Genomic DNA, 40,375 nt, shown 5'->3' with positions numbered 1-40,375 from the left:
TCGTGTGAAAAATGCGGAGGAGAAATGTATCCCGAGTATTACAAAGGAGTACACGGTATAGAGTATAAAATTTCGGATATTCGCTAGACAAAAAGGGACCGGGCGGTTTTTGCCCGGTTTTTCTTATTGCGAGGAGAGATGATTCGAGCCAATTCTTATCTCCCGTTACAAAAGAAAGGGAAGTAAAAAATAATGATACTCCAGACCATCCTTCGATGAGTCCAATTGGGATCGAATCAGGATCGTTTGGACTGATGGCTACATCTTGAGCCAAAAGAGTTTTTAATCTTTCACCGATTGCGATAGCTTTCTCTAAAAGATAATCAAATTCAGGTATCGTCGAGGCTGATAATAAAGCTAAGCCAGTGCCTGCAAGGCCTGATTTAAGTGAAATATCTTCTGTATCTAATGAAGGAAGTAAGGAATCATAAATCTTTTTAGCCTCTGCTCTCCTACCAATCTCATAGAGAACACCAGCAATTCCAGCCTTTCCAGTAAATAGCCCATCATTTAAATGACAAATGTACTCGTCTTTCCCGAATTTGCCCGCCCACTCACTCGCTTTAGTGGGTAAAGTTCCGGTGCGAGCAAGAGCTAATACTACGCCAAAGCCTCCTGTTAATACATTGAGGAAGCCATTGGGTTCAAATTGGCGAATATCCCCTGGTAATAGCCTTTGGTCATCTCTTAATTCAGCAATGATTCCGCCTCTAATTTTTTCAATGATGTCCGGTAAGTCATCAACGTGGAAAAATTTCTCTGGGGCAGATAAAAGGCTGTCAGCAGGGATTGCCTTTCGTTTCGTACATTCAACTTCGATTTCTTCGATGATGTGTAAAGCTTCAGCACCAAAATGCTGATAGATCCATTGATCATGTTTTTTAAGGATGTCTTCAGCTAGGTCCTGCACCGGTCCAATAGGGGCGAATGCATGTCTTGCGATTCTTAGAAGAGCAAACCAGTCAGCTTGTTCTCTTGTTGCTTCATAGGAACTTGTAAAGCCTGGAGTCATAAGACCAGGATGTCTAGAATCAGTTAGTTCACTAGCAGATTCAAAGTCTATCAGTTTAACTTCAAGATGATCTGTGATCATAATATTTGCCGGTTGCAAATCGCCCATGCCAATATGACAGGAGTGAATTTCTTTAAGGGCATCCTTTATTTTTTCTAAAATAGGGATGATTTTGTTCACGTAAGCTTTAGGATCTTGATCATTTGAAAATGGATAGTACGCGGCTAACCAAGTATTTAAAGGTACACCTTCGATGTATTCTTCAACGAGAAATGTGTGCTCCCATTCTTCAAAGACCTCTATCAAATTTACAACTGAGTCCACTTTCTTTAGTCGTTTAAGAATTTCAGCTTCATGATTTAAACGGGTGACGGCATCCCTGTTCTGTCCGTCTAATCCTGCTCCAGGCCTGCCTTCCTTTAAAATGACTTCTAAACCGGTTTGATGGCAATCAGCTAAGTAGACACCTCCTCCATTACTGAAATGAAGGGCAGATTTAATATTGTACTCATTGAGTTTTGAGTGTTCGGATACGATTTGTTCCTGAGCTTTATCCATTTCCTGTATAATTTCAGGCTCTTCGATAAAATCAGGAACAAGGTATGCAACCCCACGAATATCCGGTACGAGTTTTCCTGAGGGATCTAAAATCGCGGGAATTTTTCTGGCTCCCTCGGTTAGATACATTTCAACAAAAGCACCATATCGGAAATAGATATTTCCATCTAACCATCTTTTATCACTTAGAATATAGGGTCCTTTCGGAAAGTCTTTTAATAGCTGATGAAGCTCCTTTAATAGGAAAGTAAACTGCTGCTCATTTAGTGGATAAATAGTTATAAACTTGCCTGAACTACCTCTATCACCATATTTAGAATTTTTGAGAACTAACTCTAATTTGTTCGTGACATATTTAAAAATGATATTGTTCTTAATAAGGAAAGGGGCTACTTTGTCTAAAGTAGCTTGTGCACTGTCAGACGTAGAGCTGATATGTATCTTCCAGCCCTGTTGAGGAAGACTAACATTATTGTGTAAGCAATAACTCCAATGCTCGTCGTGTTGGATGACCCAATTTTCGGGTAGACGGGGTTCGTGAAACTTTGATTCATCAGCTTTTTCTTTAGGAAGCTCATAATATTTTTCATTTGGAACGACATATTTCAGATACCGCATGTCCATTTTTGCTTCCTCCTTCTCCTAAGTTTAAGGATCAGATTCTGGGGAAGGGCTTCCCCAGAACCCTCTAGCTAACAAGCAAAAAGGCTATAAGTGCTTGCAATCGTATTGCCTAGACATCCAAACATACTAGTAGTGGAAAACAGTCCATGTTGAGTTGCGTTTCTATACGGTTGCATTGACTGAAGTTCTAATACAATGCCTTTTTGTTGATTATAGGTCAATTTAAACCCTCCTCTCTTACTTAGTGGAAACATGGAACTTAGGTGGAATTAACTTTGCTCTGGGGGTAGGACACAAACAAACAAGCTCAATGTACTATGTTTTTTACAGGTGATGCTGATGTTTGAGTTAGACTGTAATGATGTTGAGGGATCCATTTTTTGTAGTTGAAGGACAGTAGACATTTTGCTCTGGTATGACATAGATATCTCCTTTCTTGGCACAAATGATTGTGCTTTAAAATTTTATTAGCATACATAGGAATCTGAGGATTCTTATGTAGACTATAAGGCTTAAATAAACATCAGTGAAACCTAATAGTTATGAATTAACAATCGTGGGTCATGCTCAAGCTCTCCCGCAGCTACTCTGTATGCCGCTTCAATTAATTCTCCCCAGTATGGTGCCCAGAGAGTATTTTTAGCAGATTTCATGCTAAGGCTAGTAAGAGAGTTTTGAACATATCTTCCCTCGTGTATTGTGAACCAAGGTCCTCCTGACATGCCACTTTTACCTTTGCTTTTTATCCCTTGTAAACTGGAATTTTTATAAATGTCTTTTTGTGCGGATCCTTTACTAATAAAAGGCTTTTTTGATGGGAAGAAAATATTTTGAAAACCTAAGGTGATATAATCCATATTTCTAGGTAGGTTAAAGGCTATGGGAATAGCATGGCGTTGATAATCAATAGTAGAAGAGAACATAGAAGAAAATACTAGAAATCCAGTATCATAATCTACAATACCGTTTGTCCAATCTTTTGGTATTACAGCTAATTTAGGAGTATAAGAAACTTTAAAATTCTCTAGGTAGGGTAAAAAAGATATTCGTTCAAAAAAACTTTGAGATTCCCAATCATAAATGCAATGAGCAGCTGTTGCCACAATGGGAAAGTGAGGAGATTGAATGATGCTGCCACTACCAAGAGATCTATCTTTTTTATTAAACCAAAATTCGACTTTTCCTAAGGAAGACAACAATGGTTTTTCACTATCAGATAGTTCATTTTTATAAGTAGTAAACAATTACATAATCCTCCATATAATCCATTAATTTGGAATTAAAACTATATTTTTCCAAGTAGATGATTTATACTAACAATAGTATCTCACAAGTCCATTGTCAATAATTTACTGCACATTATTTCCAATATTTATAAAAATAGTAAAAAAACACTAATTAAAAAAGAGGGAGTTAGTGGTATGGATGTAAATGGTAATAGGAAAATGGGTGCTAAGAGATTTGTCAAAATGATAAACGAATTTATGCCATCAAAGTGGATACAGATGCTTGCGATTGGACTTGTCATAATTGAAACGGCCTTGTCGTTAGTTGTTCCTTTATTAACAAAGGATATTGTAGACCATATGAATATTGCACAGCTTGATAAAAAGGCAATTTTTTTATTAGGCGTTGTTTTTATCTCTCAATTATTTATGTCAACTTTCGCTTTATATGCAATGAATTATATTGGACAAAAAGTGGTCTTGAAATTGAGGGAAAAGGTTTGGAATAAAGTATTAGAGCTGCCTATCACATTTTTTGATCGACATTCATCTGGAGAGACAATGAGTAGGATAACCAATGATACATTAATAGTGAAAGATTTTGTAACGGGACAATTGATTCCATTTGTTTCAGGAGTCATATCAATCATAGGGGCTGTTGTTTTACTCCTATTAATTGATTGGCAAATGACGGTTCTGATGTTCTTAGGTGTCCCACTAGCTATTCTTATTCTTGCTCCATTAAGTAAAAGCATTTACAAAGTATCCCGATCGTTACAAGATGAAACAGCTATGTTCCAAGGTGATTTGGGACGCGTTCTAACGGACATTCGGCTTGTTAAATCTTCTTTAGCAGAAAAACAGGAGAAACAAATGGGGCTTAATAGAATGAAGAAGCTTTTCCAATTTGGGATAAAAGAGGCAAAGATACTGTCCATCATTCAACCCCTCACAATGAGTGTTACGCTCATGCTTCTTGTCGCTATTTTTGGGTACGGTAGTATACGAGTTGCTGCCGGAACTCTTTCAGCAGGTTCACTAATAGCGATTATTTTTTATTTATTTCAAATCACCGTTCCTTTTTCCCAATTAACGAGCTTTTTCTCTTATTTTCAGAAAGCGCTTGGAGCAAGTGAGCGCTTAGACTATATTTTGTCTACTAAATCGGAACCGAATGTGGTCGAGGCGACGGATGTTGCAAGTAATCCGAATTCACTTTCATTCCATCAAGTTTCTTTTTCTTATTTAGAAGACAAACCCATCTTATTCTCCGTAAACTTCGAGGCGGAAATTGGGAAAATGACAGCGTTTGTAGGCCCAAGTGGTTCAGGGAAAACAACACTTTTTTCATTATTAGAGAGATTCTATCTACCCAATAGCGGGTCTATTACTTATAAAGGGAAATCCATTCATCATATCCCCTTAGAGGAATGGAGGGGGAAGATTGCCTATGTATCTCAAGAATCACCCATGATGTCCGGCACGATACGTTCAAATTTGACCTATGGACTAAGCGATATATCAGAAGAGCAAATGAATGAGGCAGTGGCCAATGCAAATTTAAAAGATTTTATTGCATCCTTGCCACAGGGGTACGAGACGGAAGTTGGTGAACGGGGAATAAGTCTGTCAGGGGGGCAAAGGCAAAGATTAGCAATCGCAAGAGCAATGATACGAAATCCCCAAATCCTCCTTCTTGATGAAGCTACTGCTCATTTAGACAGTAAATCTGAAAAGCTAGTTCAGGATGCATTAGAGAAGTTAATGAAGGGACGTACCACGTTGGTGATCGCTCATCGATTGTCCACTGTAAAGCATGCTGACCAGCTCATTATTTTAGAAAATGGAAATATTACTGGAGTCGGCACTCATCATGAACTTTATCATAAGCATCCATTATATAAAGAATTTGTTGAGCAGCAACTTGAAGTAGTCTCAGAAAATGAATTTGTGAATGCTGGTGCTAATTAACGTAGCGCTTATTCATCCATTCGTTATTTAAAAATTACATAGGTTCTCATAGCTACTTAATTGAGTAATTTTATTGTCGGAATTTTCGATATAATGGCGAAAAATGCGGCGATCGCGTGACCTCTTATTGGGAAATTGTACCGTGTAATGTAAATCGGCTTTCTGTTAAACTTGCCAGTAAGAGGAGGAAAGTGGATGAAAAAAATATACATAACAGCACTGTTTTTACTTGGTTTTCTTGTAGTTCCTCTTGACTCGGGTGCATCTGCGCCTGTATTTAAGGATGTTGGATCAACCCATTGGGCATATAAAGAAATTAGCTTTTTATCCAGTAAAGGAATTGTTCAAGGGTATACGAATGGCAGGTTTGGAGTGAACGATTCGATTACGGTTACCCAAGGGATGCTCATGGTTGAAAGGGTAGTAAAGAAAAAAGTCCCTTCACCGGTGAAGGGAGGAGATGGAAAGAAGCCGCTAACGAGAGGAGAAGTTGCTATTCTCTTAGACGGAGCCTTCGATTTTAACACGGGCGCAGTTTTTCCATTTTATGATTTGGAGCAAACGAGTCCATATTTGAAGGCAATCCATAATCTCACTTCGAATCATATTGCTTTTGGCTATCCGGATGGTTCTTATCGGCCAGAAGAGCCGGTGACTCGGGCTCAATTTTCAGCATTACTTGCGAGAGTGCTAGATACGCAGTTTCGAAAGGTGGATGTAATGGTGCCTACCGTAAAGCAAAGAATTTTAGTGAAAAGTACTTCTTTAAACAAAGCGCAAGTACAGCTTCAGGAGCTGGACGGTGCGAATTGGAAGAATGTCCAAACGTATGAAGCGGTGATTGGAAAAAATGGTACGGGCAAGACAAAAGAAGGCGATGGCAAAACACCAATTGGAGCTTATTCGCTCGGAACAGCATTTGGCTGGGGTGAAGCTCTGCCTAATTTGCAATATCCATTCAAAAGGGTGACGAGCAACGATTATTGGATCGATGATGTGAAGTCTAAGGACTACAATAAGTGGGTTACGTACAGTGGCAATCCGAGTCAAAGATGGAACTCATTTGAACGAATGAACCATCCGCTTTATAAATATGGCGTAGTCATTCGCTATAATGAGGACCCAATTATTGCAGGCAAGGGAAGTGCTATTTTCCTGCATATGAAAAATAGCACAACGAAATATACTCTTGGCTGTATCGCCTTAAATGAGCAGGATCTCATTACGTTAATAAAGTGGTTAAATAAGGATAAAAACCCGAAAATGATCATTTCCTAAATTCCTATTTAAATCAGGAGATGCTTCTCACTTGACCTATGATAAAATGGAAATATAAGGTGGTGATGTGATTTCATGGTTATTATTTTTATCCTTGTTATTTCCATCTTAGCACTCTGAATAGAATACAAACTAAACAAAAAAGGTCCGGGCGGTTTTCTTATGTTTCCGGAATTGTAGGGTGAAATTCCGGAATTAATGCAATTTTTCCGGAAATATATCTGCTTTTTCCGGAATTAAGCAGAAAAATTCCGGAATTAATCACGATTTTTCCGGAATGCACCTTCGTTTAAGTAGTACAGACGATTTTTTGTTTGTTCTGTGCTAAATAGGCGTTGAGATAGGGACTATTGGCTGGAATAAATGGCGAATTTTAACAAAAGTGTTCGATAAATGACCAATGTAATCAAATCGTAAAGTAAGGATCTGCTATTCTTTGATAAAATATTTTTAGTAAATACATAGTTCGCTATGATTAGACAAAGAAATCATGAAATGACGGGGTGACAAATGAAACAAATGGCAAAAAAATTACTAACGTTGAGTTTGATTTTCATCCTGCTTCCATTTTCTTCAGTGGAGGCTGCCTCGAAGCCGGAGGATGTAGTGAAGATTGCCAAGAATTATATTGGCGTTCCGTATCTTGATGCTGGTGCTACCCCAAGCGGATTTGACTGTTCAGGATTTACCTATTTCGTCTATAATTTAGTAGGAGTTACCATTCCCCGCATCGCTGCTTCTCAGTATACGATTGGGAAGAGTGTCGACAAGGCGAATCTACAGCTAGGAGATTTAGTTTTCTTTGAAAAAACAATGAACAAGCCGGGGATCACGCATGTAGGTATTTATGTTGGCAATAATGAGTTTATTAGTGCCACATCAAGCCAAGGAATCAAGATTGATTCTTTAAGCAATACGTATTGGGGACCGAAATATGTTGGAGCAAAGCGCATTTTGGAGGACGGTGGATTTACGGACCTTGCCAATGGGCATCCAGCGTATAACGCAATTATGATGCTTAACCAACAAGGGGTTATTTACGGTTTTGAAGATAACACATTTAGACCAGAAAGTCCTGTTACACGTGGACAAGCTGCAGCCATCATCAATCGGGTTTTGAAAAAAGAACCGAAGAATTTAAATGCTTTTGTTGATGTTCCGACAACGTCAAGATTTGCCAAGGAAATTGCCGCAATTAAAGAAGCGGGAATCATTAATGGTTTTAAAGATGGCACTTTTAGACCGGATGCTTATATGACAAAGGCAGAAATGGCCCTTATTGTACACGGGGCATTTGAGTTAAGCAAACAAAACTTAACAATTGGTAGCCATTCCTATATCGATGTAAAACCGGACTATTGGGCATATGAGGCAATTGAAACATTAAGGTCTATTGACTCGACAACTCTATTTGCTGGAAATCGATATAATACGGGGGAATTTGCAAGTAGAGCGATATTTTCTGTCTCTATTTACAATTCTATGAATACAGTAGGAAAATAAGCGAAACCCAGGACATTGTCCTGGGTTTTTTGCTATTTACTACCAAAAATTGAATATTTTCAGCAATAAACTACAAATCTACTATTAAAAATCGATGCGTTCTCTGTTAGAATGAGAAAAGGTAACAAGTGTAAAAAAACGAGTGCAATAGAGAGGAGAAAGATCATTGAGAAATAAAGCAGTAAAAGTAATACTTTCGTTCCTACTACTATTAGCTGTATTTCCAGCGGTAACGACATATGCGGATGATATAACGGGAATTAGTTTAGAAAAAGAATTGAGAGAAGCGATTAATAAGGAAATTCTTTATGGCTATGGTGACGGTGTGTACAAGCCAGGCAACAGAGTTACTCGTGCTGAGTTTGCCACCTTTATTACAAGGGCATTGCACCTTCCGGAGGCAGACCATGTATTTTCAGATGTAGGACGTAACTCCAATTTGGCTCCTGGAATTAATTCTGCGGCAGCCGCAGGAATTGTCCAAGGACTTGGCGGAGGAAAGTTTGGTCCGGATCAAGAGATTACAAGAGAACAAATGGTCATTATGATCAATAATGCACTAGCTTTTCAAAATGTAAATGTTGAGTATCAAATACCGACAATTTTAACTGATTTTAATGAGATTACGTCGTCCATTTCTAGAACGGCGATTGCAAACAGTGTTTCGTTAAACATTACAGTAGGTTTCCCGAATGCGGATGGGAAAACATATCGTTTCGCGCCGAAAAATAAAGCGACACGCGCTGAAGCGGCAGCGTTTATTATTCGCATGATTCATGCGATTGAGGAAGTGGAAGTTCCAACTCCAATCCCAGGTGAAACTCCTTTTGCGATTGCAAACATTGGAAGTGATCGGAAATTAGAACCAGCAAAAGAATTCAAAACATACAATGAAGCGCTGGCTCAATGGAACAAAAGCAGTACGCAAGTGATCACATATAAAGGAAAAATCATTAAAATGGCTTCAGGGTTAGCATATGGGAACCCTTCTGTTAGTACTTCCTCAAATGTGACGGAATTATACAGAACATCTAGCTTCAGTGGTGGTTCTGTTACGTACGTACAACGTGGGGAAGAGATGAAGTATATTTCATCTGATGAAAATGCTGTCGAAGTCTATATTGGTGGACAGACATTATTTGCTAGGCAAGCGGATATAGAGCTTGTGCCATTTTCAATGGTAGAGCAGCAAAATTATTATACCGTTAATGCAAGTAACGAACTCGTATTGAATGTTTTCTCGAAAACGGCCAATATGAATGGTTCTATCGTCATTGGCAAAGCACCAAGCATTTTAAAGCAAGGCACTAGATATTATAGCTGGGATGGAAATAAATTCTATACAAATTCAACAGGATTATCTACATCCTATGTTGGCCAATCTTACTCCTATTTTCAATATTTGCCTGCTAGAGTGCAAACTTCGTACACAGCGGCAGAATTGAATCAATACATTAATAAGAGATTATCAGATTTAGAGAAAACGGGATTGAGCAAGTATAAAGATGCTTCAAAGCGCAGTAAAATAATTGGTCTTGGCACTTATTTGAAGCAAGTTGAGCAAACACATCGTGTCAATGCGTTGCTTATTTTAGCGATGGCCTTCCACGAAGGGGACTACGGCATGAGTCCGAAATCATTCGAGTATAACAACGTGTTTGGAATCGGCGCTTATGACAGCACGAATACAGCGAAGCCGTATCCTTCTGTAGAAGCAAGTGTCGATGCGTTAATCAATGATTACTTAGGAAAGAACTATATTCCTCCTAATGCTTGGGCTGCAAATGGCGCAGTACCAGGAAATAAAATGATTGGCTTCAATGTTAAATACGCATCAGATGCTTACTGGGGTGCGAAAGTAGCGAGCCATATGTATCGCATCGATAAAGAAATGGGAAGCAAGGATTATGGAAAGTACAAGACAATCGGTTTGGTTAATACCGATAGCACAGCTGTACGATCTTCTGCGAATTCAAGCCTTGGCAACGCCAACTTAATTTATCGTTATAATACAAAGAACAAACCAGTAATCATTACCGGTGAAGAAAAAGCAAGTGATGGTTGGGTTTGGTATAAAGTTCTAACGGACGACAAAACAGCGGTAAATGGCTATATCAGATCCGATCTCGTAGACAAACTACCTGTCAACTAATCTGACAACAATATACGAATATTCGTAGCACAGACCAAAAACATGGTCTGTGCTATTTTTTTGCAAGGAAGGTCGTTCGTTGCTTGGATTGCGCGCTCGATTAGGAAATGAGCAGTTTCTCACGATGATTGCGCGAGTTTCCATAAACATTGCGCTGATTTGGTTTTGGATTGAGCCTGTTTGTCGCTCAATTGCGCGCTCAATTCCAGATTGTGCGTGTTTGTTGGGTAATTGCGTGTGTTTAGTGTGGAATTGCGCCGGTATTTATGAAAATTGCGCCGATTATGACCAGGATTGCGTCAGTTTGTCGCAGGATTGCGTCCCCCAAAAAAGTGAAGCTCAAAAAAGGAAGTGCAGAAACGTCACATTGTGTTTCTGCACTTCCTTTTCAAATTTTAATACGAGTCTTGAAACTGTGCTATAAAATTCTACAGCAGTTCTTCTAAGCCTTGTGCTTCCAATTGAATTGTGACCTTGTCCAAAAGTTGGATACTTTCCGATTTTAAGTATTCGAGCTTGGACTTTATTAATACATCGATAAGCGCGCTTCTTGTTTCGCCGATGCTTTCCCATTTTGCTTGATGATTAAGTAAATCGACTAAGGTTAACTGTTCATAATCATTGCCGGCAAATGTTAAATCAGGATTGACTTGATACCAGAGGTCTCCCGTTTCCCTGATCCAATCTTCACCGATAAATTCAATCGCTGTGCGGATTTTCTTCGCAGCCTGCAAATATTTTTCATCCTTCGATTGTTCGAAGCACTCGAGCAATAAATTGGCTCCCCCTAAAATATGGTTCAAGGAGGCATGTGTTTTTTGACTCGGATCATAAGGTGAAAAATAGTCGGAAATAAAGAGACCGTCTCCTGCATGAATAACATTTCCAATCGCGATCTGTTCAATTAAATAGTCGCCATAATGGAGCTGGGCATCTATTAACTCTTGAATTTGCAGCTCTTCGCCCATTTTATGCAAATAGAGGGCGATAAACTCGTTATGACGCGTATCGATGTATGGCGCATTTAATCCATAGGCTTTTTGAAGCCAGGTACTGGTGTACTCTGTTTCCCAAATGGACGTATCTTTTTCTTTACGGTATTCGTATAAATCCGCTACAGAGTTTACCAATAAATTATAAAAATATCTTTCTTTTTCTGTGAAATAGCGGTCAATGGCTTCACGATCGACCATCACGCCAAGGTTTCGCCCATATCCTTCCTGTGTGTAAGGCTCAATCGACCATGGCAGTTTTTTGAGCGGCCCGCCAATCGTCAGCCAGCCGTTTGCTTCTTTATACTGTTCGATTTGGTAGTGAATCCAGCTTTCATGATGTTTCGGCTCGGCAAACAGTTCTTCATTTGCGAGCATGAACCATCCTTCTGCTAATTCTCCCTCACTGGCAGTTAGAGGGAAAGATAGCGTCAGCTGCTCATCTTCTGTTTTAAGATCATATTCGGCAAATTCATGATGAAGCTCTCGCACATCACTTTTCAACCCATTATTATATTCTTTTTGAAGGGGGGTAGAGGTGTATTGCTTGCTTAACACAAGCTGAAGCTCACCTTCTTTTTCCCCTGACAGTTCAAACAAGCCAATTGGCTGCGTCGTTCGATCCATCCCTGTATTGCCATCATGGGTTCGTTCAAATTCAAATGCATCCCAAGTTGTAAACTCGTAATCGGTCATATGGTGAAAAGGAACATGAATTTGGATCGGAATTTCTTTCTTTTTCCATTTTCCTTCTAATTGCAGGAAGACAAGTTGATCGCCATTATCGATCGTTCTTATTTTTACATGCAGAGAACCAGCTTCCTTCCTCCCTTTTTTCACGTCAAACTCGTAATGGATGTCATCGTATACGTTTAAGAGGCTAGAGTTCTCTTTTTTTACCTCAACGAATGAATAATCCTCAGAAGTAATTCTCATTGAAGCCTCCTCCAGAAGTGGAACCTCAACAGGTTCCTCTGAAGAGGATTGGCAGCCAGCTAAAACGAGAAATAAAGAACATAAAAAGAACCTTTTCATAGAACAACCACCTTAATTTCTAGCCTTCTTTTTGACAATTCCGAGCAAACGGGTGAAGCCTTCTCGGTAAAAGATGTATACACCAACTACATATAAGACAACACCAAGAGGAATCAGGATTAAGAGCTGAACAAGAGAATAGAGCTCTCCGATTGGCGTAATCTTTTGGATCATGTATAATGGCACGGCCATGATCAGCGTTGGAATGAGCACACGAATGATTAGGTTGAACAGCTTTATTGCCTCAGAACGATCGAAATCCTTATAAACAATGAACGTCGTCACGGTTAAATAATAAAGTGAAACGAAGGCGCTCGATAATGCCAGCCCAGGATAGCCAAAAGGCTTCACGAAAAGCCAGTTTAAAAGGATGTTCAAGGCAATGGTCGTTACGCTCACTCGGAAAATAATCGCTGTTTTCCCTCTTGCGTACATCGACTTAGAGATAATGTATTGCAGCCCTTGTGTGACAATCATCGGCAAGTAAAAGACGAGTGCAATGTAGGTTGCATGGGTATCCTCGGCAGAGAATTTACCTCTTTCATAAATAAAGGAAATCGCCTGTTCCCCGACGAGAAATAATCCTACAGCAACGGGCATTAACGTGACTAAAGAGATTTGCATTCCCATGAAAACAGTAGATTGGAACTTTTTCAGATTGTCAACCTGCTCTGACAGTAGGGTGAAGATGATCACCGCGATCGTCGTTCCATAAATCGTGTGCGGAATACTGACGAGCAGTGATGCGTTATTTAAATAGGTTACCGCACCATCGATTGTCCCGGAAGCAAATGTTTTATTGACGAACATATTGATTTGTCCAACGACAGAATTCAGGAGAGAAGGGACGAGAAGGACAAGGAAGGCTTTCCCAAATTCCTTTTCCACTTTAACCGTTGGACTCCATTTGTATCCACTTCTATGCAAATAGTAAAACTGAATCACAGAACCGAGTATTGTTCCGAAAATAAAACCGTATGCTAAACTATTAATGCCCCATCTTTCTGAGAACAAGAGGGCGAATACGGCACCCATCAAAGTCGCCAGCAATTTGGAAATTTGCGATGGCACAAACACTCTTCTTCCTTGTAAATAGGAGTCGAGAATGCCGTTTAAGGCAATGGCACTCATGAAGAGGAAAAAGAATTTCGTGATGCTAATGGCCACCTCTTCAGTTGTTGGGCTCATGTCCCCATAAATAAAAGGAACAAAATACGGAACTAAGAAATAGCCGCCAACGGTCACGACTAAGAAGATTAAAAATGTTAAATTCATGACGCCGTTTGCGTTCTGTTCCGTTTCTACTGGTTTTTCCTTCCGATTCTGTACATATAATGGAAGAAAGACGTTGTTAAACCCTCCGCTAATCATCGCGATTACAAGGGTGATAAATGAAAAAGCAAGGATGTAAGCATCCGTATATTCGGTCGCCCCGAACTGGCGGGCGATAATACTCTCCCGGAGAAATCCGGACAGTTTCAGAACAATCGCTAATAAAGTAATCAGCAGGGCTGATTTTTTTAATGATGGCAAATTCCTTCACTTCCTACTCAGTTTCCAAGGGAAATTTTGTATTTAATCACTCAAAACGAGGGTGTCCCCTAATTTTAGGGGACACCCTCAACCAATAAGCATTAGCCCCGTCTCATCTGCCTTTGAAAAAACATGTAATTGAATGTTATCGGCGATATTTTCGATATATCGGCGAAAAACGGAATTTATCGGCGTTTATGAAAATATATCGGCGAAATATAAGATATATCGGCGAAAAAACAATTATATCGGCGAAACGTTCAAAGCAGTCATTACTTTTCCAAAGCTGATAGATAAATTTGTTCGTACTTCTCTGCTGCGGCTAAATGGGAATATTGTTCCTCGATCTTTTTTCGTGCTTGTTCCGCTAGGCTTGCTCCTTTAGTCGGGTTTTCAAGCAGAGCGATCATCGCCTCGCTTAATTGTTCCACATTGCGTTCCTCCACAAGGAGACCATCTTTTTCATGTTCGACGATTTCTTTTAAGCCGCCGACTGCGCAGGCGATAAGGGGAACACCGGAACCCATTGCCTCAAGGGCGGAGATCGATGTCGCTTCTTCTACCCCTGCCGAGTGAATGCTTGGGACAAGAACGACGTCAGAAAGGGCGAAATAATCCTTGACCTTGCTGTGGGGAATCGCCCCTAATAATTGCGCGTTCTCTGTTAGTCCTTTTTCCGCAATAAGGTTTTTCAACTCTTCGTACGCTTCGCCCATTCCTGCATAGACAAGCTTCGCATTAGGAAATTGCTCCAATACCTTCGGCAAGGCTAGAGCTGGATAAATGACCCCGTTTTTTTTCGTTAAACGGCGAGGTACGAAGAAAATTTGCTCGTCCTCCTTAAAGCCATATTGGCGGCGAAGTTCACTTTTTCTCTCGACTGCTGGCTTGAAATCATGGATATCAATGAAATTTCGAATCGCATTTCCTTCGACGCCTGCCTGGTTATACACATAGTCCTTAATTCTTTGATCGACAGTAATGACTTTTCTAGTGCTTTTAAAGGCTTTTTTCTCCATCTCTTGTAGGAATTTCGCCTCATCGCTGTTTTCGATCACAGAGCCGGCGCTTACTGCTTCAAAAGCCATATATCCGTGCACCGTTGAAACGGTCGGAATCCCTGATTCAATCGAAGCGAAGGTAGCAAAGACGTCCTGAGCATTGATAATATCGTAGCCTTGACCCTTTCGCTCTGCAATCAGCTCCTCAAGCATTTTCTGTCTCGCTTTACGGCTCCAAATAATTCCTTTGCCTTTTTTAAATTTATTGAGAACGAAGCTAGGTCCTCGCGCATACCATTTTCTTTTCCAGCTTGGTGCGTCGCTGAATGAGACGATATCCACTTCATGTCCTCTTGCTTCAAGCCCAGCTTTTAACGTGGTGACATGGGTAGATAAGCCGCCAGCATGGGGGTAATCAAAAACGGTTGTAATTAAAATTTTCATTTTATCTTCTCCTCAGGTATTGTTCGTGTGAAACGGCCTCTTTCGCTACACAAAAACCTGCCCTATTTTAAAAAGTGTTCCTTCAATAAATCGATATTTTCCATTGCGTCCTCACGCATTTTAGCTGCCTGTTCTTCGATGTGGGAGCTGAGCTCAGCTCGCTTGCTTAAGACCATGCGCGCATTTTCCACTAGCTTTTGCCCGTCAAGCTCCTCCAGTTGGAAGGAATATTGCCACATTCCTGAACGTTTCAGCAAGCTTTCCACCTTTTTATCGTAGCTAATGCCAATATGGGGAACAGCTACTAAAGCAGAAAAGATCAGGGAATGGAGCCTTAATCCAATTGTGATCTCACACTCGGCAATGAAATTTAAATATTGATTTGGTGAAAAATCGGGTCCTAACACATGACAACGTTCTTTATGCTTCATCTGCTCTAACACATGGTTCGAAGCGCGCACGTCATGATGCCCTTCCATTGGAACGAAGACAGGAGTAACGCCGTCTTGTTCAATTAACTCGTCTAACGCCTTGCCAATTTCCTCGTAATGTGCCGTGTGCTGAAACCATGGACGAACGGAAACGGCCAAGATTTTCTCATCCCCCCGTAAAGGAAGGCTCTTCATGCAGGCGTCATCCTCCTTCTTTTTAAAGGCAAAGACGATATCTGCCGTGACTTTTGATTCCGGGCGGTTGACACCAAGCTTATGAAGCAAGTCTTTCGAGAACTGGTCACGCACGGTAACGAAATCAGCCATATTGGCAAAAATCTTCATTAAAATTTTTCCCCATAAACTCGTAACGGGACCAATCCCTTGGGAAAAAAACATGACCTTCGTTCCACATAGTTTCGCTAAGAATACAATTAATAAATAATACGGCAATGGCCCGAACAGAAACTTTGTCGGGTATGTATCTTGAAGAAGGCCGCCGCCGCCGCTAATCAGCAGGTCAGCTTCCTTTAACGCTCTCACTTTTCCTTTAAAATCATGGCGCCAACCACGATAGACACTTTTTACTTGATGAGTTTCGGCAGTCTTATTTGGGGACAATGAAAATACCGTGATCTCTGGATCGGGTAATTCTTCCTTAAGATTATCGACGATTGCCTCAAGAATCGCCTCATCTCCAGTGTTCCCAAGACCGTAAAAACCTGAAATAACAACTTTCAAAAAAGGAATCCTCCTTACGGATAAAAATAAATTTGCGACGATGTTGAATGGTTCAATAGAAAGCCAACCTTTATTTTATCATCAGAATACGTGACATTCAATGTAATTGGTGCAAGGTTTGGCGGAATTTGTTATACTATGTTAGGATTAAAACCAAATTATTGGATAGAGAAACTTGACTGAAAAGAGGTCCTAAAGGATGAAGAAAATCTGTGTTGTTGGTTTAGGATATATTGGATTACCAACATCGGCGGTCTTTGCCCGCGCTGGTTATGACATTGTTGGTGTTGACATTAGCGAGCGAGTAGTGAAAATGTTGAATCAAGGTGAAATTCATATAGAAGAAGTGGGTCTGCCTGAATTGGTGAAGGAAGTTGTCGAAAAAGGCAAGCTAAGAGCATCTGTAACACCGGAGAAAGCAGATGTCTTCATTATAGCTGTGCCAACGCCGATTCACGAAGATCTCTCGGCTAATGTCGATTACGTGATCGATGCGACAAAGGCAATTGTTCCATTTTTGGAGAAGGGCAATGTGGTCATCGTCGAATCAACGATTCCGCCGAGAACGATGGATGATATCGTTGCGCCAATTCTTCAGGAAGCAGGATTCAATACAATGGATGATATTTACTTAGCCCATTGTCCAGAGCGAGTACTTCCAGGACGTATTTTAATTGAGCTTATTGAAAACACGAGAATTGTGGGGGGAACAACGCCTGAAGCAGCGAAGCGGGCAGCGGATGTTTATCGTACGATCGTGACAGGTGATGTGATTGAGACTGAAGCGGTGACAGCGGAAATGTCGAAATTAATGGAGAACACCTTCAGAGATGTGAATATTGCATTAGCCAATGAACTGGTGAAAATTTCAAGTCGACTTGGCGTCAATGCCCATAAAGTCATTGAGTTGGCTAATAAGCACCCGCGCGTCAATATTCACCAGCCAGGTCCTGGCGTTGGTGGACATTGCCTTGCGGTTGATCCTTATTTCATTGTTGAGAAGGCCCGTGAGGAATCTCCGCTCATTAAATTATCAAGGGATATTAATAATTCAATGCCGCACTTTGTCGTTGAAAATGTCGAGAAGCTGACGGTTGAATTGAAGGAGCCAAAGATCGCGGTATTTGGGTTAACGTATAAGGGCAATATTGATGATGTACGAGAAAGCCCAGCGCTTGAAATTGTCGAGATGCTCATGGGCAACCCGCGTTTTCATATTAACGTATGGGATCCCCATGTGAAGCAGGAGCAAGTGAGCTTTGATTTACATTCGTTTGAAGAAGCGGTGACGGGAGCGCATCTCGTTTTAATCCTTGCTGATCACCAAGAATTCAAAGTGCTGACCGAGGACAGCTTTGCTGCGATGAAAACAGCAGTTGTATTTGATACGAAAAACTGTTTGCATTTACAGTCGGAAAAGGTTCAAGTGCTTAAGCTAGGAAACTTAAGAGAACTTAGAACAATACAGGAATAGGAAGTATTCTATATGGAGAAAGAACAATATTTAGGCGTTGACGTCTCCCTTTTAACATACGATGAGATTCTTGCTGCTACGAAAGAGCGAATTGCCAAAGGGGAGCAGTCGACCATTATTGCCGTCAATCCTGAAAAAGTGATTGTCGCCAATCAAGATCCGCTCGTAAAGGAGCTTATTAACGGCTCGACCTTTCAAATTCCCGATGGAGTTGGGATCTTGCTCGCATCAAAGCTAAAAGGCGGCAAGCTAAAGGAACGCGTCACAGGGGTTGACATGATGGAAAGACTGCTCCAGTTTGCCGCACAAGAAGGACATGGCGTCTTTTTCTACGGCGCAAAAGAGGAAGTCGTCTCAGAAGCGAAGCGGAAATTGGAAGAACGCTACCCATCATTACAGATTGTCGGCTATGAAAATGGCTATGTGACCGATCATGAAAAACTGGTCGAAAGCATCAATCAATCGGGTGCGACCCTCTTATTTGTTGCATTAGGAAGTCCAAAGCAGGAATTATGGATACGCGAGCATATGCCTAAGCTCAATGTTAAAGTCTTTCAAGGAGTTGGTGGAAGCTTTGATGTCTTTGCTGGAAAAGTCAAAAGAGCGCCCCTGTTCTTTAGAAAGCTTGGCTTAGAATGGTTCTACCGTCTCATGAAGGAACCGAAAAGGTTGAAGCGGCAACTAAATTTACCTCGATTCTTGTGGAGAGTTTTAAAGGATCGCTAAGGAGTAGAAAGCATGATTCGATTCTATCAAAAAGGCGACGAACATGAAATCAATGCGCTGTTTTTCGAAGTATTTGGAAAACAGCGCTCCCTTTTGCATTGGAATTGGAAGTTTATGGACAATCATTTGCAGCAATCCCTCATCCTTGTCGATGAGCAAGAAGGGCAACTAGCTGGGCATGTTGCCTTAGTTCCAAGTGAAGCGAAATGGCATGATAGAGAAGTGAAGCTTGGAGCGAGAAATGACACAATGGTTTCCCCGAAATTTCGTGGGAAAGGAATTTATGGAGACCTGAACAAGGCATTAATTTCTTCCTCAAAACAACATGATTACGATTATTTATACGGCTACCCGGCAGAAAAAGCAAAAAAGCTTTTTATCCGTTATACCGATGCGATGGAAATTGCGCAAATTCCGCGCCTGATGAGAATCAATCGTTTGTCAGCTTTAGTCATGAATCGAATTCCATTATTAAAGCTGGCAAAGCCGATTTTCTTATTGCTTGATCGTTTTTTTACGGTGAAAGAGTCGAAGCTTCCTGCAGCATTTGAGATCAAAATGATTACCCATTGCGGTTCGGAATTTGATCAGCTATGGGAACAGGCGAAAAATGTGGCGCCGATTTTGCTCAAGCGCGATGCGAAATTTCTGAACTGGCGCTTTCACAACCATCCAGATCGGGACTATCAAATGCTCGGATTATTTGAAAATGGCACACTTCTCGGTTATGCCGTACTTCATGTAGAGGAAAAGAAATTCGGCAAAGGGACCGTGCTAAACGGGACGATCGTCGATCTGTTGGCGATCGACAAGCCCGCTGTTTGGGATGCGTTAATCCGTGCAACTTTACAAAAACTCCGCCAAGCGGACATTATCCAAACATGGGCGTTGCCGCATACGGTTCTTTATCCATTGCTGAAACAGCAGCGCTTCGTTCATAAGGATAGTCCCATGTCATTGGTGGGCAAATATATAAATGAAGATTTACATGAATCAGAGACGACGGATTCTATTGAAAACTGGTATATTACACCAGCGGATGTGGATTCTTTCTAGGAGGATGAGAGATGGCATCGAATCTGAAAAGGGCGGTTTTGAACTTAGCAAAGCCAATCGTCCTTCCGGTTACAAGAGCAAAATTAAAAAGTTTCTATCAAGGAACCCTTCCTCTCACACCAATCGGCACAGAAAAAGTATTGGTGTTGGCGCCCCATGTCGACGACGAGACGATCGGGCTTGGCGGAACGCTGAATGAGCATCTGAATAAGGGAGGGCACGTAACCGTGGCCTATATAACGGATGGCTCTGGCAGTGTCAGTTCCTTGGCGAAAGCGGAATTGATCCAGAAGCGGAAGGAAGAAGCGGAAGCGGTGCAAAAGCTGTTCGGCTTTCAAAGCATCCGCTATTTAGATTTGCCTGATGGCAGGATTGAAAGCAACGACGACTCTCGCACGCTCATGCTTGAACTGCTTGAGGACGTTCGTCCAGAGATTGTTTATTGTCCAACCTTCGTGGATTGCCACCCTGATCATGTCGCAACGGGAAGGATCTTAGCCGATGTGCTCGCCAGCGAGGACAACACGACCGTTCAGTCGGTTCGTTTATATGAAATCAATTGCCCGATTCCTCCGAATGAAATCAATGTTGTCGTCAATATTACGGATTCATTGGCGAAAAAGGAAGAGGCAGTGGAAATTTTTCAATCGCAGGCAATTGATTTTGATGGCTTTATTGAATTGAGCAAACTAAAGGCAGAGCTAACAAAGGAAGCCAATGTTCGTGCAGTTGAAACCTTTTTACAAATTCCAGCTGCCCTCTATCCTGCTCAATTTCAAGAAGTCGACAAGGACAAGCACCGCTATTCTCACCTGTTTAAGCAAGTCAATAAAGCGGTCACCCTTTTGTGGGGAATCTTTAAAAACTTAGAATTAAAGAAACAAATTTACGGCAATCGTCATAAGGAGACAAAGGGAGCATGAAGATATTACATGTCATTAGCGGTGGAGAAACCGGGGGATCGAGGAAGCATCTCGTCACGCTGCTTGCGCAATTTCCGAAAGAAATGGTGACACTGGCTGTCTTTCAAGAAGGGGCTCTCGCCGAAGAAGCGCGGGAAGCAGGCATTCAAGTGGAAGTGTTTAAACAGACTTCACGATACGATCTCTCGATCCTGAACCGCCTTGTCCGTTTTGTGCAAGAGGAAAACTTTGATATCCTTCATACCCATGGTCCGCGAGCCAATTTATTTGGAACTTACGTGTCATTGCGTTCACAGATTAAATGGGTCACGACCGTTCACAGTGATCCCATGCTCGACTTTATGAAGTCTGGGCTAAAGGGAACGATTTTTACAAAGCTACATCTTCTCGCATTAAAAAGAATGGATTACTATTTTGCTGTATCGGCATTATTTAAAGAAAATTTAGTGAAAATGGGGATTCCTTCCGAGAAAATTAAAACGATTTATAATGGAATTGAGTTTAACGAACTGAAGGCTGCCCCGATAAAACGGGAAAATTTGGGCGTAGGCGAAGAGGACTTTGTCATGACGATGGTGGCGAGATTGCATCCGGTCAAAGGTCATGAAGTCGTTTTTCAGGCGTTAAAGGAAGTGCAATTGCCGCAAGTAAAGCTGCTCCTTGTGGGCGATGGTCCGATTAAGGAAGAATTACACGCCAAGGTGAAAGCTTTAAATATCGAAAATGAGGTCAAATTCCTCGGTTTTCGTGATGATGTCGACGCCCTTTATGCAACATCGAATCTCGCGTTGCTGGCTTCATATAGTGAAAGCTTTCCACTCGCCTTGCTTGAAGCAGCGAATCAACGATTGCCGCTCATTACAACAGATGTTGGCGGCGTCCGTGAACTCGTCCATACGGATGAAACAGGTTGGATCGTTCCGATTAAAGATGCGGAGGCGCTCGCTGCGGCGATCAATAGTGCATATGCCCGTTGGCAAGAAGGGATACTAACGGAGATGGGAGAGAAACTATACGATCACGCATCCCAACATTTTTCTTTAAACCATCTATATAGAGAGATAATCGAAACATATGAAAAAATGATCATTGTCTAGACGCATAAATTCATGTAAGCTATACAAGGAAATGCGTGATTTTGAATAAGGGAGTAACAGAATGGAGAATAAAAACACGATTACTTACTATTTAGTAGTACTTAGTTTATTTTTAATACCGATTGTTTATTTTAAAACGTATGTGGGCCCCATCCCACTTTCAATTGAGATTATTTTAATTCCACTCGTAACACTAGCTGCCATTTACGAATTTCTAAAGGGGAAAATTCGCTTAAATGATTTCAAGGTGTTGCCTCTAGCGTTAGCCTTTGCATTGTTTTTCATCATCTCGGCCATCTCCGTCATACATGCGGTCGATTTAAAATCATCCGTTATGGAAATAGCTCGCTACTTATCCTACGTCGTTCTATTTCTAATTGTCGCGAAGGTTGATTTTACGAAGAAGCAATATTTAGGCTTTGGTCTGGCATTTGGTGCCGCTGTTGTCATCATTGGCGCATTTGGGATTATTCAATACATCTTCGGCATCTCCCTTAATACAGCAGGGCTTTACGCATTGCAAGAGGCAAAGGGAAGAGTCGATTCAACCCTTGTTAATCCCAATTATTATTCTGCGTTCTTAAATTATATTATTCCAACATTAATTTTGCTTTCTGTTGTCTATTTCAAGAATCGCACTGTCCAATTGCTCATTTTTGCCGTCTATGGCATCTATGTTGTCAACGTCATCTTAACGTATACACGCGCTGCCTGGGTCACAATGGCCTGCGCCTTTATCTTAATGGTTTTGTTAATTCCAAAGCACTTCTTAAAAAATGTGATCAAGCCCCATATTTTAATTTCTTTTGTCATTTTAATCACCGTCGTGTTCTTTTTACCAGACTTCCAGTCGCGGGCGAACTCGGCCTTATATGCAATCGAGAAATTATTGCCTAGCGGCGTCTCCCTCAACATTGCCAAAGGAGATCCGGAAGACCTAGAAGGTGATGATGGTGAACTAATGGAAGAAGAGGAAGAAGTCGAGGATGCGACGACAAGCAGAGCCGTTGTCTCGAGAACAACCTTATGGAAAACAGGTTGGTTTATGCTTAGAGATAACCCGGTTCTCGGCGTCGGAATGGGGAATTACACCGCCAACTATAAGGAATATGTAGAGAAGTATCCAGAGCTATACATTGGTCATGACAGCTACTCTGTTCACAACTCCTATCTGAAAGTGGGAGCAGAAACCGGCTTTATCGGCTTAGCCGCTTTTCTTCTTATATATATCATGTACTTCCTGACCCTAATCAAGCTGTATTTTAAACAGAACCTGTTAGGGAAAGTGCTGGCAATCGGATTATTTGTCGGAAGCGTCTGTTACATGGTACAAAACCTGTCGAACAACTTAATCTTTATACCGCAGCTGAACGTTACTTTCTGGTTAACCGCCGGCTTAATGTTAGCCTTCCTGCATAAAAACAAACAGGAGCAAGAGCGGATACATTTTTAAAATAAGCACCCATTTGGGTGCTTATTTTATTGATCCGAAGCAATCTGAGGCATATTTACTTTAGTGTTATATTTTGAAACTTGAGGAAAATATAGATAATTTATTTCCTAGATTAACTTTTTAATAAAAAAACTTCCATTTTTTAATACATATATGTATAATATAGTAGTGCAACCTATATATTGGGTACATGGCACTATTTCAGTCTTCTTTCCTATTAGACTTTTATACTGGTAATATTTACAGACTGTGAAACTTGTAAAAAACAGTTGAAAAATAGTAGAATTTTGGTAGAATGAAAGCATGTTAAACATTCCATTTCTGCTAAAATATACTTTTTTTTTCTTATTCTTACCGTATAGTTTAGTAGAATAGGGATTTTGACTTAACTAGTGTTGCCCGTCAATGAGCAATCATTGATAAAATAATTTTTTTGCAAAACAAGGAGGAAATATTACATGGCTTACCAACCAAAGTCTTACCGTAAGTTTGTAGCAACTGCTGCTACTGCAACTTTAGTTGCATCTGCTGTTGCTCCAGCTGCTGCTGCGGGATTTACTGATGTTTCAGACAATTACAAAGAAGCAGTAGATTTCGTAGTTTCTAAAGGAGCAAAAGGTTTAACTGAAACAAGATTCGGCGTTAGCGAAAACATCAAGCGTGTTGACGCTGCTGTATTGCTTGCTAACGTACTTGAGCTAGACACTGAAAAAGCTCCAGCTGCTGGTTTCACTGATGTACCTGCTCGTGCTCAAGGTGCTGTTAACGCACTTAAAGCTGCTGGTATTACAAACGGTAAATCAGACACTAAATTCGGTGCTAACGATTTAATCACTCGCGGTGAACTTGCTATCTGGATTCAAAAAGGATTCGGATTAGAAGGAAAAGCAGAATTAAAATTCACTGATGTAGGTTCTCGTTACACTGAAGCAGTTGCTGCTTTAGTAGCGAACAAAATCACTCAAGGTAAGAGTGAAACACAATTCGGAACTGCTGACAACGCTAAGCGTGGAGACTATGCGATTTTCTTACATAGAGCACATCAAACATTAGATGTAACTCCAGTAGCTCCAGAAGTTGTTGGTGTAAGTGCGATTAACTCAAAGCAAGCAAGAGTAACGTTTAAAGGTGCTTTACCTGCAAATGTTGATTTTTCTAACTTTGAAATAAATGGTGGATTAACAGTTTCTGCTGTTGAACTTTCTACAGACCGTAAGTCTGCAGTAATTACTGTAAGTTCAGAATTTACTCGTAACCAAGAATACACAGTAAGTGTGTTTGGTGTGAAAGATACAGAAGGAAAAGAATATCCTGAAACTAAAGGTACATTCACTTGGGAAGTTGCTGAAGGTGTAACAGTTGCACTTGAAGCTACAACTCTTGAACAAGGTCAAACTGTTGGTATAACTGTTAAAGATGAAGCAGGAAAAGATGTTAAAGACGCAAGAGTGAAGGTGGAGTCTTATAATACTAATTTAGTAAGTGTAAACCCTAATAACACTCCTTCTGAACCTTCTGAAGTTAAAATTACAGCTAACAATACAAAATTAGCTGGAACTACTGATGTAGTAGTTGAAACTACATTACCAGATGGTTCTGTATTATCTAATACATTCAAGGTAACTGTTAAAGAAGCAGTAACGACGGTTACTAGCGCTGGTTACTCATTAGAAGCAGATCTTACTAATTTAAATGATACAATGGCTAATACAGTTGCTTTCAAAACTTTTGCAAAACCAACTACTTCTGTTGTAGAAGGAACTGGCCCATTCGAATTAGCTGCATTTGGTGAAACAAACGGAGATCCAGATACTGAACATCTTAATTTCACTGGAGCTACTCGTGTAGTATCTTCTAATCCAATTGTTGCAACTGCAGTTTTAGATGATGATGGAATTACAGGTGTGGTTAAAGTTAACCCATTGTCTCCAGGAACAACAACAGTAACAGTAACTATGAAAGACGGATCTCGTAAGACATTCCCAATTACAGTTGCGGCTACTCCAGTACAGAAGTCAATTTCTGTAAATGCAACAACTGTAAAACTTTCAGATGAAAGCCGAAAAGGTACATTAGAAGAGGGTGTAAACAGTCAAAAGGTCATAATTACTTCTTTAGACCAATATGACAAACCTATTGATTTTGTGAATGGAAAGGTTACTGTCTCTTCAAGTACAGAAGGAATTGAATTGACAAAAGCAGACGGTACAAAATTAGTGCCTGGAAATAACGAAGTAGATATTATTGGTGCAGATAATGTAGAATTCTTTATCAATGCTATAGATAATACACCAGTAAGTAACGCTAAAGTAACTGTTAGTTATTTTGCAAAAGCATCAGATGCTAAGCCAACTGTAACAAAAACAATTACTGTAAATGTTGTTGATGTCGATTCAGATGCGATAACTTCATCAATAGACGTAGTTGCTCCAACTGAAATTGATGCAAACTATGAAATTTCTAAGGCAGCAAATGAAATTGATTTCACTTCAACACCAGTGTACGCATTAGATTCAAAAGGTAATCGCGTTGAAAAATTAACTTTAACTACTACTGATGCTACAATTGCAGAGAAAGATAAAGACGATAAGTTTGTATCAGTTACAAATAGTAAAATTGCATTTAAAGAAGTAGATGATGCATTAACATACTTACGTGCAAGTAACACTGTAAACGTTGAAGTGACTGCAGATGGAGTAAAGAAAGTGTTGCCAATTACTTACAAAAACACTGCTGTTGTACCAAATAAAGCAACTGTCTCTACAAGTCCGGTTTCTATCAAATTAGCATCGAATACTAATCAAATCAATATTGAAGATATTATCTTTGGTACAGCTGATGCTGATCAATTAATTACAGATGATTTAACAACTGAAGAAATTATTGGCGTTCGCAAGACTGCTAAAAACGCTGGTTACCTATACAATAAACCATTAGTATCTATTACAGGTACGGATGGAAAAACACTAGCTACTGGTGTAAATGTATATGGTGGAGCTCTAGCTGACTTCGATGCTAATACATTTAACAATGCTATTGTTGAAGCACTTAAAGGTTATAAGGATACAGGCTTTGCTTCTGATAAATTCTTAGTGGATTATGATGTTGCAAATGTGAATGATAATTCAACTATTGTAAATGGAGTAGTAGAACCTAAAGATGGAAAAGCTACAACATTCACTCTAGTAATTAAAGGTATCTATGTAGATGAAGCAATTGATGCTGTTGAGGGTGTAACTTTTGACAGTGCTACAGCTGCTCAAAAGGCTGCTCATAATCTACTTTCTACACCAGTACAACTAAACGTATCTGTATCTAAATAATATCGTTGTAAATAATTATTTAGGCAGATTCAATTATATAAGAAAGACCCTATAGAGTTTTCACTATAGGGTCTTTCTTTATGGGTTCTCTCTAATATTTGTGGGGGTTATCTCACCGTTTAATGTGTAGGGAAAATTATTAAATTAACGAGTTACATAAAACTTGTCTGTTACTTAAAGAAAGATGAAATAGGCCCTTTATGATAATTAAGACGATGGCGATCAAAACTGTATTTTTATGAAGTATGGTCATTTGGTTCTTCTTCAAAATATGAAACATGGTGAAAGGCACAGTGACTTTTTCTTCTTTATGACTGGCAATGCAGTGCTAATAATGACTAAAAAAGTCAACCACCATGAACCTACTAAATTATATAAAATATCCGCATACTTCAACCTTCTAAAAATAACAATTGAAGACCTCACTGAGCAAGGTCTCCAATCACAAATGTAAAAGTGATCATGTTCAGTAAAAAACACTAACTACATTGATCATCATGTACATAACTTATTCCATATGTAGGCTACATAAAAATCGTTATCCTTCATTTTTTCTCTGCCTTATTCATTTCCTTTTTCAGCTTTAATAATAGTTTTTGTTTTTTCACTAAGTATTGGGTGATCGGGTAGCGATCAGGGCCAACGGTTAATCGTTTATATTGGTCGGCTGTCGTCAGCTTGTGGTTGAAAGAAGATTGTTGCCCTGGAATCGAGAATGATAAAGTCATTCATGAACAAAATCAATGTACGTGCTCGTAAAAAGAATGTTCGTTTAATATGATCAGGGTTGAACCATATATTATCTTCATGAAATCGCGATCTTGTTGGGAAAAGGATAATTTGTTCAATCGGGTCAACGACAATTGGGCAAAGGTGGTTTTTACCAAGGAGCCATTTAGCGGTATCAAGGGCGCTTTTTAAGTTATAGCCATTGCAGCGAATACTGTAATCAATGACATTCAGCGGGGGAAGAGTGACAACAAACAGACGATCTTCTTCTCTGACTAAGGAATAGTGGTTCCCGTGTCGATCAAAAATGCTAGAAATACAGATCATTTTTGGCGATATTCGATAACTTTCTTTTAAGTACAATGGTTTCATCCTCCTTTAATTTTTTAGCCCATCCGCACTTTATTGGTTATCGTCACTTTTAATAAGGTATGACAATTAGCCTATACAATAGCTCCTTTTCTTCTAAATTAGTGAAAATGGGTCTAAATACCTCAATACAAAAATACTATTATTTGGAAGATAAATCAGCTAATGAATCAGTAAAAATGTGACAAAATTAGTAAATTTTTCAAAAATATAAAGAAGACGAACTCTATAGAACTTAAACATAGAGACCGTCTTCTTTTGTTTGTCTTCAAGAAAGGAGATGGCTTCTCACATAAAGAGAGCAAGAACCAAAAAGGTTGTTTTTTAGCAACACATCTCACAGTCATCACAAGATAATCAAGCGCTAACGATTTTCGAGCTTATTATAAAGTGAACATGGATTAGAGAGCCTCAGCTTTATTCGCTTTAGCTGCATCAACCATGAGCAAAATGGCAGTAATAATATGCATGACCATTCCTACAAACGGAATCCATGCAATCACAGATGTGACGATGCCAAGAATACTCCCATGCTTACTCTCATTATCTCGCAAAGAAAAAACTAACGTAATAATATGCAATATCCCCATTAGCATTAAAGGTGTCCACAGGTATGCAAGGACAATCGAACCACCGATAATCGGAATCCCCAAAAATGCTTCAAGCCCTCCTGTAACCCATTTTAAAATGGTTGAAACTTTCATTGCGCACATAACCTCCTCTTACGATCTAAATGTGTCCATAACTAGCGAAATGGATGAATGAATAATGAATGATGACGAATGGACGATTTAAGTATATCAAACTTCTTTTACCTATAGGGGCTAACTGGTGAATTTCCTTTGTTCAAACACGATTTGTAAAAGGGGGGCACACTATGAACATGACGGCTCAAGCCATTTCCGATCAGTGAAGGCACGCATAGCAAAGAAGCTTACTTACTTACTCTGCAAGCTTCAGCGTGTTGCCAACTCTTAAGGTAAAAAGCCTTCGGAGCAGTGAAGCACTGAAAACAGGGAACGTTTGCATCCACTTTGCCACATGTCAATTATGGATTCTTTTTGCTTTCAACGATTTCTAAATGCTCTTTCAGCGCTTTCTGAATCGTTTCTTTCTCTTCATCAGAAACAATGAGGTAATAAATCGAATGGATGCGTGTTCCTTCACCGGTAATCGTCAGCTGCTCCATTTCCTTCGCTGCATCCTTATAATTCTTTTGAATATCGATCATTTCGTTAAAGGTAAGATTCGTGCGGATATTTTCCCCAAGTGCATTGAAAATATTTTTATAATTGGTCAAGGAGGATAAGCTAGCCCCTTCTTTAATGACCGCTTCGATGATTTGCCGCTGTCTTAATTGGCGCCCGAAATCACCTCTCGGATCTTCGTATCTCATCCGCGTATACAACAATGCTTTTTCTCCGTCCAAGGTGATTTCCCTTTTCGGGAAGTGGACGCCCTCAATTGTAAAATCCAAATCATTATCAACCGTGACTCCGCCGACGGCATCGACGATGTCTTCAAAGCCCTCCATATTTACTTGCAAATAGAAATCGATCGGGATGTCTAAAAAGTTTTCAACCGTGTCCATCGACATTTTCACTCCGTCAAAGGCGTAAGCATGGTTTATTTTATCCTCCGTTCCACGCCCGATAATTTCTGTGCGCGTGTCGCGGGGAATGCTCAACATTTTGACTGATTGCAACGTAGGATTTACGGTTAACACAATCATTGTATCGGAGCGCCCCCGATCCCCTTCTCTTTCATCGACTCCTAGCATTAAAACCGAGAAGGGCTCCTTATCCTTTAGAGTAAGATCCTCGACTCTCTTCTCAGACACTTCTCGCTCGATAGGTTCGTGCATCGTATCGACCGTGTCTGTCAAAGCTTTATACACAGAATAGCCATATGCTCCCACCGCAACTAGAAGTAAAAGGGAGAAAACTCCGATGATCTTTACCCATTTTTTCCTCTTCTTTTTTACCTTCGCTGAGCGCCCTTCCATAAACGAATTCCTCCACGGGTTAGTATAATTGAACTATATCAAATTTCATGAAAATAATATAGAAAAACTCATATACCTTTTCATTAGAATGCACAAAAGTAGGCGATTTCACACTTGTGAATAGATAGATACGATCAGCGCAAGTAAAGATTTGATGAGAAATTTTTACACCGAAGTAAATATATTTAAAATATTATTAATAGTTCGAATTATCGTGGTTGAATCATCGTTCATTTGCTAGAATAAGCAATGGATCTTGTACAAACGTCATGGAAGAAAAATTCGACGAGGAGAAAAGGAGGTTTAACGAATTTGAAAAAGTATGTGAAAAGCCGGAGTAGTAGATTTCTCATTGCTTCTGCTCTTGCAGTAGGTTTCCTCATTACAAGTGTTCAATCGGCATCTGCACAATCATTCACCGATGTCTCTGCCAAGTACGCCGAAGCGGTCAGCTTCTTAACTGAAAATGGCGCACAAGGACTGACTGAGCGTACATTTGGTGTGAATGAGGAAATTAAGAGAGTCGATGCAGCTGTATTAATCGCCAACATGCTTAAGCTTGATAGTGAGAAAGCGCCAGCTTCAGGGTTCACCGATGTTCCGAAAAGAGCGGAAGGGGCTGTTAATGCCTTGAAGGCAGAGGGAATTACGTCTGGGAAAACGAAGACAAGCTTTGGTTCGGCGAATTCCATCACCCGTGGAGAGCTGGCGCTTTGGCTGCAAAAAGGATTTCAGTTAACCGGCGAAGAAAGTGCTCCATTCACCGATGTTTCGCCGCGATACAAATCCGCAGTTTCAGCGCTCCTAGCGAATCGAATTACAAATGGAATTTCAAATCATTAATTTGGCACAAATGCTCCGATTAAACGTGGAGATTTCTCTATTCTTGCCTATAAGTCCTTCATTGCTAATCAATATTCGAAAGCTCAGCCGCTTGAATTAAAATCAATCAACGGCACTACCGTACATGTAAAAATAAAGGGTAAATTGACGATCGCGCGCCCATCCCTTTTTCAATTTACTGGCGGTCTTGACGTAAAAGAGGCTCGCATAAGCGCCAATCGCGAAGAAACAACAGTTGAATTAACGACATCCCTTCAGAAACCGGGGGGAACCTATAAACTAATCGTCTTTGGTCTGCTCCCAGTAAAGGGTGATCTGTCTTTCACAACACCACCAATGACAGATACGCCAACCAATCCGGGTAATCCTGGAATCCCAGGCAACCCGGGCAATCCAGGTGGAGAGCGACCTGGCGGGAGCTATACCGGTAACGATTTTTCCGGAACGGCTGGTAGCCCGAAAATTTATAACGGCGATGTCACCGTCAATCTAGCGAATATAGCTTCGCTCAGCCATTCGGTCGTAAAAGGGAATCTTACTCTAAGCGGGACAGCGGCGCCGAACCTTGCTTTGACAAATATAACCGTTGAAGGGGATCTCGATTTATCAAAGCTCAGCACTAAGGTCAATTTTGAATTGACAAATGTAACAGTTGCCGGAGAAACCATTTTTTAATAAAAAATGAGGGAGATTGAGAAATGAACAAAAGGAAATGGAAGAAGCCTCTTAACTTGTTTTTGTCCTTCGTTATCACGGTCAGTCTCATCATACCGGTTCATTCCTCCGCCGCAACCGCAGCAGTCGTGGCAGATGATTTGCTGATTTCGGAGTATATTGAGGGGTCAAGCTTTAATAAAGCGATAGAATTATTTAATGGGACAGGCACGGCGGTTGATTTAAGTGATTATACGTTGGAGCTTTATGCAAATGGTGCTGCAACAGCCGGAAACAGGCTTGCTTTATCAGGGACACTAGAGAATGGAGCAACGTATGTTATATCCCATTCGTCTGCAGATCAAGAAATTAAAGCTGTAAGTGACCTCGAGCATTCAAGTGTTATAAATTTTAATGGCAATGATCCAGTTGTCCTTCGAAAAAGTGGTGAAGTGGTCGATTCCATCGGACAAGTTGGGAGATCAGACGATTATATGAAGGATGTCACCCTTGTCAGAAAACCGAATATCACAACTGGCGATAAAATCATTGATGACCCTTTTGACCCGAGTGTTGAGTGGCTTTCTCTTCCTCAAGATGACGTTTCTAATCTTGGTCGTCACACATTTGGGGCGGAAGATCCGGATGAAGAACCTGAACAGCCTGCGATTCTTTCGATTGCAGATGCACGTCAACGTTCATTAGGCTCTACTGTAACGGTTAAGGGTGTTGTTACGGCAAAGCTGAAGAATACGATTTCGATTCAGGACGAGACAGGTGGAATCGCTGTCAGACCGACGAGCTTGAACGCTGCGGTCGGTGATGAAATGACGGTAACAGGGAAATTGGGTGACTATCGTGGATTATTGCAGCTCGATTCCGCTGTCATCGTTAACAAGATCGAGAATGTTGGAACTCCTGCACCACTTGAGGTGGAAGGGAATGAATTGAACGAAGACTTAGAATCACAGCTTGTTGTCGTAAAAAATGTCCAGTTAACAGAGGTTGATGACGGCAGTGCTTGGGCTAATTTTACGGCAACAGATGGAACGGGCGAATTTCTTGTTCGTGATGAAAACAATCATTTGGGCTTAATGAAAGGCAACACATATGAATCGATTACTGGAATTGTCCAGCAATATAATCAAAACTATCAAATTCTTCCGCGCTCCATCGCCGATATTGTAGAGGATAGCTCGGTCATCCAGCCAGTAGTTGCTTCACCGGGCAGCGGAACATTTGTGAACGGCACAACCGTTGCATTGACGACAAGTACGAAGGATGCGACCATTTTTTATACATTGGATGGCAGCAATCCGATTGAAAATGGCATAGAGTACACTTCTCCACTAGACATACAGGAAGATACGACTCTTAAAGCCGTTATCAAAACCGTTGATGGGCAATGGGGAGAGGTGCAGACCTTTCAATACAACATAACAGATGCCCTGAGAATACATGACATTCAAGGAGCGGGACATGTAAGTGAGTATGATCGACAAACAGTGGAAAGAATTGAAGGAGTAGTCACGTATTCATTCTTTTTAAATGGCTCCAACTATTATCATATTCAAACACCAGATGACCAAATGGACGACGATCCTGCCACATCTGAGGCCATCGTTCTATACAGTGGCAATAAGGAATGGCCGATTGAAGTCGGGGATTTAGTCTCAGTTACGGGAACGGTCAGTGAGTATGCCATTGATGGTTATAATGATCGTCAGGAAACAGATTTAAAGATGACGCAAATCAATGTTCGTGATGATCGTGGCGGAAATGTAGACGTCATTGAAAAAAATGTTCCGTTGCCTAAGCCGATTTTAATCGATGAAAGCAATTTACCGACGGAACATATTGATAGTGATCATTTACAAGTCTTTAACCCAGATGTAGATGCGATCGATTTTTGGGAAAGTCTTGAGGCGATGAGGGTCCAAGTCGGCAACGTCAAAGCGGTCGCCCCGCAGGAGCATGGCGATTTGGTCACCGTATTAGAAAGTGCTCCAACAGATACGATTCATGGCGGTGTATTATACGAGGAAGATGATCAAAACGCCCATCGCATCCATTTCCGCCTTGAGCCGAACGGACCTGCCCGCAATTTTGAAGTAGCGACAGGTGATCGCTTCAATGGTCCGATTACAGGTGTCGTCGGATACTCTTATCAAAATTACAAAATTTACACTTCATTGGCTGAAATGGAAGATGCTTTTGAAAGAGGAGAAACAGAGCCGGAAACAACATCGATTGTGAAAGATCCGAGGAAACTAACCGTGGCTTCTTATAATCTCGAGAATTTTTCCAACAACATAAGCCAAACCTCTAATGATAAAGCACAGAGATTAGCGCGGGCATTTGTTGCCGATATGAAAAATCCCGATATTGTCGGGGTCACAGAAGTTCAAGATAACAACGGAACCTTGGCTGGTGATTCGGATGCCTCCGAGAGTTATCAACGGTTGATCGCTGAGATTAAAAAGGCAGGTGGTGTCGAGTACGATTACGTCAATATTAACCCGATCAATAACCAAGATGGGGGCGCACCAGATGCTAATATCCGTGTCGGATTCCTGTATAATCCTGAACGAGTTTCACTCGTTGATGGCATTCCTCACGGAGATGCAACAACGGCTGTCGGCTTTGAAAATGGCAAATTAACGCTTAACCCAGGGCGAATTGATCCGACGAATCCGGCCTTTAACAGTAGCAGAAAGCCGCTTGCAGCCCAATTCCGTTTTAACGGTGAAGATGTGATCGTCATCGCCAACCATTGGAATTCAAAATCAGGTGACACGCCGTTATTTGGTGCCATTCAGCCGCCTGAATATAAAAGCGAGGTGCAAAGGCAGCAGATTGCCGAAATAGTCTACAATTTTGTCCACGACATAAAGGAGAAAGACCCGCAAGCGAATGTCATTTCACTTGGTGACTTCAATGATTATCCATTTTCCAAGTCGTTGAAGATTCATGAAGGTGATTTAATGACGAACATGATTAATCAGGTTCCTGCTGCTGAGCGATACACATATGTCTATCAGGGGAACTCACAAGTATTGGACCATATTCTCGTCTCAAATCATCTTGCTGCAAAAACAGAAGTCGATATTCTTCATATCAATGCGGATTTTACGGATATGGCAGGACGAGCCAGTGATCATGATCCGGTTATGATTCAAGTGGATCTCGCCGGCGACATGGTTGAGGCAGAAAAAACGTACCATCTGGTGGCATTTAAAACAAATAAATTAACGATTTCATCAGAACGTGTCGCCCTAACATTAGCTGCTTCATCAGAAATCAAAGAGGCGATCTATCTACACAGTCAATACGCTGAGTTAAAAGGTGCAAGCTTGAAAGAAACAACGATTATCGTTCAGCCAGCTGAGCCAAATGCCATTCTCGATTTTAACGGCAGCGAGGTAAAGCAGGTCATGATTGACGGAACGAATGTGAAAGAAATACGCGGTGCCGAGCAGATTATCGATCACATTCAATACAAAAATGGTGCTACTCCAGAAGCGATTAAGTTCACAGATTCGAAAGGAGAGCTTATTAGCTCTCCTTCTTTACCGGAAGCTGCCTACTATCAAGCAGCCTTTGGTAAAACAGGTGCTGAACTGAAAAGCACGCTTCACAATATTATTAACGATCATACGATGCTCCCTTACAGTACGGTTTGGGAAGCGTTAAAGGAAACCGATGAAGACCCGAACAACCCGGAGCATGTTATCCTCTTCTATTCGGGCATTTCCCGTGCAAAATCGAGCAATGGCGGAAATGTCGGGCAATGGAATAGGGAGCATGTTTGGGCACAATCGCACGGAAATTTTGGGACAAGCATGGGACCGGGAACCGACATTCATCATTTGCGCCCGACAGATGTCCAAGTCAACAGCGCAAGAGGAAATTTAGATTTTGACTATGGCGGCAGCCCCGTAAAAAACTGCGACGACTGCTTACGCACATCGCAATCATGGGAACCCCCTGATCGCGTCAAAGGCGATGTCGCACGAATGCTCTTCTACATGGCCGTCCGCTACGAAAGCGATGATCGGGTAGATTTAGAACTGAATGATTCATTAAACAATGGCTCAACGCCTTACCACGGGAAATTGTCCGTCCTCCTGCAATGGCACGAACAGGACCCGGTCGATGACTATGAACGCAACCGCAATGATGTCATTTATGAAAAATGGCAACACAATCGCAATCCCTTCATCGATTACCCGGAGTGGGCAGAAGACATATGGGGTGAAATATAATAGTCCAGAAAGCACAGGCATGGAGCCTGTGTTGTTTTTTTTACTATTCCTTCTTGTAGGCGGAATGAATCTTGGCAAAGTCAGGGCGTCAGTATTGTTAAAGTGGATGTTGTCGGGGTGGGTACACGAAATTGCGTGTGAAATCATCCTAAGCCCCATGAGCTTGTTTCTGAGCAATGTCGTGTCAGCCGCCCAACGTACTCTTAATTGGTGACGGCACAATTATTTATTATACAGACGCAATTCGATGCCAAACACGCGCAATCATCGCGAGAATCAGCGTAATCTGGAGTCAAGCGCGCAATAGAGCGTTAAACCAGCGTAATCCCGTGTCAATCGGCGCAATCCTCAAGAAAATCAGTGCAATTCTGGGCCAAGCACGCCTAATCATTGCGAGAATCAGCGCAATCTCGCACGAAACGCTCATGCAAACCAAATTAAATACTAGTATTTTAGCGATAAACAATGAAACTATTTAACCAAAAAATAAAATAATAGTAAATATAGGTAAATTTATGAAACTATTAACAGTAAAATAACGTATAATTATATGTATGCGTCATTCCGGAACCATTTTTTGTTTCTGGACTCTCGTATCTATTACATTCAAGGAGGCTAGAAAATGAAGAAATCTATCAAAGGGAAAGGACTGGCAGTTGGACTAGCGGCTTCGTTAGTCATAAGTTCATTCCTGCCGGGAATTTCTCTCGCTGCTGAAAAGGGAGTTGGTGAACGAACCTATGAACAGCTTGAGCGCCTAGGTCTTAAACAAGACGAAGTCAAAGCCAGCAATGTGACAAAAGGTGAAGAGCAAAAGTATGCGGACAACCAGCTCGTCATTAAGTACACAACTCCTCTTTCTGCTAGTGATCATCGCAAAGCTGGCGGTAAGCAAGTGAAAAGGTTCTCGAGCTTGGGTTATGATGTCATCGAGATTCAGGGGAAAAATACGCTAGAGGCGGTTGCGAAGGCATATGCGAAACTGCCGAACGTTACATCTGTCTCAAGAAGTGCATACGCAAAGCGTTTAGGAACCGTTGATCCAAAGGCTTCATCGATGTACCATTTGAAAAATTTAAATGTGGCCAAAGCACAATCGATGGCCGGCAAAAACAAGGTAAAGGTTGGGGTTATTGATACAGGAGTTTACGCTAACCATCCTGAATTGAAAAATCAGATTGTTGCCAATAAAAATGCAATGGACCCAATGAAAAAAGGGTTGGCAGATACTCACGGCACCCATGTTGCTGGGATTATTGGCGCGGAAAAGAACAATGGAGTGGGAGGCTACGGAATTGCGCCGAATAGTGATATCGTCTCCATCGATGTATTCAATCGTTCAATGTTTGTAACAGACTATGTTATTGCCGAAGGGATTTTAGAAGCCATTCGCCAAAAGGTTAAAGTTGTCAACATGAGTTTAGGTACTTATATGCCATCACCGATTCTACAAGACGCTGTTCAAAAAGCGATCGACAGTGGTATTGTGATCGTTGCAGCTGCAGGGAATGATGGAGAGAGCATTCAAAATTATCCAGCATCGTTTGATGGTGTCATAAGCGTTGGCGCAACTGATTCAAGCAATAAGCTCGCATTTTTCTCTACATATGGGCCATCAGTTGATGTTGTCGCTCCAGGACATATGGTTTATGCACCTGTATTTGATCCAGATAAAGGCGCTTCATTTGTTGAGATGAGTGGAACATCTATGGCATCACCTGTTGTGGCAGGTGCGGTATCACTTTTATTATCGAAACATCCTAATCTAACACCATATCAAGTAAACTATATTTTAACGAAGACGGCTAAAGATCTTGGAGATAAAGGCTATGATTTAAAGTATGGTTATGGAATGGTAGATTTGGAGAAGATGCTATCATTTGATCCAAAGAAAATTCCAGCAAATCCTGCTGTGAAAGAAAGTGAAAAACTTTCTAAAGCAAAAGAACTTGGTGAGTTTGAAGAGAAAGAACTCTCAGGGAAAATTACAAAGTTAAATCAAGAAGATTTGTATAAAACAAAGGTTAAAAAAGATGAATATGTTCAAATTAGCCTTGAAGGGGCAAAGAAATTTGATCTTAAGTTCGAGCTTCTGTTCTTCAAAGAAGGGCAAACAAAGCCTGCCAAAGTGAAAGAAATCAACGATGCTATTGAGGGAGCAACAGAAGGGACGTTATTCAAAGCTCCTGATAACGGCACGCTCGTTGTAGCTGTAAAGGATAGCTTCGGAAAGTATCTGGAAGATGGTCAATACACGTATAAGCTACAATTGGAAAAGAGTGAGCAATTACCAGAGGATACAAACACTTTCGATAATCCAGTAGTCATTGATAGTCTTCCGCATAAGAGTGGACTTAAATACTACTTTGTAGATGAAAAAGAACTGGATGAAGAAGTAGAGGAAAATGGCGATTCTGACTTTTTCCAATTCACGATCCCTGGAAGTGAAGAAGCTGGTCCGCAGTTAGTGAAAATTGATCTATCTGGCGTACCTGGAATTGACTCAACGATTATACTTCATGCGATTGAAGAAATGGATGGTGAGGAATTCCAATATGAAATGGATATGGTGTCAGATCGAGGATTTGGCCAAGGTGAGTCCTTGACATTTACTGCTTATCCAGGACAAAAGTTTGTCGCTGAAATTACAAACCGATCATATTTCTCTGATTTCTTCTTCCTTCTTGGTGCTGAACCGGTAATCGATAAGGAAAGAAGCTTTTCTTCTTTAAAACCTTATGGAATTTCCATCGATTATAAGGAAGCAACAGAAGATGAAGATGGTCTTCCATTTGATATGGGATATCCGGAAGATTATTTATTTGAAGATGATTTTGAAGGGTATCAACAGAAAAAAGCTGAGTTACGCTCAAAAGCTTTATCTGGAGAAAAAGCAATAGATGCATTCGATACAGAAGATGCAGTAGATGATGAAGTAAATGAAGAGCTGCAAATGATTATGGATTTAGCGATTCCTTTTGAGGAAAATGAAACAGTTACAGGCTCTCTTCAAATGAGTGGTGACCAAGATTGGTTTGCCTTCACTCCAGAGGAAAGCTCTATTTTTGAATTGTCTATGAACAATTCGTCCAGCTACAGTCCTGTAGGGATGGAAGTTTATAAATATGATCCAGATGCGAAAGATTTGACTTATCTCTATACAAATATGTCGATGCCATTTGAAGGTCCGGTAACGTATAAAGATAAATTCACTGTAGGTTTACAGGAAGGAGAAACATACTACTTTGTGGCTGTAGACCCAATGTACCGTCCTGTATTCAATCCATATCGCTTCACGATTAAGTCAAAAATTAAAAATGTTGCAGATGCATTTGAAGCAAACGATTCGTTTGAGAATGCAACAAAGATTACAACAAAAGGAATCACGGCAAATTATTCACTTGTTGGTGACACGGACATTTATTACTTCAAACCAGGGAAAGAGGGCATTTATGGGGTTAGCGTAACACCAGGTGCAATCCCAGCTAAGTATAAAAATGCACCAGATGCACAAAAATCAGAAATCGACCCTGTATTAGCGATTGTGGAAGATACGAATGGAAACGGCAAGCTCGATCCAGATGAAGAGGGCAGAATCACTTTAATTGATAACACTCTTTATAATGAAGAAGAGCGTGGAAGCTTCCGTGCGAAAAAGAATGCTGGTTACATCATTGTTACGTACGATTATGATGGAAACAATTCTTCATTAACTCCATACGTGCTAAAAGTGACCGAGGCAAATCAAAAGGATGAGGATAGCGGTTCAGTAGTTAAGAACAACATCCCATCGAAGCCGTTATCACTTAAGCGTCCGGCACCAAATCGCTATTACGCAACCGGATATATGAACATGACCTCTAACAAAGGGGACGTCGATTACTACAAGTTTGTGGCAAGCAAAAATACTAAGCTCACCCTTACTTTAGAATTACCATCAGATTTAGATGGCAAAGTCACGGTCTACAATGCAAGTGGCAAAGCGGTCGCAAGTGCTGATCATTACGGCAAAGGCGACGATGAAGTCCTACCGCTAAACCTGAAAAAAGGAACTTACTACATCAAAGTCGAAGATGTGATGGGCTCCGCTAGCACAGAACCATATCGACTCGTTTTAAAATAAGTCAAACAAAGCCAATAAATTGTCATCCATTTGACCATTTATTGGCTTTTTCTTATTACGTGCCCCAAGAATCCGTTTTTAAAGATTGCAAGGGTTTTTTTGGATGCTTGGCTGGCTAACAAACTTTAGGGATTAGGCACGAAACAATTCATTCCTTCGAGCTTGCGGTCGAATGAGAGCTGTATTGGACATAAATCGCAGTCAATCTCCCGAGCTTGCGGTCAAATGGAAGTCGTATTAGACATAAATCGCAGTCAATCTCCCGAGTTTGCGGTCGAATGGAAGTCGTATTGGACATAAATCAAGTCAATCTCCCGAGCTTGCGGTCGAATAGAAGTCATATTGGACATAAATCAAGTCAATCTCCCGAGCTTGCGGTCAAATCGAAGTCATATTGGACATAAATGAAGTCAATCTCCCGAGTTTGCGGTCAAATGGAAGCCGTATTGGACATGAATCGAAGTTAATCTCCCGAGTTTGCGGTCGAATGAGAGCTGTATTGGACATAAATCAAGTCAATCTCCCGAGTTTGCGGTCGAATGGAAGACGTATTGGACATAAATCGCAGTTAATCTCCTGAGCTTGCGGTCGAATGGAAGACGTATTGGACATAAATCGCAGTTAATTTCCCGAGTTTGCGGTCAAATGGAAGACGTATTGGACATAAATCAAGTCAATCTCCCGAGTTTGCGGTCAAATAGAAGTCATATTGGACATGAATCGAAGTTAATCTCCCGAGTTTGCGGTCGAATGAGAGCTGTATTGGACATAAATCAAGTCAATCTCCCGAGTTTGCGGTCGAATGGAAGACGTATTGGACATAAATCGCAGTTA

Annotated in this window: 25 protein-coding genes; 15 read left to right on the top strand and 10 right to left on the bottom strand. The window is 40.8% G+C overall.

Annotation, left to right across the window (positions count from 1 at the left end; all coding sequences use genetic code 11):
• The 3 genes from lanKC to PZE06_RS19210 all read right to left on the bottom strand — a co-directional run.
• Positions 1-2,194: class III lanthionine synthetase LanKC (gene lanKC, locus PZE06_RS19215; protein ID WP_275791914.1), on the bottom strand; the 2,194-nt coding region annotated here is incomplete at its 3' end.
• 269 nt (positions 2,195-2,463) lie between these two features.
• Complete coding sequence (locus PZE06_RS30140) at positions 2,464-2,598, bottom strand: class III lanthipeptide (protein ID WP_225310713.1); 135 nt, start codon at positions 2,596-2,598, stop codon at positions 2,464-2,466.
• A 129-nt stretch (positions 2,599-2,727) separates the two neighbouring features.
• Entirely contained in the window at positions 2,728-3,438 is a 711-nt protein-coding gene (locus tag PZE06_RS19210) for a trypsin-like serine peptidase (RefSeq protein WP_150948794.1), read from the bottom strand.
• A 177-nt stretch (positions 3,439-3,615) separates the two neighbouring features.
• Between PZE06_RS19210 and PZE06_RS19205 the strand changes: the two genes are divergently transcribed.
• From PZE06_RS19205 to PZE06_RS19190, 4 genes are all read left to right on the top strand, one after another.
• Positions 3,616-5,391 carry an ABC transporter ATP-binding protein gene (locus PZE06_RS19205; protein WP_150948791.1) on the top strand — a complete coding sequence of 592 codons (1,776 nt, stop codon included), beginning with the start codon at positions 3,616-3,618 and terminating at the stop codon, positions 5,389-5,391.
• Between the two features lie 195 nt (positions 5,392-5,586).
• Positions 5,587-6,669: an S-layer homology domain-containing protein gene (locus tag PZE06_RS19200; protein WP_150948788.1), complete on the top strand. Its 1,083-nt coding sequence runs from the start codon at positions 5,587-5,589 to the stop codon at positions 6,667-6,669.
• A 510-nt stretch (positions 6,670-7,179) separates the two neighbouring features.
• Positions 7,180-8,172 (top strand): C40 family peptidase, encoded by a 993-nt coding sequence (locus PZE06_RS19195; protein WP_150948785.1) that lies wholly within the window; start codon positions 7,180-7,182, stop codon positions 8,170-8,172.
• Positions 8,173-8,338: 166 nt separating this feature from the next.
• The gene (locus PZE06_RS19190; protein ID WP_150948782.1) at positions 8,339-10,324 is read left to right on the top strand and encodes an S-layer homology domain-containing protein; all 1,986 of its coding nucleotides are present in this window, start codon (positions 8,339-8,341) and stop codon (positions 10,322-10,324) included.
• A 428-nt stretch (positions 10,325-10,752) separates the two neighbouring features.
• Here the strand turns inward: PZE06_RS19190 and PZE06_RS19185 are convergent, their stop codons facing one another.
• From PZE06_RS19185 to csaB, 4 genes are all read right to left on the bottom strand, one after another.
• Positions 10,753-12,351, bottom strand: coding sequence for a hypothetical protein (locus PZE06_RS19185; RefSeq protein ID WP_150948779.1), 1,599 nt, complete (start codon positions 12,349-12,351; stop codon positions 10,753-10,755).
• A 12-nt stretch (positions 12,352-12,363) separates the two neighbouring features.
• Positions 12,364-13,884, bottom strand: coding sequence for a murein biosynthesis integral membrane protein MurJ (murJ, locus tag PZE06_RS19180; RefSeq protein WP_150948776.1), 1,521 nt, complete (start codon positions 13,882-13,884; stop codon positions 12,364-12,366).
• Positions 13,885-14,156: 272 nt separating this feature from the next.
• Positions 14,157-15,329, bottom strand: coding sequence for a glycosyltransferase family 4 protein (locus PZE06_RS19175; RefSeq protein WP_150948773.1), 1,173 nt, complete (start codon positions 15,327-15,329; stop codon positions 14,157-14,159).
• Positions 15,330-15,391: 62 nt separating this feature from the next.
• Positions 15,392-16,501, bottom strand: a complete 1,110-nt coding sequence (gene csaB, locus PZE06_RS19170; protein WP_150948770.1) for a polysaccharide pyruvyl transferase CsaB — start codon at positions 16,499-16,501, stop codon at positions 15,392-15,394.
• 199 nt (positions 16,502-16,700) lie between these two features.
• On the opposite strand from csaB, the gene PZE06_RS19165 reads away from it, so the two are divergent.
• From PZE06_RS19165 to PZE06_RS19135, 7 genes are all read left to right on the top strand, one after another.
• On the top strand, positions 16,701-17,975 hold the full coding sequence (locus tag PZE06_RS19165; protein ID WP_150948767.1) for a nucleotide sugar dehydrogenase: 1,275 nt from the start codon (positions 16,701-16,703) through the stop codon (positions 17,973-17,975).
• 12 nt (positions 17,976-17,987) lie between these two features.
• Positions 17,988-18,701 carry a WecB/TagA/CpsF family glycosyltransferase gene (locus PZE06_RS19160; RefSeq protein ID WP_137743499.1) on the top strand — a complete coding sequence of 238 codons (714 nt, stop codon included), beginning with the start codon at positions 17,988-17,990 and terminating at the stop codon, positions 18,699-18,701.
• Between the two features lie 12 nt (positions 18,702-18,713).
• Entirely contained in the window at positions 18,714-19,757 is a 1,044-nt protein-coding gene (locus PZE06_RS19155) for a GNAT family N-acetyltransferase (RefSeq protein ID WP_150948764.1), read from the top strand.
• Positions 19,758-19,768: 11 nt separating this feature from the next.
• On the top strand, positions 19,769-20,680 hold the full coding sequence (locus PZE06_RS19150) for a PIG-L deacetylase family protein (protein WP_150948760.1): 912 nt from the start codon (positions 19,769-19,771) through the stop codon (positions 20,678-20,680).
• Entirely contained in the window at positions 20,677-21,777 is a 1,101-nt protein-coding gene (locus tag PZE06_RS19145; protein WP_150948757.1) for a glycosyltransferase family 4 protein, read from the top strand. The genes PZE06_RS19150 and PZE06_RS19145 overlap by 4 nt, the downstream gene beginning before the upstream one ends.
• A gap of 61 nt (positions 21,778-21,838) precedes the next feature.
• Positions 21,839-23,230, top strand: a complete 1,392-nt coding sequence (locus tag PZE06_RS19140) for an O-antigen ligase family protein (RefSeq protein ID WP_150948754.1) — start codon at positions 21,839-21,841, stop codon at positions 23,228-23,230.
• Positions 23,231-23,688: 458 nt separating this feature from the next.
• The gene (locus PZE06_RS19135) at positions 23,689-26,553 is read left to right on the top strand and encodes an S-layer homology domain-containing protein (RefSeq protein WP_150948751.1); all 2,865 of its coding nucleotides are present in this window, start codon (positions 23,689-23,691) and stop codon (positions 26,551-26,553) included.
• Positions 26,554-27,207: 654 nt separating this feature from the next.
• Here the strand turns inward: PZE06_RS19135 and PZE06_RS19130 are convergent.
• The 3 genes from PZE06_RS19130 to tagU all read right to left on the bottom strand — a co-directional run bounded on the left by PZE06_RS19130 (position 27,208) and on the right by tagU (position 29,656).
• Positions 27,208-27,645 carry a competence protein ComK gene (locus PZE06_RS19130; RefSeq protein WP_191963261.1) on the bottom strand — a complete coding sequence of 146 codons (438 nt, stop codon included), beginning with the start codon at positions 27,643-27,645 and terminating at the stop codon, positions 27,208-27,210.
• Between the two features lie 407 nt (positions 27,646-28,052).
• Positions 28,053-28,355, bottom strand: coding sequence for a hypothetical protein (locus tag PZE06_RS19125; protein ID WP_150948745.1), 303 nt, complete (start codon positions 28,353-28,355; stop codon positions 28,053-28,055).
• A gap of 344 nt (positions 28,356-28,699) precedes the next feature.
• Positions 28,700-29,656, bottom strand: coding sequence for a polyisoprenyl-teichoic acid--peptidoglycan teichoic acid transferase TagU (gene tagU / locus PZE06_RS19120; RefSeq protein ID WP_150948742.1), 957 nt, complete (start codon positions 29,654-29,656; stop codon positions 28,700-28,702).
• A 312-nt stretch (positions 29,657-29,968) separates the two neighbouring features.
• On the opposite strand from tagU, the gene PZE06_RS19115 reads away from it, so the two are divergent.
• From PZE06_RS19115 to PZE06_RS19100, 4 genes are all read left to right on the top strand, one after another.
• Positions 29,969-30,499, top strand: a complete 531-nt coding sequence (locus tag PZE06_RS19115) for an S-layer homology domain-containing protein (RefSeq protein ID WP_191963260.1) — start codon at positions 29,969-29,971, stop codon at positions 30,497-30,499.
• A gap of 144 nt (positions 30,500-30,643) precedes the next feature.
• Positions 30,644-31,174: a hypothetical protein gene (locus tag PZE06_RS19110; RefSeq protein ID WP_150948737.1), complete on the top strand. Its 531-nt coding sequence runs from the start codon at positions 30,644-30,646 to the stop codon at positions 31,172-31,174.
• 23 nt (positions 31,175-31,197) lie between these two features.
• On the top strand, positions 31,198-35,418 hold the full coding sequence (locus tag PZE06_RS19105) for an endonuclease (RefSeq protein WP_150948735.1): 4,221 nt from the start codon (positions 31,198-31,200) through the stop codon (positions 35,416-35,418).
• Positions 35,419-36,040: 622 nt separating this feature from the next.
• Positions 36,041-39,541 (top strand): S8 family serine peptidase, encoded by a 3,501-nt coding sequence (locus PZE06_RS19100; RefSeq protein WP_150948733.1) that lies wholly within the window; start codon positions 36,041-36,043, stop codon positions 39,539-39,541.
• Positions 39,542-40,375 lie beyond the last annotated feature (834 nt).

Source organism: Robertmurraya sp. DFI.2.37, from assembly GCF_029211245.1.
Lineage (GTDB): Bacteria > Bacillota > Bacilli > Bacillales > Cytobacillaceae > Robertmurraya > Robertmurraya methanolica_A.
This window is presented reverse-complemented; position numbering and strand designations above follow the sequence as displayed.

Coding starts and splice junctions, on each gene's coding strand:
- PZE06_RS19140 (WP_150948754.1), top strand. CDS start 21,839: ATGGAGAATAAAAACACGATTACTTACTATTTAGTAGTACTTAGTTTA.
- PZE06_RS19185 (WP_150948779.1), bottom strand. CDS start 12,351: ATGAAAAGGTTCTTTTTATGTTCTTTATTTCTCGTTTTAGCTGGCTGC.
- PZE06_RS19100 (WP_150948733.1), top strand. CDS start 36,041: ATGAAGAAATCTATCAAAGGGAAAGGACTGGCAGTTGGACTAGCGGCT.
- PZE06_RS19150 (WP_150948760.1), top strand. CDS start 19,769: ATGGCATCGAATCTGAAAAGGGCGGTTTTGAACTTAGCAAAGCCAATC.
- PZE06_RS19175 (WP_150948773.1), bottom strand. CDS start 15,329: ATGAAAATTTTAATTACAACCGTTTTTGATTACCCCCATGCTGGCGGC.
- PZE06_RS19205 (WP_150948791.1), top strand. CDS start 3,616: ATGGATGTAAATGGTAATAGGAAAATGGGTGCTAAGAGATTTGTCAAA.
- PZE06_RS19200 (WP_150948788.1), top strand. CDS start 5,587: ATGAAAAAAATATACATAACAGCACTGTTTTTACTTGGTTTTCTTGTA.
- PZE06_RS19135 (WP_150948751.1), top strand. CDS start 23,689: ATGGCTTACCAACCAAAGTCTTACCGTAAGTTTGTAGCAACTGCTGCT.
- PZE06_RS19155 (WP_150948764.1), top strand. CDS start 18,714: ATGATTCGATTCTATCAAAAAGGCGACGAACATGAAATCAATGCGCTG.
- tagU (WP_150948742.1), bottom strand. CDS start 29,656: ATGGAAGGGCGCTCAGCGAAGGTAAAAAAGAAGAGGAAAAAATGGGTA.
- PZE06_RS19195 (WP_150948785.1), top strand. CDS start 7,180: ATGAAACAAATGGCAAAAAAATTACTAACGTTGAGTTTGATTTTCATC.
- PZE06_RS19160 (WP_137743499.1), top strand. CDS start 17,988: ATGGAGAAAGAACAATATTTAGGCGTTGACGTCTCCCTTTTAACATAC.
- PZE06_RS19145 (WP_150948757.1), top strand. CDS start 20,677: ATGAAGATATTACATGTCATTAGCGGTGGAGAAACCGGGGGATCGAGG.
- PZE06_RS19125 (WP_150948745.1), bottom strand. CDS start 28,355: ATGAAAGTTTCAACCATTTTAAAATGGGTTACAGGAGGGCTTGAAGCA.
- PZE06_RS19165 (WP_150948767.1), top strand. CDS start 16,701: ATGAAGAAAATCTGTGTTGTTGGTTTAGGATATATTGGATTACCAACA.
- PZE06_RS30140 (WP_225310713.1), bottom strand. CDS start 2,598: ATGTCTACTGTCCTTCAACTACAAAAAATGGATCCCTCAACATCATTA.
- PZE06_RS19105 (WP_150948735.1), top strand. CDS start 31,198: ATGAACAAAAGGAAATGGAAGAAGCCTCTTAACTTGTTTTTGTCCTTC.